Origin of the sequence: Mesorhizobium sp. BR1-1-2 (assembly GCF_020165435.1) — a bacterium.
GTDB lineage: Bacteria > Pseudomonadota > Alphaproteobacteria > Rhizobiales > Rhizobiaceae > Mesorhizobium.
The window spans coordinates 560350-616219 of the sequence record NZ_JAIUID010000003.1 but is presented as its reverse complement, the minus strand read 5'-3'; the positions used below and the strand labels follow the sequence as shown (position 1 = coordinate 616219).

The window sequence follows — 55870 nt, the reverse complement described above, 5'->3', positions numbered from 1 at the left end:
GCATTTCGCCCGCTTCGGCAGCGAGTATCTGTTCCGCACGCCAGTCTTCGTCGCGTTGTGCATCGTCGCGATCCTGGTGCGCGACCGCCGGTTCCACATCGCCTTCGTCGCGGCGGCGCTGATCTATCAGATATCGTTCATCCTGCGGCTCTTCGACACGATCGTATGACGGCCGCGGATGCTCTAGGCTGACCGGGAAAGGCAGGGTTCAACCATGTACAAGGCCGTCGGATCGCGTGGATCCCGGGTCAGCCGTGTTCTGTGGATGCTCGAGGAACTCGGGCAGGCCTATGAATTCGTCGAAATTCCCCTGCGCTCGCCCGAAGCCTATGCGCTCAATCCCTCGGGCAAGGTGCCGATCCTGATCGACGGCGAGCTGACGCTGACGGATTCGGCGGCGATCTGCGTCTATCTTGCCGATAAGCACGCGGATAAGGGCATGGGCGCCAGTCCCGGCCTCGCAGGCCGCGCCGAAATGGATTCCTGGATGCATTTCGCCCAGTCCGAGCTGGAAGCGCCATTGTGGAACAAATTGCGCCACCGTTTCCTGCTGCCCAGGGAGGTCCGGGTCGATGTCGGCCCCGCGGCCGCTTACGATTTCGCCTCCGAGGTCAAGGCGCTGGACCGCCGGCTGGGCGACAAGCCATTCGCGCTCGGCGACCGGTTCTCGGCTGTCGACGTGCTGCTCGGCGACATGGGCGGCTGGGCCAGAGCCGGCCGCTTTCCAATAGAATCCGAACGCGTCAACGCCTATTTCGACCGCGTGCTTTCACGCCCTGCCCGTGCCCGGGCGCAAGCCAATGGCGGAGCCATGAAATGAAGCTCAACCTCAACACCGACTTCACCAAGTTCCCGCGCGCCATCTCGGTGCTGACCTCCGGCAATGCCGGCACCACGGCGCCATCCGGACGTGCCGTTCTTGCCCATGACGAGCGGCATCTGCGCCGCCGGGCGATCGAATTGTCCGACGGCAGCAAGGTGCTGGTCGACCTGCCGGAGCCCGTCGCGCTCAACGACGGCGACCGGCTGGTGCTGGAAGATGGTCGACATATCGAGATCTTCGCGGCGCCGGAGGAGGTCTATGACATCCGCGCCCGCGACGCCGTGCATCTGGCGGAACTGGCCTGGCATATCGGCAACCGCCATCTCGCGGCGGCGATAGAGGCGGAGCGCATCCTCATCCTGCGCGATCATGTCATCAAGGCGATGCTGGAGGGGCTCGGGGCCACGGTGCGCGAGGTCTCCGAACCGTTCAAACCGGTGCGCGGCGCCTATTCCGGCGGCCATGACCACGGCCATGCCCACGCCCATAGCCACGCCGAAGCGCATTCGCACAGCCATTCGCACAACCACCACGATCATCACGATCATCACCATGATCACCATGACTGACCAGCCATCCGGCATCGCCCTGCTGCGATTGATGGCATGGCTGTCGCCGGTCTTTCCGGTCGGCGGCTTTTCCTACAGCCATGGTCTCGAGCGCGCCGTGCACGATGGGCTGGTGACCGATGCGGCGGGCCTGGCCGCATGGCTTGAAACGCTGGTCGAGATGGGCTCCGCCTGGAACGATGCCGTGCTGTTCGCCGAGAGCTGGCGCAAAGCCCGCGAAGGCGGCGATCCGGCCGAAGTCGCCGCACTGGCCGAGGCGTTGGCCGGGTCGCGCGAACGCCATGCCGAGACCATGCTGCAAGGTGCGGCTTTCCTCAAAGCGGCCGCCGCCTGGCCCACTCCCGTGCTGGAGCGCTTGCCCGCCGATTGTGCGTACTGCATCGCCGTCGGCGCTGTTGCCGGCGGCAATGGTATCGCGCTTCAGGACGCGCTGTGCGCCTTCCTGCAGGCCTTCTTCTCCAACCTCGTCCAGGCCGCGATCCGGCTGGGTGTCGTCGGACAAAGCGGCGCGACCAGTTTGCTCGCCGACTTCGAGCCGCTGGCCCTTGCGACCGCCGCCCGCGCATCCCGCTCGACATTGGACGATCTCGGCGGTTGCGCCTTTGTCTCGGATATCACGGCGATGCAGCACGAAACCCAGTATTCGCGATTGTTCCGCTCATGATCGTCCTTGCCTTCGTCCTCTCCTTCGTCCTGCTGGTGATCACCGCGTTGCATGTCTATTGGGGCATTGGCGGGATATGGCCGGGCAAGGATGCAGCGTCCTGCGCGCATGCGGTGGTCGGCTTTCGCGGCGTCGACGAGATGCCGGCGCCGTTCGCCTGCTTTGGCGTCGCCGCCTGCCTGGCGCTTGCGACGCTCTGGCCGATGGCTCTGGAGGGCGTGTTCGCCTCGCCCTTTCCCAGGGAAGGCCTCGCCGCCACCGCGCTGCTGATCGGATTGGTGTTCCTCGGACGCGGCATTGCCGGCTTCACGCCCTGGTGGCGCCGGCTGGCACCGGAACAGCCTTTCGCGCGGCTCGATATCAGGCTCTATTCGCCGCTGTGCCTGCTGATCGGGCTCGGCTTCGCAGTCCTCGCCATTACGGAGTTCCCGACATGACGCAGCCCAACGGTCCCCTTCGTATCGGCATTGGCGGCCCCGTCGGTTCGGGCAAGACGACGCTCACCGAAAAGCTGTGCAAGGCGCTGCGCGAGGAATTCTCCATCGCCGTCGTCACCAACGACATCTACACAAGGGAAGACGCCATGATGCTGGCGCGGCTGCAGGCGCTGCCGGAGGAGCGCATCGTGGGCGTCGAGACGGGCGGCTGCCCGCATACCGCCATCCGCGAGGACGCCTCGATCAATCTGCAGGCGATCGCGGAACTCAACCGCAAGTTCTCCGATCTCGACATCATCTTCATCGAATCCGGCGGCGACAATCTTGCCGCCACCTTTTCGCCGGATCTCGCCGACCTCACGCTCTATGTCATCTCCGTCTGCCAGGGCGAGGAGATCCCGCGGAAAGGCGGCCCGGCGATCACCCGTTCCGATTTCCTGATCATCAACAAGAGCGACCTGGCACCCTATGTGAACGTCAATCTCGACGTGATGGAGAGCGACGCCGCCCGCATGCGCGGCAAGCGACCGTTCGGCTTCACCGACCTGTCGCGCGGCAAGGGGTTGCGAGAGGTCATCGATTTCATCGTCGAGCATGGCGGCTTGAGGGTCGGGGGCGCCGCAAGCACGGCGGCGTGAGCTGGCTGCACCAACCAAAACCGGTTGCGGGCTCGAACAGGGCACGGCATTGTTGCAAAAAAACCGGAGGATTTTCGATGACCATCGCCCGCCTGCAAAAGGAACCGCTGACCAACCTGCCCTTCTATGAAGAGCGTGTCGATCTTGCCTGCGCTTTCCGCTGGACGGCGCGGCTCAACATGCACGAGGCGGTGGCCAACCATTTCTCGCTGGCCATCAACGAGGACGGCACAAAATTCCTGATGAACCCCAACCAGGTGCATTTCTCGCGCATCAAGGCGAGCGACCTGCTTGTGATCGACGCCAACGACCCCGAGACGCTGTCCGGCCCGAATGCGCCCGACCCGACCGCGTGGGGCCTGCACGGCGCCATCCACCGCAATGTCCGCCACGCGCGCTGCGTCATGCATGTGCATTCCATCCATGCCACCGTGCTGGCCTCGCTTGCCGATTCTAGGCTGCCGCCGATCGACCAGAATTCGGCGATGTTCTTCAACCGCCATGTGGTCGACGCCCATTATGGCGGGCTGGCCTTCGAGGAAGAGGGCGAGCGATGCTCGCAGCTTCTGACCGACCCCAAGGTCAAGGTAATGGTGATGGGCAATCACGGCGTGCTGGTCATCGGCGACACGGTGGCCGATGCCTTCAATCGCATGTTCTATTTCGAACGCGCCGCCGAGACCTACATCAAGGCGCTGTGGACCGGGCGTCCGCTGCGCACGCTGTCCGACGCCATCGCCGAGAAGGCCGCAAGCGAGATGGACGACTATCCCGGTCAGGCCGAACGCCATCTCAGCGAGTTGAAGGCGATTTTGGACGAGCAGGAGCCGGTTTATCGGAATTAAAGCCGGACTCTTCCTTCTCGCTGTCTACGCTACGCTATCCATCTTGTGACTGGCGTAACGACCGGCCCGAGGCTTGATTGCCAGGTGGTTCCCCCAATCGGTCGCTGCTTCGCAGTGCCACCTTTCCCCCTCCGGAGGGAAAGGTGGGGAGCGTTGCTAGACGAGCGTTGATGACAAAAAGCTTGGCGCCCTTCCTCTCCCCCGTCGATCGGGGGAGAAGTGGCTCGGCGAAGCCGAGACGGAGTGGGGGTCGACCAGCGCTTAGCTCAGAGCCCCAGTTCTCTGCGCAATTCCTCGGCGCTGTTGATGACCCGCGCTCCGGGCGGTCCTTCCATCGGTTTTTCCGGCCAGAAGATCGTCTTCATGCCAGCCGCCAGCCCTGCCATGGCGCCCGGCCAGCTGTCGTCGATCGCCACCGCGTTCGCGGGATCGACTTCGGCGAGATAGGCGGCGCGCAGGAACGGCTCGGCGTTCGGCTTGCCTTCGCGCACGTCGTTGCGGCTGATGGTCTTCATGCCGGGATAGGTCAGGCCGACCATGCCCAGATTGGCGTCGACGATCATGCGGTCGGAATTCGAGACCACGGCCTGCTGCACGCCAAGCGCGCGCAATTCGTTGAAGATCTCTATCGCACCGGGGCGCGGCTTCAATGTCGCGACAAGAGGCAGATAATGCTCGTATTTGTGGACGATCCACTCGTCGAAGGGCAGGTCAAGGCCGAACTCGTCGCGCATCATCAGGTAGACCGGCCAGGCAGCGACCCCGAGAACACGCTCATGCAGGTCGGCCGGGGGCGTGAGGCCGACATTGCGCATCGCCGCCACCAGGGCTGCCTCGTGCAGCGGTTCGCTGTCGACCAGCGTGCCGTCCATGTCCCAGAAAACCGCTTTCGGTGTCATGCAACGCTCCTTTTGGCGTTCCCTTAAAGGGTTTACCCCGCGAGATAAACCATCCGGACGGCAGAACGTGCCGCCTGTCGGAACGGAAATCCTCCTTCTGCCTGCCGCACAACGCGCAGTCCGACGATGGTCCGGCCGAGCGCGTCCCGACAGGCGCAAGCAATTGCCCTGGCGATTGACAATTGCGCAGCGCGCGGTTCCCTGCGAAGGTAGGCGCGGACCGCTTCCATGACCGGCGGTTTCGGGAGGCAGGACGTGAACAACCGGCAGGAGGGCGGCAGCAACAGGTTGGACGATGCCGCCCGCGCGGGCTGGCTTTATTACGTCGCCGGCAACACGCAGGACCAGATCGCCGCCACGCTCGGCATCTCGCGGCAGACTGCGCAGCGGCTGGTGTCGCTGGCAGTGTCGGAAGGCCTGATCAAGGTGCGCGTCGACCATCCGATCGCCAACTGCCTCGACCTCGCCGCCCGCCTGAAGTCGCGCTTCGCGCTCGATCTGGTGGAGGTGGTGCCGAGCGACCCGACCTCCTCGTCGACGACGATCGGCATCGCCGAAGCGGCGGCCGCGGAAATCGAGAGGCGGCTGAGATCGCCGGCCCCGATCGTGCTGGCGATCGGCACCGGCCGTACGCTGAAGGCGGCGATCGAGCAATTGCCGCCGATGGAGTGTCCGCAGCACAAGGTGGTGTCCCTGACCGGCAATATCTCGCCCGACGGTTCGGCCGCTTTCTACAACGTCATCTTCACCATGGCCGACAGGGTCAAGGCACGGTCCTTCCCGATGCCGTTGCCGGTCATCGCCTCCTCGCCGCAGGAACGCGAGATGCTGCTCAGCCAGCCGATGATCCAGCCGACGCTGGCGCTGGCCGCGGAGGCCGACGTCACCTTCGTCGGCATCGGCGACCTCGGCCCGAAGGCGCCGCTCTATGAGGACGGCTTCATTTCCGACGCCGAGCTGAAGGCATTGCAGAAAGCGGGCGGCGTCGCCGAAATCGTCGGCTGGGTGTTCGATCGCGACGGCCGCATGGTCGAGGGCATCACCAACGACCGGGTGTCGTCGGCGGCCCTGCCGTCACGCGAGAAGTCGCTGGTCATCGCGCTCGCCATGGGTGAACGCAAGCTGCCGGGCATCCTGGCGGCCGTGAACCGCCGGCTGGTCAACGGCCTCATCACCGACGAACGAACCGCCGCCGCCCTGCTGGCGAACGGATGAGCCGAAAGCCTCGAAGCAACATCGATTTGCGATAAAATCCGGGCCTGCTATCCGTGCCGTCCGAAAGGATCGTTGCCGTCGAGAAAGCCCAGGTCCCGCTGCAAGTGCGGCGACAGGTCCCTGATATCGAGATGCGCCTTTTTCCTGGTCGCGAACCAGCCGAATCCGTCCGCAAGCCATGAAATCCAGCGATGATCCGGAGCGGGAGTGCATTTTTGCTGCGCCATGGTCATGATCGTCAACCTTCGCTATCTTCAACCCGAGTGACGGGCTGAGGCTGAATGTCGGTCGTGCCGGCCGCCTTTGCCAATCGAACGTCGATAAGGATCCATAAGGAGGCTTTATGCCGGACCTCAGTTCGCGACAGGTTTCGCAGCTTCCGCCGCTGCAGGCGATCCGGGTGTTCGAGGCGGTGGCGCGGCATCTGTCCTTCACAAAGGCGGCCGAGGAACTGGCGATGACGCAAGCAGCGGTCAGCTATCAGATCAAGGTGCTGGAGGAGCGGGTCGGCGCGCCGCTTTTCCTGCGCCGGCCGCGACAGATCGAACTCACCGAAGCCGGGCAGCGCCTGGCGCCGGCGGTCAGCGAGGCCTTCGCCATACTCGGCCAGGCCTATGCGGCGGCGCGCGGCGGGGCCGACGGTCTGCTGTGCGTCACCACGGTGCTGACCTTTGCCTCCAACTGGCTGGCGCATCATCTGGGTTCGTTCCAGATCGCGCATCCCGCCCTTGCCGTGCGGCTCGACACATCCAGCCGGCTCACGGATTTCGCCCGCGAGGATGTCGACCTTGCCATCCGCTCGGGCGGCGGCAAATGGCCGGGGCTGGAAGCCTACAAGCTGCTCGACGCCGATTTCACGCCGATGCTCAGCCCCAAGCTCGCCGCGAGCATCGGCGGCGTCAAGGAACCGGCCGACCTGTTGCGGCTGCCGATCCTCGATCCCGGCGATATCTGGTGGACGCAATGGTTCGAGGCCGCGGGCGTACAAAGCCATGACCTCGCCAAGCGCCCCGGCAGCAGCATGGGCGCGCAGGCCTATGAGGCCAATGCGGCCATCGCAGGCCATGGCGTGGCGATCCTGACCAGGGCGCTGTTCAAGGCGGAACTCGCCGACGGCCGGCTGATCCAGCCCTTCGACCTGGTCGGCGACGACGGCCACGCCTATTGGCTGGTCTATCCGGAGGCGCGCCGCAACGTGCCGAAGATCCGCGCTTTCCGCGACTGGATCCTGGCCGAGATCGCCTGCTGACCGGCTAACTCCAGGATCAAAACCGCGCTCCCTCCAAATCGCCGTTGTCGCCCGGTCCGCGCCTGCGGGACGGCCATTTGCAACGTGTCATTATCCGCGCTCCTCCGTCGAGTGTGCGCTGCACCATCGAATCTGGCTTGACATAATTCATTCTTAGTGAGTAATTGCTCACAGCCAAGGCAAATGCTCATCTTGGTCCATGGGAGGAATTTGATGAAACTTCGTACGCTCATCCTGGGCTTGTGCTCGGCCAGCGCGCTCGCGTTCGCGGCACATGCCGAATCCATCACCATCGCCACCGTCAACAATGGCGATATGGTCCGCATGCAGAAGCTAACCGACGACTTCACCAAGGCGAACCCCGACATCCAGCTCAACTGGGTGACGCTGGAAGAGAACGTGCTGCGCGAGCGCGTCACCACCGACATCGCCACCAAGGGCGGCCAGTATGACGTGATGACCATCGGCACCTATGAGGTCCCGATCTGGGCCAAGCAGAGCTGGTTGTTGCCGCTCGACAAGCTCGGCGACGACTACGACGTCAAGGACATCATTCCGGCGATCGCCGGCGGCCTCTCGGTCGACGGCAAGCTCTATGCCGCGCCCTTCTACGGCGAAAGCTCCTTCGTCATGTACCGCAAGGACCTGATGGAGAAGGCAGGCCTGAAGATGCCCGACGCGCCGACCTGGGACTTCATCAAGCAGGCCGCCGACAAGATGACCGACCGCGCCAATGGCGTGAACGGCGTGTGCCTGCGCGGCAAGGCCGGCTGGGGCGAGAACATGGCCTTCCTGACCGCCATGTCGAATTCCTTCGGCGCGCGCTGGTTCGACGAGAACTGGAAACCGCAATTCGACCAGCCCGAATGGAAGAACACTTTGCAGTTCTATGTCGACCTGATGAAGGCCGACGGGCCGGAGGGTGCGTCCTCCAACGGCTTCAATGAGAATTTGGCGCTGTTCCAGCAGGGCAAGTGCGGCATGTGGATCGACGCCACCGTCGCCGCCTCCTTCGTCTCCGATCCCAAGGCCTCGCAGGTCGCCGACAAGGTCGGTTACGCGCTGGCGCCCGACAATGGGCTGGGCAAGCGCGGCAACTGGCTGTGGGCGTGGTCGCTGGCCATTCCCGCCGGCACGCAGAAGGCCGATGCCGCCGAGAAGTTCGTGTCATGGGCAACCAGCAAGCACTATGCAGAACTGGTCGCTTCGAAGGAAGGCTGGGCCAACGTTCCGCCGGGAACGCGCTCCTCGCTCTACGCCAATCCAGAGTACCAGAAGGCGGCTCCGTTCGCCAAGATGACGCTGGACTCCATCAATGCCGCCGACCCGACGCATCCGACCGTCAAGCCGGTGCCCTATGTCGGCGTGCAGTTCGTCGCCATCCCCGAATTCCAGGGCCTCGGCACCACCGTCGGCCAGCTGTTCTCGGCAGCCCTTGCCGGCCAGTCGAGCGTCGACGACGCGCTGAAGCAGGCCCAGGACGCCGCAACCGCGGCGATGACCGAGGGCGGCTACATCCAGTAAGGCTCCTCCCGGTGCCTAAGGCCGGTCGCCGACCCTGGCCGGCAACGGCCGCCCGAAACCCAGTTCGGGCGGCCACTTCCGACAGCTCGAGAAAATTTCCGTCCGATCCTTGAAGGGTGACCGTCATGGCTACTCAGCAGACCCGTTCGCTTGCCCGTTTCATGATGGCGCCATCCGTCGTCCTGCTGCTCGTCTGGATGGTCATTCCGCTGGCGCTCACGCTCTGGTTCTCCTTCCAGCAGTACAATCCGCTCAATCCGATCCGCGACGGCTTCGTCGGCTTCTCCAATTACGCGCTGTTCTATTCCAACCCGGCCTTCCTGCAGTCGATCCTCAATACGCTGCTGATCGTCGTCAGCGTGCTTGTGATCACCGTGGTCGGCGGCATCCTGCTGGCGCTTTTGATCGACCAGCCGATGTGGGGCCAGGGCATCGTGCGCATCCTCGTCATCTCGCCGTTCTTCGTCATGCCGCCGGTGGCGGCACTGGTCTGGAAGAACATGATCATGCATCCGCAATACGGCGTCTTCGCCGATATAGCGCGGTTCTTCGGCCTCCAGCCCATAGACTGGTTCGGACAATATCCGCTGACCGCCATCATCATCATCGTCGCCTGGCAATGGCTGCCTTTCGCGACGCTTATTCTTTTGACTTCGCTTCAGTCGCTGGACGGCGAGCAGAAGGAAGCCGCCGAGATGGACGGCGCCGGCTTCATCAGCCGCTTCATCTACCTGACGCTGCCGCACATGTCGCGGGCGATCACCGTCGTCATCCTGATCCAGACGATCTTCCTGCTTTCGGTCTATGCCGAGATCCTCGTCACCACCAATGGCGGTCCGGGATACGCCTCCACCAACCTCCCCTTCCTGGTTTACCAGAAGGCGCTGCTGGAGTTCAAAATCGGCCAGGCCTCCGCCGGCGGCATCATCGCCGTCATTCTCGCCAACATCGTCGCCTTCTTCGCCATGCGCGCCGTCGGCAAGAACCTGGACAGGTAAGGGAGGAAAAGATGGCACGCGCAGTCACAACCCGGCACAAGACGATCGCGACGGCTGCCGCCTGGATCGTCGCCTTGCTGATCTTCTTCCCGATCCTCTACACCATCATCACTTCGTTCAAGTCGGAACAGGAGGCGATCCAGGGCTTCAACCTGTTCCCGTCGGGAACCACGGAAAGCTATTCCGAGGTCCAGGCGCAGAGCGGCTATTTCAAGTTCTTCCTGAACTCGGTGATCCTGTCGGTCGGCTCGACCATCCTGGCCCTGCTGGTCGCCATCCCGGCGGCCTGGTCGATGGCGTTCTCGCCGACCAAGCGGACCAAGGACATTTTGATGTGGATGCTGTCCACCAAGATGATGCCGGCCGTGGCCGTGCTGTTTCCGATCTACCTGATCTTCCGCGACACCGGCCTGCTCGACAGCCGCATCGGCCTGATGGTGATGCTGATGCTGATCAACCTGCCGATCGTGGTGTGGATGCTCTACACCTATTTCCGCGAAATCCCCGGCGAGATCCTGGAAGCGGCGCGCATGGACGGCGCCTCGCTGTGGAACGAGATCATCTATGTGCTCACACCCATGGCGGTGCCGGGCATCGCCTCGACCATGCTGCTCAACATCATCCTGGCCTGGAACGAAGCGTTCTGGACGATCCGGCTGACCACGACGGAAGCAGCACCCTTGACGGCCTTCATCAGCTCCTTCTCCAGCCCGCAGGGCCTGTTCTGGGCGAAGCTCTCGGCCGCCTCGACGCTGGCGATCGCGCCGATCCTGATCATGGGCTGGTTCAGCCAGAAGCAACTGGTGCGCGGCCTGACCTTCGGTGCGGTGAAGTAGGGGCGCCGTGAAGTAGCAGCGTGCGCCAGGCGGCGGACGGAAATCCACCGGGAGGAAAGCATGGGAAATATCACGCTCAAGAACGTCTCCAAGTCCTTCGGCTCGACTTCGATCATTCCCAACATCGATCTCGTCATCGAGGACGGCGAGTTCGTCGTCTTCGTCGGCCCGTCGGGCTGCGGCAAGTCCACATTGCTGCGCCTGATCGCCGGCCTGGAGGACACCAGCGGCGGCACCATCAACATTGACGGCCGCGACGTCACCGGCGAGGCGCCGGCCAAGCGCAAGCTTGCCATGGTGTTCCAGTCCTATGCGCTCTACCCGCACATGACGGTGGCCAAGAACATCGCCTTCCCGCTGAAGATGGCGGGCGAAGACCAGGCGACCATCGACAGGAAGGTGAAGGACGCCGCGCGCGTGCTCAATCTCACCAACTATCTCGAGCGCCGCCCCGGCCAGCTTTCCGGCGGCCAGCGCCAGCGCGTCGCCATCGGCCGCGCCATCGTGCGCCAGCCTTCGGCCTTCCTGTTCGATGAACCCTTATCCAACCTCGACGCGGCACTGCGCGGCACGATGCGGCTGGAGATCAGCGAACTGCATCACCAGCTCAAGACGACGATGATCTACGTCACCCACGACCAGGTCGAGGCGATGACCATGGCCGACAAGATCGTCGTGCTGAATGCCGGAAATGTCGAGCAGGTCGGCTCGCCGATGGAGCTCTACAAGACGCCGAAAAACCTGTTCGTCGCCGGCTTCATCGGCTCGCCGAAAATGAACCTGATCGAAGGCGCGCCGGCGGCGAAGTACGGCGCCAAGACCATCGGCATCCGGCCCGAGCACATGGCGATCTCGACCACGGCGGGCGACTGGAAGGCGACGGTCGGCGTCGCCGAACACCTGGGATCCGACACCTTCCTGCATGTCCAGGCCGACGGTGTCGGCCCGCTGACGGTGCGCGCCGACGGCGAACTCAGCGTCCACCACGGCGACAGCATTTACCTCACGCCCGACAAGGCCAAGCTGCACCGCTTCGGCCCCGACGGCAAGGCACTGGCGCCGTGAGGCTGAAAGGCAAATCGGCGCTGATCACCGGGTCGGCGCGCGGCATCGGCAAGGCCTTCGCCGAAGCCTATGCCCGTGAAGGCGCCGTGGTGGCGATTGCCGACATCGATCTCGAAGCCGCCGAGAAGACGGCCGCCGGGATCGGCGGCACGGCCTATGCCGTGAAGCTCGACGTCACGGACCAGGCCTCCATCGACGCCGCGGTGAAGGCGGTGGAAACCAGGACCGGCGGCCTGGACATACTGATCAACAACGCCGCGATCTTCGACCTGGCGCCGATCGTCGAGATCTCGCGGGCGAGCTACGATAAACTGTTCTCGGTCAATGTCGCCGGCACGCTGTTCATGCTGCAGGCGGCCGCGCGCTCGATGATCGCCCGGGGAAAGGGCGGCAGGATCATCAACATGGCGAGCCAGGCCGGGCGGCGCGGCGAGCCGCTGGTCGCGGTCTACTGCGCCAGCAAGGCGGCGGTCATCTCGCTGACCCAGTCGGCCGGGCTCGACCTGATCAAGCACGGCATCAACGTCAACGGCATCGCGCCGGGCGTCGTCGACAGCGACATGTGGGACCAGGTCGATGCGCTGTTCGCCAAATACGAGAACCGGCCGAAGGGCGAAAAGAAGAGGCTGGTCGGCGAAGGCGTGCCCTATGGCCGCATGGGCAGACCGGAAGACCTCGCCGGCATGGCCGTGTTCCTGGCCAGCGATGAAGCCGAATACATCGTCGCCCAGACCTACAATGTCGATGGCGGCCAGTGGATGAGTTGAGGGCGGGGGCGGTCTCTTCTCCCCGTGCCTCCCGCGGGGAGAAGAGGCCAATATCAAGGTGGCGGCCGCATCGCCTCGGAGGGCATGTGCCGCTCCCTACCCTCTCCCGGTGAAGGGGAGAGAAGGGTAACGAAGGCCGCAACCCGGCCAAAGGGTAAACAGATGACCGTGAAACTCTCTTCCGCCAATCTCGCCAACCTGCCCGCCAGCGTCGCCGGTCCGAAATATGACCGCGCCGCGCTGAAGGCCGGCATCGTGCATTTCGGCGTCGGCAATTTCCACCGCTCGCACCAGGCCGTCTATCTCGACGAGCTGTTCAATTCGGGCGTCGGCCATGACTGGGCGCTGGTCGGCGCCGGCGTGTTCGAGGGCGAGAAAATCGGCCGCGGCAAACTGGAAGAGCAGGACTGGCTGACGACGGTGGTCGAGCAGGATGAGGGGCATATGAGCGCCCGCGTCACCGGCGCCATGATCGATTTCCTGACGCCGGGCGATGCCGCCGCCATCATCGAACGGCTGGCGGATCCGGCGATCAAGATCGTATCGCTGACCATCACCGAAGGCGGCTATTTCATCGATCCGGCCTCCGGCGTGTTCAACCCGACGCATCCCGATATCGTCGCGGATGCGCAGCCGGGCGCGACGCCGAAGACGGTGTTCGGCATCATCCTCGCCGGGCTGGTGCGGCGGCGTGGCGACGGCATCGTGCCGTTCACGGTGATGTCCTGCGACAACATTCCCCACAACGGCCATGTCACGTCGGATGGCGTCATCGGGCTCGCCCGCCTGATCGACGAGGACCTGGCGGCCTGGGTCGGCGGCAATGTCGCTTTCCCGAACGCGATGGTCGACCGCATCACGCCGGCCACGTCGGACCGCGAACGCGCGATCCTGGCCAAGGATTTCGGCGTCGAGGACAATTGGCCTGTCTTTTGCGAGCCGTTCCGGCAATGGGTGCTGGAAGACAATTTCACCGATGGCCGTCCGCCGCTGGAGAAAGTCGGCGTGCAGTTCGTCAGGGATGTCGCCCCTTATGAGTTGATGAAGATCCGCATCCTCAATGGCGGCCACGCAGCAATCGCCTACCCGGCCGGGCTGATGGACATCCATTTCGTGCATGAGGCGATGCAGGAGCCGCTGGTGCGCGGTTTCCTCGACAAGCTCGAGCACGACGAGATCATTCCGACCGTGCCCCCGGTGCCGGACACGGTCCTGGAGGATTATTACCAGCTCATCGAAAAGCGCTTTTCCAACCCCAAGATCGGCGACACGGTGCGCCGGCTTTGTCTCGACGGTTCCAATCGCCAGCCGAAATTCATCATCCCGACCATCGCCGACCGCTTGAAAGCGGGAAAGAGCGTCGCCGGGCTGGCGCTGGAATCAGCCTTGTGGTGCCGCTACTGCTTCGGCACGACGGATAGCGGCGCGGTCATCGAGCCCAACGACCCGAGCTGGGACCGCTTGCAGGCGACGGCAAAGGCAGCGAAGGAGGCGCCCGCCGCCTGGCTTGCGATGGACGACATCTATGGCGATGTCGGCCGCGCCACCGCATTCGTCGAGGCTTTCGCGCATGCATTGAACGTGCTGTGGATGGATGGCACGCGCGCCACGCTGACGCGCTACCTCGCCGGCAAGCTCTGACACGGGACCATGGCGCCGGAACTGGTCATTTTCGACTGCGACGGCGTGCTGGTGGACAGCGAGACGCTGTCGGTCTCGGCGCTGCTCGGCATGATCGCGCTTGCCGGCGGCAGCATTGGCGAAGACACGGCCTACGAGCATTTTCTCGGCAAGAGCATGAAGAGCGTGCGCGAGATCCTCGCCCGCGACTTCGGCCTTCCCATCACCGATCAGCACCTGATCACGATGCGCGTCGAATTGATGCGCAAATTCCGCGAGGAGCTGAAGCCGATCGCCGGCGTCAAGGAAGTGCTGCCGAGGCTCGGCTTGCCGTTCTGCGTCGCCTCCTCGGGCACGCTCGACCGCATCCGCTACGCGCTCGACGTCACCGGATTGCTCGGATTGATGGAGCCGCATCTGTTCAGTGCCGGCATGGTGGCCAGGGGCAAGCCGGCGCCCGACCTGTTCCTTCATGCCGCCGCCACGATGCGGGCGCATCCGCGCAAATGCCTAGTGATCGAGGACAGCCCCGCCGGCGTCGCGGCTGCGCGGGCGGCTGGCATGCGCGTCTTCGCCTTCACCGGCGGCGCGCACGCCGGCAACCCTGCCCTGAAAGCGCGGCTTGCGTCGAGTGAGCCGGACTTTATATTCGCTGACATGCTGCAATTGCCCGATCTGATTGCAGGCCTGGGAGCGAGAGACAGAGCATCTTGACGAAACAGTTCGTTTGCGCGGTCGATGTCGGCACCGGGAGCGCCCGCGCGGGCATTCTCGACACCAGTGGCACCTTGCTCGGCCGCGCCGAGCACCCGATCGCCATGCACCAGCCGAAGGCCGATCACGCCGAGCATGATTCGCGCGATATCTGGTCAGCCGTGTGCGCCGCGGTGCGGGCGGCCCGCGAAAAATCCGGTGTTGCCGCCGAGGACATTGCCGGCATTTCCTTCGATGCCACCTGCTCGCTGGTCGTGCGCGACAGGCAAGGCGGCCAGCTCAGCGTTTCGGTGACCGGAGAGGAGCGCTGGGACACCATCGTCTGGCTCGATCACCGCGCCATTGCCGAGGCCGACGAATGCACGGCGAGCGGCCATCAGGTGCTCGACTATATCGGCGGCGTCATGTCGCCGGAAATGGCGACGCCGAAGCTGATGTGGCTGAAGCGAAACCTGCCGAGGACCTGGAATGAAGCCGGCTATCTATTCGACCTCACCGACTTCCTGACCTGGCAGGCGACGGGGTCGCTGGCCCGCTCGCAGTGCACGCTGACCGCCAAATGGACCTATCTGGCGCACCGGGAACCCGCATGGCAGCGCGATTTCTTCGAACTCGTCGGCCTCGGCGACCTCTTCGAGCACGGCAATCTGCCCGAAAAGGCCAGTCCGGTCGGCGCTTACATCGGCTCTTTGAGCGCGCAAGCAGCGGCGGATCTCGGCCTGACGGAAAAATGCCGGGTCGGCGCCGGGGTGATCGACGCCTATGCCGGCGCGCTTGGCGTGCTCGGCGGCTTTGCCGGCGACGAGCGGAATATCGGCCGTCATCTGGCGCTGATCGCCGGCACATCCTCCTGCGTCATGGCGATGTCACCCGATCCGCAGCCTTTCGCCGGCGTCTGGGGCCCCTATTACGGGGCCGCGCTGCCCAAGCTGTGGTTGTCGGAAGGCGGCCAGTCGGCCACCGGCGCCCTGCTCGACCACATTATCCGCTGGCACGGCGCCGGCGGCGAGCCGAACGCGGCCATGCATGCCAGGATTGCAAGCCGCGTCGCCGAGCTGCGCGCCGCGGAGGGCGATGCGCTTGCCGGCCGGCTGCATGTGCTGCCCGACTTTCACGGCAACCGCTCGCCGCTCGCCGATCCGCATGCGGTCGGCGTGGTCAGCGGGCTTACGCTGGATTCCTCCTTCGACAGCCTGTGCCGACTTTACTGGCGCACCGCTGTCGGCATCGCGCTCGGCGTGCGCCATGTGCTGAAAGCGCTGAACGAGAACGGCTATCTGATCGACACGCTGCATGTCACCGGCGGCCACACCAAGAATCCGCTCTTGATGGAACTCTATGCCGACGCCACCGGCTGCACGGTGGTCGAGCCGCTGGCGGACGAGGCGGTGTTGCTTGGCACCGGCATGGTGGCGGCGACCGCGGCCGGGCTTTTCCCCGACCTCAACGCGGCCTGTCTTGCCATGCAGCAGGGCGGCAGGACGCGCGCCGCCAACCCGGCCGCCGGCGCCCGCTTCGATCGCGACTACCGGATTTTCCTGGAGATGCACCGGCAGCGCCAAGCGCTCGACGCGATACGGTAGAGCGCCTCGAGCAATCCCAGGAAAGTATAGAGCGGTTTCCGCCCGGAATTTGCCTCAAAACAACAGATAGACCAGCTCGCCGTTCGGAACCGGTGAGCTGCTCGAGGGCCAAGGCGCTTGGTCTACTGTTTGCGTAATGATGCCCCTGACGTCGCGTCGAACAGGTGGATGCTTTCCTCCTCGAACGCGTAGCGCACAGGGGCATGCAGCACCGGGCATTCGCGTGCCGGAACCAGCGCGCTGATCTCCTTGCCGCCGGACCCGAATGTCACCAAGGCGTCATTGCCATGGAATTCGATGAGATCCGCAGTGCCTTGCAGTATGCTGGTCTCACCGGCGCCGGCCGTCTTCAGGTCCGGAGGCCGGATGCCCAGCACGGCGCGATCACCGTGCTGGAGATGGAAGCCCGAGCCGTCCATCGAAAGCACCGTTCCGGCGCCAGTCAGCGTCCAGCCATTTCCTTTCCGAGCCACCGTCACGTCGATGAAATTCATGTTCGGCATGCCGATGAAGCCGGCCACGAACATGTTGCGGGGCCGACGGTAGATTTCCGCCGGCGAGCCGACCTGCTCGACGACGCCGTCCTTGAGCAGCACGATCCGGTCGGCGAGCGTCATCGCTTCGAGCTGGTCATGGGTGACATAGACGGTGGTGGTCTTCAGCGACTGGTGCAGCCGGGCGATCTCGACACGCATGTGGTTGCGCAGCTTGGCGTCGAGATTGGACAGCGGCTCGTCGAACAGGAAGACTTTCGGCGTCTTGATCATGGCACGCGCGATCGCCACGCGCTGCTGCTGGCCGCCGGAAAGCTCGGCCGGCTTGCGGGCGAGATAGGGTTCCAGCCCGAGCGTCCTTGACACCGCTTCGACCCGCGTCCGGATCTCGGCCGCCGGCACTTTCTGGCGCCGCAGCCCGAAGGCGATGTTGTCGAAGATCGTCATATGCGGGTAAAGGGCATAGTTCTGGAACACCATGGCGATGCCGCGGTCGCCCGGATCGAGATCGTTGACCACCTTGCCGCCGATCGAGACCTCGCCGCCGCTGATGTCCTCCAGCCCCGCCAGCATGCGCAGCAAGGTCGACTTGCCACAGCCGGACGGGCCGAGGAACACGACGAACTCGTGCTCCTCGATCGAGAGGTTGAGATCGCGGATGACCGTCGTGGCACCATAGGCCTTGTCGACATGGGAACAGGTGATCGCGGACATGGTCAGCCCTTTTCGCCGCTGAGCAGGATCTGCAGCTTGACGTCCTGAGGGTGCGCTGCCGCCGCCCGCTCGAAAGCCTCGATGCTGTCAGAGAAATCATAGGTGCCGGTGATCAGCGGCTTGAGATCGACCTTGCCGGAGGCGATCAGCTGCAGGGCGCGGTCGAAAATATTGGCATAGCGGAACACGGTTTCGATGCGCAGTTCCTTCGATATGGCCGCCGGCACGTTGAGCGCCACCGGCTCCACCGGCAGCCCGACGAGGACCACCGCACCGCCGGGCCGCACGACGTCGAACAGATCAGCGAAGGCCTTGGGGCTGCCGCTGGCCTCGAAGACGATGTCCGCACCCCAGCCGTCGGTGGCCGCGCGCACCGCATCGACCAGCGGCTGCTCGCCGATGTTGACCGGGACGATGCCTGGATAGCGCCCGGCAATTTCGAGCTTGGGCGCGGAGAAGTCGGAAATCAGCACTTTCGAGCAGCCGCCGGCCAGCGCGGCCAGCGCGATCATGATGCCGATCGGGCCACAGCCGACGACAGCCGCCACGTCACCCGGAACGATGCGCGCGCGCGCCGCCGCCTGCATGCCGATGGCGAAAGGTTCGACCATCGCGCCTTCGGCGAACGAGACATTGTCGGGCAGCCTGTAGGTGAACGCCGCCGGATGCACGGCTTGCGGCGCCAGAATGCCGTGCACCGGCGGTGTCGCCCAGAAGGTGACGTCCGGATCGACATTGTAGATGCCGAGCTTGGTTGCCCGCGACGACAGGTTCGGCACGCCCGGTTCCATGCAGACGCGATCGCCGACCTTCAGGGTCCGGACATTGGCGCCGATCTCGACGATCGTTCCGGACGCTTCGTGGCCGAGCACCATCGGCGCGCGCACGACATAGCTGCCGATGGCGCCATGGGTGTAATAGTGCACGTCACTGCCGCAGACGCCGACCGTGTGGATGGCGATCCTGACGTCGTCCGGGCCGACGTCGAGCGGCAACGCGATCTCGCGCAGGGTCAGCTCGCCCTTTTTCTCAAGCACCAGTGCCCGCATCGTGTCGTCCTCGCTTCAAGTCTTTTTTTGCCGGAAAACGGAATTCAGGAAGCCGCTGAGCACGCCGAGAAACAACAGCGGCGGCAGCGACAGAAGCACGACCGAGGCGTTCAGGATCCCCCACGGCACGTTCATGCCTTGCTGGGAGAGTTCCGAGGCGACGATCGGCAAGGTCTTGGCGTTGGAGCTCGACAGCATCAGCGCGATCAGGAATTCGTTCCAGACCAGAACGAAGCTGAAGGCGACCGCACCGATCAGCGAACGCGCCGCGACCGGCAGCGCGATCCTCCAGAACACCGAATAGGCGCCGTAGCCGTCGACGAAGGCCGCTTCCTCGACCTCCTTCGGCACGGCCTGGAAGGCGGGAATGGCGAGCCACATGATCACCGAGATGGTGAGCAGCGAATAGGTGACGATCAGCGCGGCAATCGTGTCGTAAAGCCCGAGCTGCAGCCAGATCACCATCAGCGGAATGGCAACCGCCACCGGCGGCAGGAAACGCAGCGACAAAACGAAGAACTGGATGTCGCCGGCCCAGCGGTTCGGGTAGCGTGCCACGGCGTAAGCCGCCGGCAGGCCGAGCACCACGCCGATCAGCACCGCGCAACCGCAGGCCACGACCGAATTGTAGAGGCCGGTCATGACGCTGTCGCGGCCGACGATATAGCTGATGTTGGCCAGCGTCGGCGTGAACACCAGGCGCGGGACGCGGGTGATGATGTCGACATTGTTCTTCAGTGAATTGAGCGCCGTCCACAGCAACGGAAACACGGCCATGAAGCCTGCAAACGCCAGCACGGTCTTGCCGATCAGGCGGCCGGGTCTCATCCGATATGGTCTCATGCCTGCACCCGCTTCCACAGCATGGTGAAGGTGATGACCGTGGCGATCATCATCAGCACCGCCATCGCCGAGGCGTAGGAGACCTTGCCGGACTCGATGAAGCCTTGCGAGAAGGCGTACATGTCGAGCGTTTCGGTCGCCACGCCCGGGCCGCCGCGGGTCATCACATAGATCAGGTCGAAGGAGCGCAGCGATTCGATCATCTTGACGAACATCAGGCTGATCAGCGGCGCCTTGAGCATGGGCAAGGTCACATAGGCGTGGATCTGCCAGCGTTTGGCATGGTCGAGCCGGGCCGCCTCGATCGGCTGCGGCGGCAGCGTTTCCAGGAGCTTGAGCACGATGACGGCGAAGAACAGGCCCCATTGCCAGACATCGACCGATGCGACCGCGAACAACGCCGTCGACGGCTTGGACAGTGGATCGAAGATCAGCCCACCGGTCAGCAGCCGGTAGGGGTAAGTGGCGATGCCGTAGAGCGGATGGTAGGCGAACTTCCAGACGAAGGCCGCCGACACACGCGGCAGCAGGACCGGGATGATGAACAGCAGGCAATAGAGGTTGCGCAGGCGCGGCGAGGCGACCTCGAACATCAGGACGCCCAGTCCGACGGCAACGGTCATCGTCGCGATGACCGTGACGAATTCCCATTTCACCGACACCCAGACGGCGTTGAGAAAGCGGCGGTCGACGAACAGGTCGGCGAAATTCGAGAACCAGACATAGGAATAGGCTGTCGAGCTGAGTTCACGATTCTGCAGGGCGATGACGACCGCGTAGAGCGTCGGCACCATCGACAGCACCAGAAGGATGCCGAGTGTCGGCACCACGAAGGTGACCGGCAGGGATGAGCGTCGAGGCATCCATCTATCCCCGTTTGCGTCTCGAGCGGTTGAACATGTCTGGACCCTCTTTGCGCGATGGCTGGCTCAATGGCGGTGGACAGAGACCTGCGGCGCACAGGTTCCGGCGCTCCACCGAATGCCGTGGACCGCACGCCGCAGGGGGAGGATGGCTTATTTCTTCACCAGATCGTTGGCATAAGCCTCGAGCTCGTTGAGGCCGCCCTTGATGTCGGTGCGGGTACCGGTGACCAGTTCCTCAAGGATGATGCCCCAGCGGTCGCCGAGATCGGGCCAGCGCGGGTCCTGCCAGAAATTGACCGCCGTGACCTTGCCGGTTTCGGCCAGTGCCTGGCCGAGATCGGCGCCGTAGATGTCGGCGAATTCCTTGCTGGCGAGGATGCTGGTGCGGTTCAGCTCACCGAACTGGTGGGCGTCGAGCCGGCGCTTCTCGTTTTCCTTCGATGTTGCCCAGGCGATGAACAGGCCGGCGCATTTCTTCGACGCGTCGTCGGCATTGGCCTTGGCCGCGATGGCAAGGCCATGGCCGTAACCGCCGCCGGGCAGTGGCGACGGCGGCGGCAGGAAGCCGATGTTGCCGACGACCTGCGAGGTCTTCGGGTCGACCGCCATGCCCGACAGCGGCGTCGATTCGACGAGGATCGCGACCTGGCCCGACAGGAAGGCGCCGGTCGATTCATCCCAGCTGCCGGTCTGCGTGCCGGGCGCCGAATCCTTGAACAGTTTCAGGTAGGTCTCGGTCGCCTTGACCGCGGCATCCGAATTGAAGACCGGCTTGTCGCCGTCGAACCACTGGCCGCCATAGGCCTTGAAGAACGGCATCCAGCGCCAGACATTGGCGCCCGAACCGCGCGCGCCGCGCAGCGCGATGCCATACATGCCCTTGTCCGGATTGGTCAGCTTCGGCACGTCGGCGATCAGTTCGTCGAGCGTCTTCGGCGGCTGGATGCCGGCTGCCTCCAGCACGTCCTTGCGATAGACCATCAGGTCGCCGCCGCCGGTCAGCGGCGCGAACCAGACCTTCCCGTCATAGGTGGCGACCTTCTGGCGGCCGGGGTCGAAGTCGGCATAGTCGTAGTCGGCCGGATAATAGTCGGCCAGAGGCACGATCCATTTCGAGGACGCGAACAGCGCGACATTGGCTTCGTCGACATAGTAGACGTTGTAGTTGCCGACCGTGGACGCATCGGCGCGCGATTTTGCGCGGCGGTCGTTCTCGTTGAGGTAATCGATCTGGAAGCCGGCGCCGGCAAGCTTCTCGAACTCGGCCTTGGAGTCCTCCAGAAGCGTCAGGCCGTCACGTGGCTGCGCCAGCACCTTGACCGGCGCCGAGCAGACCGGCGCCTGCGCCAAAGCGATGGTGGAAACGGTAGCGGAAAGCATGAAAGCTGCACCAAGGCTGGCAGCGAGCCGAATTGGTTTCATTATTTTCTCCTCCAGGAACACGTCGCAGGAAGCGGACGTCCTCGGGTTGCGCGATCCTCACCATCGCCCGAGCGACTTGCCACCCGCCGCCAAAATGCGGCGTTGCAGCGGGTCGCGCTAGAAGCCCCGTTGCAGAAGACCTGTACTTTTATGCATTGTGCGGCGCAAAAACCGGCATCCGGCTGCAGCCAATCTCACATGAGTATCGATCAGACTCGGGAGCGGTGGTTTTAGGGCGTGCTTACGCGCGCATCGCCAGCCGCTGCCGCGACAGCTTGCGATAGGATGACGGCGTCATCTTGTGCTTGCGCATGAAGGCGCGGTTGAAATTGGAGATGTTCATATAGCCGACCTGGAAACAGATGTCGGTGATCGGAATCTCGGTATCGGCCAGCAGCTTGCAGGCCTGCCACAGCCTCAGCTTGGCAAGGTGGTCACTGAAGGAATTGCCGGTGTTCTTCTGGAAGAAGCGCGAGAACGTGCTCTCGGTCATTCCCGCGAGCGCCGCCACATCAGGCAGCTTCAGATCTTCGGCGAAATGCTGAAACAGATAGGTCAGCGTGCGCTGGATGATGTCGAGCGAGGCGGCATCCAGAACAGGGGAGAAATCCGGCGAAGACAACAGCTCGTATTCGTCGGTCCTGGCGAGGAGATCGACGAGATTCAGGAACAGGCAGAACCTGGTTAGCCCGCTGACGTCCCCCATCCGTTCCATCAACTCGGCGCCTTCCAGTGCCGTGCGGCCATGAAAAACCATGCCGCGCAGCGACCGCTCCAGGAACGACTCCAATTCGCGCAGTTCGGGCAACAGGCCAGCCGACCCGCGCAGCCTCTCGGCATCGAACTGGAGGACGATGTCGCGGCCTTCGATCAGCTCGCCCGGCTGCACCGCGGTCACCCAATCATGCGGCAGCCCGCCGCCGACGATGGTGAGATAACCCGGTCCGAATTCGCCGATGTGGTCGCCGACCAGCACGACGCCGGAAGATTTTCGCAAGAGGTGGATTTCGTACTCAGGATGGAAATTCCAGACATTGCGCTCCCAAGGATAGTCGTCCAGCCGCCACAGGAAACTGTCGCTCGCCTCGGTGACGATATGTTCGAAGGCCGGCGCCGTGCGAAGCGTCGCAACCGGATTCCTTCTGCGCCTGAACTGCATCCCGCCTCCTGCAAATTGGGGTTCCGTTGGCACCTCGTTCGTCCTTGCAATGCGTAGCAGCCTTGGGAGCATGTGTGAAATGGGCCGTCGGAGAGCGTCGGTCACAAGCCTTCAGCGTCATCGGCGATCCGACTGGATCAATCTGTTCCCGCCCCTCTTCCCTTGCCTTCATGTCGCGTTTCGTACAAAAGCTGACGTAAGCGCCGCGAAACCGAGGGTCTCGCCGTTTGCAATGCGGCTTCCGGCTTTTTTGCCGATGCGCCGCAACCTTGAAAGAGCGGAACAATGTCTGCGATCGAAGCCGGCGCTCGCGCGCCGGAAAAACTTTGGCGTCAGGAAATCAGGGCGACTTTGGCGCTCGCCTGGCCCATGGTGCTTACCAATCTCGGCCAGACCGCCATGACGGCCACCGACGTCATGATGATGGGCAGGCTGGGGGCGGACACGCTCGCCAGCGGTGCGCTTGGCGCCAATCTCTATTTCATGCCGCTGATCTTCGGCCTCGGCCTGATGCTGGCGACCTCGCCGATGATGGCGACCGAGCTCGGCCGCCGACGTCATTCGGTGCGCGACCTGCGCCGCACCGTGCGCCAGGGCCTGTGGCTGGCGATCCTCATCTGCATCCCGATCTGGATCGTGCTTTGGCACGGCGAGCCCATTCTTTTGGCCATGGGCCAGGAGCCGGCACTGGCGCATCAGGCGGGCATCTACCTGCGCTGGCTGGAATGGGCGGTGCTGCCCTTCTACGGCTATATCGTGCTGCGTTCCTTCATCTCGGCGCTGGAGCGGCCGGGCTGGGCGCTGATCATCGTCTTCGTCGCGGTCGCCTGCAACGTCTTCTTCAACTGGGTGTTCATGTTCGGCAATCTCGGCGTGCCGGCCATGGGCATATCAGGCTCGGGCCTTGCCACCTCGCTATCCTCAACGCTGATGTTCGTCGGCATGGCCGCCGTCGTGATGTGGGAGAAGAAGTTCAGGCGCTATCGCCTGTTCGGCCGGTTCTGGCGGTCCGACTGGCCGCGCTTCAAGGGCCTGCTGCGGCTCGGCCTGCCGATCGCCGGCATCCTTGCCTTCGAAGTGACGATCTTCAATGCCGCGGCGCTGCTGATGGGGCTGATCGACGCGGATTCGCTTGCCGCGCACGCCATCGCCATCCAGATCGCGTCGATCTCCTTCATGGTGCCGCTCGGCCTCAACCAGGCGGTGACGGTGCGCGTCGGGCTTGCGCATGGCGCCGGCAATCGCGAAGGCGTTTCGCGCGCCGGCTGGACCGCCTTCGTCATCGGAGTCTCGTTCATGGCGCTGATGGGCCTGGTGATGATCCTGTGGCCGCATCTCCTGATCAGCGCCTTCATCGATCTGGCCAACCCCGCCAATACCAGGGTGATCACGCTTGCCGTATCGTTCCTGGTCTTCGCGGCCCTGTTCCAGGTCTTCGATGGCGCGCAAGCGGTTGCCGCCGGCATGCTGCGCGGCCTGCACGACACCAAGGTGCCGATGATCTATGCCGCAATCGGCTATTGGGGCGTCGGCCTGCCGCTGGGCGTGCTGCTCGCCTTCCCTTTCGGCTTCCACGGCGTCGGCATCTGGATCGGGCTGTCCAGCGGACTGGCGGTGGTGGCGGCGCTGCTTCTGGCGCGCTGGCTGCGGCGCGACCGCCTGGCTCCGCCTCCGGTGTTCGAACACTGATGCGGAGGGCCGCCTTGCTGTCCGGCGGCCTTTCCGTCCTTGTCGGCGTCAGCTGTTTTTGAGCGCAGGGCTGAACACCATCAGGCTCAGTATCTCGAACAGAACCTGGGCGCCGGCATGCGCGGTATTGGTGGTCGCGTCATATTGCGGCGCCACCTCGACGACGTCGCCGCCGACGATGTTGAGGCCTTTGAGACCGCGCAGCAGTTCCAGCACTTCCCGCGTCGTCAGGCCGCCGACTTCCGGCGTACCGGTGCCCGGCGCGAAGGCCGGATCGACGCTGTCGATGTCGAAGGAGACATAGGTCGGGCCGTCGCCCACGATCTTGCGCGCCTTATCGATGATGGCCGGGATGCCAAGGCCGGTCACTTCCTCCGCATGGACAACGGTCATGCCGGACTCGTAGGTGAACTCCCACAGATATTCGGCCGAACCGCGGATACCGATCTGGATGGTGCGCGTCGGATCGAGCACGCCATCGAGCACCGCGTTGCGGAACGGACCGCCATGGTGGAACTTGGTCATGTCGAACAAGCCGCTGGTATCGCAATGGGCGTCGATGTGGATCAGGCCGACCGGCGCCTTCTTGCCGACGGCCTTCAGGATCGGATGACTGATCGAATGGTCGCCGCCGACCGACAAGGGAATGACGCCGGCATCGACGATCTGGTTGGTGCGGCGCTCGATGTCCTCATGGCTGGTCTCGAGCCGGTAGCGGCTTCGGAACGGTACGTCGCCGATGTCGGCGACCCTAAGCTCGTGCGTGGGAGCGCATTCCAGCACGTGATTGTAGGGACCGATGCGCTCGATGGCGCGCAGCGCCCGCGGCCCGAAGCGGGCGCCCGGCCGGTTGGTGACGCCGAGATCCATCGGCACGCCTATCATCGCCACCTGCAAATCGCCGAAATCCGGGTTGTCGGCCGATATTTCACGATAGGGCGCGGCGAGGAAGGTGGGGATACCGGAATAGGGCGCAAGCCGCGTGCCCGATTTGGAGAATATCTTGTCGGCGACCTTGCGGAACTTCGGGTCGAACATTTCGCCGCCATGGCTCTCGCCATATTTGCGGCGTAACGCGTCGAGCTTGCCGCTGTCATAACCCATGTCGGTTTTCTCCTGTCTGTCTTCTCCGGAGTGTCCGGTAGCGCCTTGGAAAAATCAATTGCGTTCGGACGGGTCCGCTGCCGCAGGCCTTTCTTTTTGTCGGGCCAGCCTGAAACCGGGCAGCGCTTTTGCCAATTCGATGCTATTAGGCCTGTCGCGATGATGGGTGGCAGGCAGCGAAGGCGGTACGAGACATGGCCAGGACCGATATTGCGCGGCGCGTCTACAACCATACCTGGAAGCTCGATCCGATCGTGCGCAGCCTGCTCGACACGGATTTCTACAAGCTTCTGATGCTGCAGATGATCTGGGGCATGTATCCCAAGGTCGACGCCACCTTCTCGCTGATCAACCGCACCACTTCGGTGCGGCTGGCCGAGGAGATCGACGAGGGCGAGTTGCGCGAACAGCTCGACCACGCCCGCACCTTGCGCTTCTCCAAGAAGGAGATGATCTGGCTGGGCGGCAACAATTTCTATGGCCGCAAGCAGATTTTCGAACCTGAATTCCTGGCCTGGCTGGAGAATTTCCGGCTGCCCGACTACGAGCTTTCCAGGCGCGGCGGCCAGTACGAGCTCTCCTTCAGCGGCCCGTGGATGTACACCACGCTGTGGGAAATTCCCGCGCTCGCCATCATCAACGAGCTACGTTCCCGCGCGGCCATGCGGGCCTTCGGACCGTTCGCGCTCGATGTGCTGTATGCCCGAGCCAAATCCAAGATGTGGGCCAAGACCGAACGGCTGAAAGCGCAGCCCGGCATCCGCATTTCCGACTTCGGCACACGCCGGCGCCATTCCTTCCTGTGGCAGCGCTGGTGCGTGGAAGCGCTGAAGGAAGGCATCGGCGAGGCCTTCACCGGCACCTCCAATGTGCTTCTGGCCATGGACAACGACCTCGAGGCGCTGGGCACCAACGCGCATGAACTGCCGATGGTGCTCGGGGCGCTGGCCAATTCGGAAAAGGAATTGAAACAGGCGCCTTACAAGGTGCTGCAGGATTGGCAGCGCTACTATGGCGGCAATTTGCTGATCGTGCTGCCCGACGCCTTCGGCACGGCTTCCTTCCTGCGCGACGCGCCGGACTGGGTGGCCGACTGGACCGGCTTTCGTCCCGACAGCGCGCCGCCCATCGAGGGCGGCGAAAAGATCCTGTCCTGGTGGCGCGAGAAGGGCAAGGACCCCAAGCAGAAGCTGCTGATCTTCTCCGACGGGCTCGAGGTCGAGACCATCGAGGAGACCTATCGCCACTTCAAGGGCAAGGTGCGCATGTCCTTCGGCTGGGGCACGAACCTGACCAATGATTTCGAGGGCTGCGCGCCTACGGCAACCGACAGCCTCGACGCCATATCGCTGGTCTGCAAGGTGACCGAGGCCAACGGCCGGCCAGCGGTCAAGCTCTCCGACAATCCGGCCAAGGCGACGGGTGACCTCAAGGAGATCGAGCGGTATCTGCGCATCTTCGGTGAAAAGGACCGGGTGGAGCAGTTGGTCAAGGTGTGAGTCGAGATCGGACTCATGGATAGTTCGAGTTCCTTCACGCCCCCCTCTGTCCTGCCGGACATGTCCGGCAGGACAGAGGGGGGCGCCGTAAAGTGCCTCCTCTCGCAAATTCTGCTCGTTTGCCTTGCGGCCTCGGCGCTATCCCTTCCAACCCCCGCCTTCGCGCACGCCTCCGACCGTGGCCATGTCCTGCTCCTGCCGACCGGCTACTATCTGGTCGGCGGCGCTTTCGCCGTGGCTGCCAGTTTCCTCGTGCTGGCGCTGCTGCCGGCGGATCAGCTCGGTCGCTTCTGGCGGCGGCGCCTGCCGCTGTTCACACTGGGTGACGGTGCGCGTGCCGCCCTCAGCCTGATATCTTTTGCCGGCTTTGCCTCTCTCATCGCCGCCGGCTTTCTCGGCAGCCGCGATCCGCTCTCCAATCCGCTGCCTTTGGTGATCTGGACACTGCTGTGGGCTGGCTTCACGCTGCTGCAAGGTTTCCTCGGCGATTTCTGGTCTTGGCTCAATCCCTGGTACGGCCCGGTGCGTCTCCTGTCGCGCCTGGCCGGCCGAGGCGGTGAAGCGGCCTGGCGCCTTCCACCATGGCTCGGCTGCTGGCCGGCTGTTGTCCTGTTCTTCGCCTTTGCCTGGTTCGAGCTTATCGATCCGGCGCCCGACGATCCGACACGGCTGGCCTGGGCCGCCGGCCTCTACTGGTTGTTCACCTTGCTGGCCATGCTGTTGTTCGGTTATGGGGCGTGGGCTCGCGGCGGCGAGTTCCTCACCGTCTTCTTCTCGATGGTGGCACGCTTCGCGCCTGTCATGCGCGACGAGCGCGGCCGGCTTGCGCTATGCTGGCCGGGCGCCAAGCTGCTGACCGCCGCGCCTTTGCCGGCAAGCGGCGTAGCCTTCCTGCTGCTCGCCCTGTCCTCGGTTTCCTATGACGGCCTGTCGAAGACCTTCTTCTGGCTGGGCCTGTTCGGCATCAATCCGCTGGAATTCCCAGGCCGCACGGCGGTGATCGGCAGCGGCAGTTTCGGCCTCGTCCTGACATTCGCGTTGCTTGCGGCGGTCTTCCTGCTTGCGGTGGCGGTCGGCCAGGCCCTCGCCGGCGGCGGCCACAGGCTTGGCAAGGCGGCGGGACTGCTGGTCTGGTCGATCGTGCCGATCGCGCTCGCCTACCATGTCGCGCACTACCTGACGGCGCTGCTGGTCGACGGCCAATATGCGCTTGCAGCACTTTCCGATCCGTTCGCGCTCGGCTGGAACGTTTTCGGCACCGCCGACATGCAGATCGAGGCAGGGATCGCCGCCGGCGCGGGCTCGGCATGGTGGCTGTGGAACATCCAGGCCGGCGCCATCATTCTCGGTCACCTGCTTGCCGTGCTCGTCGCCCACGGCTTCGCCGCGCGCCTGCATCCGGTTCCCGCCCGCGCCGCGCTCAGCCAGTTTCCGCTCACCTTGCTGATGATCGCCTACACCGTCTTCGGCCTCTGGCTGCTCGCCACGCCGACCGTCGGCTAGTCGTGGCGGAAATAAACCGGGATCCTCCCGGGGAAACGGCATTGCCGTGTCCGGACTTTGGTGATTTAGTTTGTACACATGCAATTTCGGCCGTCCGCAGGAGGCGGCCTGCTGCGTTCCAGCCATAGGTCAAAACTCAAAAACAGGGGAACTGCCGTGACTGACAAGAATGGGTTTTTCGATCTCTCAAAGGCCGGCCTCACCCGCCGCACGGCGCTGAAGGGGCTGGCAGCAGGCGCCGGCCTGGCCGTCGCACCCGGTTTCGTCCGCTACTCCCAGGCGCAAAGCTCCGCTCCGATCAAGATCGGCTTCCAGTCGCACCGAACCGGCATCGGCGCCGCCTATGGCCGCTGGTACGAGAAGACCACGGCCGCTGCGGTCAAGGCAATCAACGCCGCCGGCGGCATCAATGGCCGGCCGGTCGAGGTCATCATCGAGGATGACGGCACCGATCCCGGCCGTGGCGCCGAGGTGGTCGGCAAGTTCGCCACCCAGCACAAGACCGACATCGTCTTCGGCACTTTGTTCTCGCATGTCGTCATCGGCTCGGCGCCCGCCGCCGGCGAAGCCAAGATGCCCTATTTCGTCGTCAGCGAAGGCCACCATGTCGCCTCGACCAAGCTCAACCGCTATGTCTTCCAGCCCGGCATCACCGACGTGAAGAGCCAGATCCAGTCGATGGCGCCGTGGATCGCGGCCAATGCCGGCAAGAAGGTGACGCAGATCTTCCCCGATTTCGCTTTCGGCTACGACCACCGCGACTACCTCCCGCCGGCGTTGAAGGCGCAGGGCGCAGAGGTCATCGCGCAGATCGCCATCCCGCCGACGGAGAGCTCCTTCACCAAATACTTCCCCCAGATCCCGGCCGAGACCGAGGTGATCTACCATGTCATGGTCGGCCCGGCCGTGCTCACCTTCGTCAAGGAGCTCGGCGAGTTCTACGGCTCCAACCGGCCGCAGCTGTTCGGCTTCATCGATTCGCTCGAAGCCGTCGACATCAACAGCCCCGGGCTCGAATTCCTGGACGGCAGTCATTTCTGGGAAGGCTCGCCGCGTTACGCCCAGGCCAACGATTCCGAGGCGCAGAAGGCCTATCGTGCCGCCGTCGGCATCGACGACAATGGCGCGGCCGTCGGCGACCCCAAGGATGTCTCCACCGCCGCGCATATGTTCGGCTGCTGGGAGACGCTCTACGTCGTCAAAAAGGCGATGGAGGATGCCGGCTACAAGGGCCCGGAGGACCGCGCCAAGTTGGTCGAGGCGACCGAGGCATTGACCGAATTCGCTGAAGGGCCCGAGCATCCGCAGGGGCCAAAGACCTTCAACGGCAAGATCCACCAGTGCTTCGGCATCCAGAACATCTCCAAGGTCGAAAGCGGCAAGCTCAAGGTCGTGCACAAGACCAAGATCGAGGACGGGCTTTACGAGCCGGAGGGGGATTACACGACGCAGGCGCTGTGAGCTTGGTACTTTAAGCACAGTGCCCTTCGGCCTACCCCTCTCTGTCCTGCCGGACATCTCCCCCTCAAGGGGGGAGATCGGCAGTTTGTGCGAAGGCACCCGCCTACCAGCCTTGCCGATTGGCGAAGCCCGTGATTACAGCCAATCTCCCCCCTTGAGGGGGAGATGCCCGGCAGGGCAGAGGGGGGCGCCTCGCGCCTCCGTAACCGGGTAGCCCAATGCAGTTCGGTCCCCACCTCCTCCTCGCCGCCCTAGAAGGCCTCGTTACATCCGCCGTGCTGGCGCTGACGGCGCTTGGGCTGTCGCTGGTGTTCGGCGTAATGCGCGTCGTCAATGTCGCGCATGGCGAGTTCTTCATGCTGGGAGCCGTGCTCGCCTGGGCCATCTCGACAGCGATATCGGGCCATCCGGCGCTCGGGTTCCTGGCGGCGCTCATTATTGCACCGCTGATCGTCGGCGCCCTTGCGCTGGTCGCCGAGCGGTTGGTGCTGCGCCGGCTGAACTACAATCCGGAAGCCACCATCGTCGCCACCATCGGCATGCTCTACATCATCCAGCAGCTGGCGCTGAGCTTCTACGGGCCGGAAGCGCGCCCGGTAGAGCCGCCCTTCAGCTACCGGATCCTTCTGCCGTGGTTCGGCTATTCCGGCTACAAGCTGTCTGTTATCGCGGCGTCCGCCCTTCTGCTCGTCATCACATGGCTGGTGCTGACCCGCACCAGGGTCGGCCTCGTCATGCGCGCCACGCAGTATGACAGCGAGACGGCGCAGGCCTTCGGCATCCCGGTCGACCGCGTCTATGGCGGCGTCTTCGCGCTCGGCGCCATGCTGGCGGCGATCGCCGCGGTTCTGATCGTGCCGATCAGCCAGGCGCATTATCTGATGGGGCAGGATCCGCTGCTGCTTTCCTTCATCGTCGTCATCATCGGCGGTCTCGGCTCGCTGCGCGGAACCGTCATCGCCGCCGTGCTGATCGGCCTGTCGGACGGCATCATCTCGATGTTCTTCTCGCCGACCCTGGCCAAGATCATCGCCACGCTGCTGGTCGCCATGGTGCTCGTGTTTCGGCCGCAGGGCCTGTTCGGGACGGCGACGCGATGAGCGAGGCCTCGCCGGCAAAAGCCTATGGCTTGCATCTCGGCATCATCGCGCTGCTTTTTGTCCTGAGCTTCGTGCTGCCGGATTATCATCACGGCCTCGTCGCCCGCATCATGGTGCTGGCGGTGTTCGCCATGGGCTACAACATGCTGTTCGGCTATGTCGGGCTGCTCAGCCTCGGCCATGCCATGTTCTTTGCCGCCGGCCTCTACGGCGCCGGCCTCGGCGTCATCCAGCTTGGCTGGAGCGTACCGGCGGCCTTGTTGAGCGGCATCGCCTGCGGCGCGGTGCTGGCACTGGTGATCGGGCTGCTGGCGCTGCGCACCACGGGTGTCGCCTTCATGATCGTCACCATGATGTTCGCGCAGATCTTCTACCTCCTCATCCTTTATTTTGCCGCCTGGACCGGCGGCGACCAGGGCATGGTGGTGCCGCAGCCGGCACGTGTCCTGAATTTCGGCGCGACCTCGCTCGATCTCACCAATCCGACGGTGCGCTATATGAGCGCGCTGGGGCTGTTCTCGTTCGTGCTTCTGATCACGCTGGCCGTCGTCCGCTCCCGATACGGCCGCGTGCTGGTCGCCATCCGCGAGAACGAGGAGCGGACAAAGATGCTGGGCTACGACACCTTCTCCAACAAGCTCGTGGCCGTGGTCGTCTCCGGCGCGATCTGCGCGGCGTCGGGCGCCGCCTATGCGCTGCTGTTCGGCTATGTCGGATCGAGCTTCGCCTCGATACAGTACTCGATCCTGCCGCTGCTCTGGGTGCTGCTCGGCGGCGCCTCCACAACGCTCGGGCCGCTGATCGGCACGCTGTTCATGTACTATGTCATCGACGTCACCAGCGGCTTCACCTCCGCCTATCTGCTGATCGTCGGCGTGGCGCTGATCCTGCTGGTGCTGTTTTTCCCGAAAGGCATTCTCGGCACCACCCGCCAGCGCTGGCTCGGGTGGCTGCCATGACGCCTCTTTTGACCACCAAGGGCCTGTCGCGCAATTTCGGCGGCCTGCGCGCCGTCGACAATGTCGATTTCACAGTGGTGCCGGGCGAGATCCGCGCCGTGATCGGGCCCAATGGGGCTGGGAAGACCACCTTCGTCAGCCTGATCAGCGGCCGCATCCAGCCGTCTTCGGGGGCGATCATCTTCGACGGCGCCGACATTACCGGCCTGCCGGCCTATGCCAGGGTGCGCCGGGGCATCGCCTACACCTTCCAGATCACCAGCGTCTTCGCCAATCTCAGCGTCTACGACAATATCGCGCTGCCGGTGCAGCTCACGCTGAGCGACGGCCTTTCGAAGGGCGCGATCAAGGCAGGCGTCATGTCGGCGCTCGAACGCACTGGCCTGGCCGACCGCGCCCATATGCAGGCCGGGCAGTTGTCCTATGGCCACCAGCGGCTGCTGGAGGTGGCGATGGGCCTGGCGCTGAAACCGCGCCTGCTGATCCTTGATGAGCCGACGCAGGGGCTGGCCGACAGCGAGATCGACAATTTCATCGCGCTCGTGCGCGACATCGCCGACAGCGCCACGGTGCTCCTGATCGAGCACAACATCCCCGTCGTCATGCAGCTGGCCGACCGCATCACCGTCTTCAACGCCGGCAAGATCCTGGCCGAAGGCACACCCGAGGCGATCCGCGAAAACGCGGCGGTGCAGGAAGCCTATCTGGGGACGGCCCCATGATCGCGGCAAACTCCGAAGCGCTCACCATCTCGGGGCTGGACTGTTTCTATGGCGAGGTCCAGGTGCTCTACGGCCTCGACCTGGTGCTGAACAAGGGCGAGGTGCTGTGCCTGTTCGGCCGCAACGGCGCCGGCAAGACGACGACACTGAAGGCGATCATGGGCCTTGTCCCGGCCAGCGCCGGTTCGATTAAACTCGCCGGCCAGGAATTGACCGGCCTGGCCGCCCATGAGGTACCGAAGGCCGGCGTCGCCTATGTCCCTCAGGGCAGGCGGCTGTTCGCCGACATGACGGTGGCGGAGAACATCGAGATCGGGCTGATGGCGCGCGGCAAGGGCAAGGCCGTGCGGGAAAACGTGCTCGACCTTTTTCCATTGCTGCGCCAGCGGCTGCGGCAGCGCTCCGGCACCTTGTCCGGCGGCGAGCAGCAGATGCTGGCCATGGCCCGTGCGCTGTGCCTGGAGCCCCAGGTGCTGCTGCTCGATGAGCCGACCGAAGGGCTGATGCCGTCGATGATCGCAAAAATCCGCGAGACGGTGGCGAAGCTGCGCGAACAGGGCGTTTCCACCATCCTGGTGGAGCAGCGGGTCGATGCCGTGCTGTCGGTCGCCGACCGCGTCGCCTTCATCGAGAATGGCCGCAACCGCGAGACGGTGGATGTCGAGGCGTTGCGCGCCGACCCGTCGGCAGTCAGGCGTTATGTCGGCGTAGGCTGAGCACGACCTCCCCTGGTAGCCGTTCCGCGTCGACCCGCCTGGCGCCATCGTGGGCTTATCCAAAGAACAAAAACCCGGCGATTAAAAACGTCGGGATCAGCACCGCGCCCGACCATGCCATGTAGCCGAAGAAGCCCGGCATGTTCACGCCGCGATGCCGGGCTATGGCGTAGACCATGAAGTTCGGCGCGTTGCCGATATAGGTGTTGGCGCCCATGAACACCGCACCCGCCGAGATCGCCGCCAAGGTCGAAGCGAGCTCCGTCATCAGATGCCGGGGAGCGCCGCCGGCGAGCTCGAAGAACACCAGGTAGGTCGGCGCATTGTCGAGGAAGGACGACAGCGCTCCGGTCAGCCAGAAATAGGCGAGATCGTTGGGCATGCCCTGCGCCGACGTGACGAGCGCGACCAGCGGCGCCAGCGCGCCTTCATGGCCGGCCCTCAGGATGGCGACCACGGGTACGATGCAGATGAAGATGCCGGCGAACAGTTTCGCCACTTCCGCGATCGGCCCCCAGTTGAAGCCATTGGCCTCGCGATACTCCTTGCGCGAGACGGCCAGCGAGACGAAGGCAAGCGCCAGGATGACGGCGTCGCGCACAAGGTTCTGCAGCTCGAGGTCCACCCCCTGGATGGAAAGACCGATGCCGGGCTTCCAGGTGGCGGAAAGCAGGATCGCGCCGATCACGCCGGCCAGCAGCGGCAGGTTGGGCAGGCCGCGGATGCGCACCTTCGTGTCCGGTGTCGGGTCCTTGATCTTTGGCGCGCCCCTTTCGCGGCGATGCAGCGTCATGTCGATCGCCAGGAAGACGGCGAGCACGACGCCGCCGACGAACAGGGTCTCGCGCCAGAGGTTGGCGGTGGTCCAGAAGAAATCGACGCCGCGCAGGAAGCCGACGAACAGCGGCGGGTCGCCGAGCGGCGTCAGCGAACCGCCGATGTTGGACACCAGGAAGATGAAGAAGATGACGACATGGGCGTTGAACGGCCGGTTGTCGTTGGCGCGGATGAGCGGCCGGATCAGGATCATCGAGGCGCCGGTGGTGCCGATGACGGAGGCGAGCAGGGCGCCGATGAGCAGCAGCCCGGCATTGACCAGCGGCGTGCCGTGGATGTTGCCCGCCACGAGAATGCCGCCCGAAATGGTGAACAGCGCGAACAGGAGAATGATGAACGACATGTATTCGGTGAGCAGCGCATGCAGCACCGCTTCCGTTGCCAGCGTCGTGCCGAAGGCCGATGCGAGCGGTACCACCACGAGAGCCGCCCAAAGCGCTGTTATCTTGCCGTAATGATGCTCCCAGATATGGTGGAAAAGCAGCGGTCCGGTGGCGATCGACAGCAACAGGCCGGCAAAGGGCAGCGCCCACCACAGCGACATCGTCCGGCCTGGCAGGCCGTGCTCCTCCGCGGCGAAGACCGTTTCTGGAAACAGCATCGCGACAGCCGCCACGGCGCTTGCCGTCAAAGCTGTCGCTACCCGGATGGACCCCCTCCTTTCCCCCACGATGCGATTAGTCCGCCGCGTGGTCTTCGAGCGTCACGCCTGCTTCGCGCATCCTCGACAGCATTGTTTCGACCGAACCGTTGAGATCGATGCCGCGGCAGGCATCGAGCCTGACCGTGGTCCTGAACCCTTGTTTGACCGCGTCGAGCGCCGAGAAGGCGACACAAAAGTCGGTCGCCAGGCCGACCAGGGTCAGCGTGTCGATGCCGCGCTCCCTGAGATAACCGGCAAGACCGGTCGGCGTCGTGTGGTCGTTCTCGAAGAAGGCCGAATAGCTGTCGATACCAGGCCGAAATCCCTTGCGGATGACGAGCTCTGCCTTGGTCCAGGCAAGACCCGAGTGAAAATCCGAGCCGAGGCTGCCCTGGATGCAATGGTCCGGCCACAGCGTCTGCTGCCCGTAGGGCATCTCGATGGTTTCGAAAGGCTGGGCGCCCGGGTGGCTGGAGGCAAAACTCGAATGACCGGCGGGGTGCCAGTCCTGCGTCAGCACGACGTGGTCGGTTCGGCGGATCAGGTCGTTGACCAGCGGCACGATCTCGTCGCCGCCGGCCACCGCCAGCGCGCCGCCAGGGCAAAAATCGTTCTGCAGGTCGATGACGACAAGCGCTTCGTCGGCCATGGGGGTTTCCTTCCTGTCGGTCTCGGGCACGGGCTCCCAGGGGGATCCCGGCGAAAGAAAGCCGCTGGCGCGACCGGACGGAGAAACTTGACCAGATGGCGGGCCGCGTCAACCATTACAGCGTCGCGCGCACACCCTCACGCGCAAAGGGTGCTGCGACGCCTTGATCTTGCGCAGAACAAATGCGCGGCACCGGCCTCCAGACGAGGTGCCCGGCAAACTCCGGCTTTGACAATTTCCGCCGACTTGATATCATTTGCATACGAATGAATTCGAGCCGGCCCGAACGCCGGCAGGTTCCCTCGGAAAGGCCCTTTTTCTGGGAAGGCAAAGCGTGATCCGTTACGCGAAACCCACCACGGTCGACGAGGCGCTCGCCCTGCTTGGCGAAGCTTCGTGGCGCATCCTTGCCGGCGGCACCGACTTCTACCCGGCGCAAGGCAGCAAGCCTTTCCGCGACAATGTGCTCGACATCAACGGGCTGGCGGCCCTGCGCGGCATCGCGGAGACCGAAACGCATTGGCGGATCGGCGCGCGCACCAGCTGGACCGACATCGTTCGCCACCCCTTGCCGCCGGCCTTCGATGCGCTGAAGGCGGCCGCGCGGGAGGTCGGTTCCGTTCAGATCCAGAATGTCGCCTCGATCGCCGGCAACCTCTGCAACGCTTCGCCGGCCGCGGATGGCGTGCCGGCGCTGCTGGTGCTCGACGCCGAGATCGAACTGCGCTCGGCGCAAGCGGTGCGCTACCTGCCGCTCGGCGAATTCATCCTCGGCAATCGCCGCACGGACCTGCGGCCCGGCGAGATGGTCATCGCCATCCGCGTGCCGAAAACGGCCGGCACGGGTATGTCGGCTTTCGTCAAGCTCGGCGCGCGGCGCTATCTCGTCATCTCCATCGCCATGGCGGCGGCACGCCTGGTGGTGCAGGACGGCGTCGTCACGCAAGCGGCGGTCGCCGTCGGTTCCTGCTCGGCTGTCGCAAAGCGGCTCGGCGGGGTCGAGGCGGCCCTGCGCGGACTGGCGGCGGATGATGGACTGGCCGCCGCGGTGCTGACCGCGCCGATGGACGAGTTGTCGCCGATCGGCGACGTGCGCGGCAGCGCCGAATACCGGCAGGACGCGGCGCGCGAAATCGTGGCCCGCGCCGTGCTTGCGGCTGCCGGGCCGGTGAGCGGCGACAGGGTGGCGGCATGAACAAAGCTCAGCCTGACATCAGCCTGGGTCGATCCCGCGGAACCCGATCCGACAGTGACGCGGGTCAGCCCAGCCTGGCGCGCGCCGAGATCGCCTTCGCGGTCAATGGCGCCGCCGTCTCGATCAACGTGCCGCCGCTGCGCCGGCTGTCCTCGGTGCTGCGCGAGGAATTGCTGCTGACCGGGACCAAGGTCGGCTGCGACGCCGGCGACTGCGGCGCCTGCACGGTGCTGGTCGATGGCGATCCGGTTTGCGCCTGCCTGATGCCGGCGGCATCGGCCGCCGGGGCGTCGGTGACGACGGTCGAAGGCCTAGCCAATGGCCGGCTGTCGGCGCTGCAGGCCTCGTTCCTGGCCCATGGCGCTGCGCAGTGCGGCATCTGCACGCCTGGCCTGCTGGTGGCCGCGACGGCCCTGCTGGAGAAGAAAGCCAGCCCGAGCGAGATCGAGGTTCAGGACGCGCTGGGCGGTATTTTGTGCCGCTGCACCGGATACCGCAAGATCGTCGCGGCGGTGATGGAGGCCTCCGGCCAGGCTGCAAGCCTGGATTACCGTCTGCCTCGGTCCGGCCACGCCATTGGCTCCTCCCCGATCCGGCTCGATGGTGTGCCGAAGGTGACGGGGGGTGAGAAATTCGGGGGCGATTCCTTCCCCGCCGATGCGCTTTCCGTGCTGGTGGTCCGCTCGCCGCACTACCATGCCACCTTCGCCTTCGGCGACCTCGATGGCTGGGCAAAAGCGCATCCCGGCATCGCCGGCGTCTTCACGGCCGCCTATATCCCGGGAAAGAACTGTTTTGGCGTGATCGGTCCGTTCGCCGACCAGCCGGTTCTCGCCGAAGGCAGCGCGCGGTTTCGCGGCGAGGCGGTGGCCGTGGTGGCCGGCGAGCGCGAGGCGATGCTCGATCTGGATTTGTCGGATTTCCCGATCCGCTGGACCGAATTGCCGCACCTGTCGCAGCCTTGCGAAGCACGGGCCGAAGGCGCGGCACTGATCCATGCGAACCGTCCGGGAAATCTTCTGACCAAGGGCTTCGTCGAACGCGGCGATCCCGAGGCGGCGCTTGGCGATGCCGCCGTCACGGTGACCGGCGCGATCGAGACGTCCTATGTCGAGCATGCGTATATCGAGCCGGAAGCCGGCCATGCCTATATGGATGGCGACACGCTGGTCATCGTCGCCTGCACGCAGGCACCCTATATGGACCGCGACGAGACGGCGAAGGTGCTGGGCCTGCCCGTCGACAAGGTGCGCATCGTGCCGACCGCGACCGGCGGCGGTTTTGGCTCGAAACTCGACGTGTCGCTGCAACCTCTGATCGGCCTGGTGGCCATGAGGACCGGGCGGCCGGCGGCACTTGCCTACACCCGCAACGAATCGATGATGTCGACCACCAAGCGCCATCCGGCGCAGATGCAAGCGACCATCGGCGCCGATGCCGAGGGTCATGTCACCGGCATGATTTTTTCGGGCGATTTCAACACCGGCGCCTATGCCAGCTGGGGACCGACGGTTGCCAACCGCGTGCCGGTGCATGCCTCCGGTCCCTATGCGACGCCGAACTATCGCGCCGAGGGCCGCGCCATCCATACAAATGGACCGATTTCCGGCGCCTTTCGCGGCTTCGGCGTGCCGCAGGCGACAATCATGCAGGAGACGCTGTATGACGAGCTGGCTGATAAGCTCGGGATTGACCGACTCGATTTTCGCTTGAAGAACTGCCTTCGGAACGGCTCCGAAACGGTTACAGGACAGCTTCTGGAGTCCGGCGTCGGCATTGCCGAGTGCCTCGATGCCCTGCGGCCGCATTGGTCGCGTGCAACGGCTGACGCGGATGCCTTCAACAGTGCCAGCGCGGATAAAAAGCGCGGCGTCGGCATCGCCTCCTGCTGGTATGGCTGCGGCAACACCTCGCTGCCCAATCCGTCGACCATCCGGGTTGGCATTGCGGCGTCAGGCGAGATCATCCTGCACCAGGGCGCCGTCGACATCGGCCAGGGCTCCAACACCGTCATCCCGCAAATCTGCGCCGACGCTCTCGGCCTGCCATTGGAAAAATTCCGGCTCAAGGGCGCCGATACCGCGATCACTCCCGATGCCGGCAAGACCTCGGCCTCGCGCCAGACCTTCGTCACCGGCAGGGCGGCCGAGAAGGCCGGCCGTGCCTTGCGCGATGAGATCCTGCGTTTTGCCAATGTCTCGCAAAAGGCGTCGCTTCAACTCGACGGCCCGGCAATCGTCATCCGCGAGGGCGAGGCGACCCGCCGCATCGATCTTGGCTCGCTCGATGAGGATGGAGACGGCTTCGTCTTCCGCGCCGAGGAGACCTACGATCCGCCGACCTTGCCGCTCGACGCCAAGGGCCAGGGCAAGCCCTATGCGGTCTATGGTTACGGCGCGCAGATCGTCGAGCTCGAAGTCGACCTCAAGCTCGGCGCGGTGAAGCTGGTCAAGATCACCGCCGCGCATGACGTCGGCAAGGCGATCAACCCGCTGCTGGTCGAGGGCCAGATCGAGGGCGGCATCGCGCAAGGCATCGGCATGGCGCTGATGGAAGAGTATATTCCCGGCCGCACAGAGAATTTACACGATTATCTCATCCCGACCATCGGCGACGTGCCGCCGATCGAGACGATATTGATCGAGGTGCCAGACCCGGAAGGGCCATTCGGCGCCAAGGGCCTGGGTGAACATGTGCTGATCCCGACGGCGCCGGCGATCCTCAACGCCATCCGCCATGCGACCGGTATTGCGATCACCAAAGTTCCGGCGACGCCGACTCGCATCCGCGCCGCCATCCGCGAGAGGGAGGCATGCCGATGAGCGAGCTTGCCGAACGCTTCGAAACCCATGATCCCGGCGAGAAGCTGGTGGCGGAGAAGATCCGCTGCGATGCCTGCCCTGTCATGTGCTACATCGCCGATGGCCGCACCGGCGCCTGCGACCGCTACGGCAATGCCGGCGGCCGCATTGTGCGCATGGACCCGCTGACCATTCTCGATCATACCGCCGAGATCGGCGCCGCTGTCGTGCCCTTCGTGGCGGAGGGCGAGACCTGGGATGGCGAACTGGTCAACACCGGACGCCGCTTCGTCACGGCGATCGGCGCCGGAACCACCTATCCCGACTACAAGCCGGCGCCCTTCATCGTCAGCCAGCAGGTCGAGGGCGTCGATCTCGTCACGGTGGTCACCGAAGGCATCTTCTCCTATTGCGGCGTCAAGGTGAAGATCGACACCGACCGTCATATCGGACCCGAAACAGCTGTCGTACGCTCGCAAGGGGAGGCGATCGGCCATGTCACGACGGGCGAATATGGCTCGCAGATGCTGTCGCTGGGCGGCGTGCATCATCTGACCGGTGGCTCCAAGGCTGAAGGCCGCGCCACCTGCGATGCGCTGCTCGACCTGTGCAACCGCAAGCCGGTTGAACTGACCATCGACGGCGGCGCGACCGTCATCATCGAAGCCGGAAAGCCCCCGATCATCGACGGCAAGCAGGAGCACCGCATGCGGGTCGGCTGCGGCTCGGCGACCATCGGCATGTTCGCCACGCAATGGCGCGGGCTGGTCGACGAGGTGGTGGTGGTCGACGACCACATCACCGGCGTCGTCTCGGAGCATCAGGCCGGCAAGGTGCTGGGCTGGCAGGACACGGGGATAAAGATCATCGGCCGCCGCTCGACCCCCGGACGCTATTTCAAGGTGTCCGAGCCTGGCCTCGGCTGGGGCGGCACCAGCATATCCGACCCGCTGTCGATCCTGGGCGAATGGAACGCCAAGAAGGGCGCGCGGCCGGGCCTGTCGCTGCTGATGGTTTCGACCACCGGCGAACAGTTCGCCTATTACGAGCTCGATGACCAGTTGAAGCCGGTCGAAAAACCTTTTCCCGAGCGGTTGCAGAAATCCGTGGGACTGATCGAGGACAATTGCGAACCGGCACTGTGCACCGTGCTGTTCATCGGCGGCGCCGGCGGCTCGCTGCGCGCCGGCGTCACCGAGAATCCCGTCAACCTGACGCGTTCTGTGCAGGGCCTGACCACCTATGTGACGGTCGGCGGTGCGCCGGTCTATGTCTGGCCGGGCGGCGGCATCACGCTGATGGTGGATGTGATGCGTGTGCCGGAAGGCGCCTTCGGCTACGTGCCGACGCCGGCGCTGGTGGCGCCGATCGAATTCACGCTGCGCCGCGACGATTATGTCCGGCTCGGCGGTTACGAGGCCGAGATCCGCAGCGTCGAGGACGTCATCGCCAAGGGTGGCGAGTATCTGAACGCGCGCCGGGGCGACGGTGCGCCGGCCCGCAACCCATGGCCGCCGCTGGCGCAGTTAAGGCGCGCCGCGTCGAACGGAGCCGGATGATGTCAGGCTCGCAAGCGATGCCCGGCCCGCAGGCGCATTGGCTCGGGGATGGCAAGCGGCTGCACCTCAACCACGGGCCGATCGACCTGGTCGTCGAGGTCTTCGGCGAGGCGGATGAGCGTCGCGCCGCCTACGCGCAGGCCGTCGCGCGTTTCCAGACGATCCTGACTGAGTTGGTCGAGGAGCTTCCCGAATTGCGCCTCCCGGCATTTTTCCTGGCGCCGCGCAGCTTCGCCGGCCCGACGGCGCGCCGCATGGAGGCAGCCGTCATGCCGTTGGCGGAATGCTTCATCACACCGATGGCTGCTGTTGCCGGATCGGTAGCCGACGAAGTGCTTGCCGCGCTGCTCGTCGGTCGCAAGCTGGATCGCGCCTATGTCAACAATGGTGGCGATAGCGCCCTCCATCTTGCCAAGGGCACATCGATCGGCCTGATCATTGCCGGCACCGGCAACGGCATGGCCGACCGGATCACGATCCGCGCGGAAGATGGGGTGCGCGGTGTCGCCACCAGCGGCTGGCGCGGCCGTTCGTTTTCCCTGGGCATTGCAGACGCCGTCACCGTGCTGGCACGGACCGGTGCCGAAGCCGATGCGGCGGCGACGCTCATCGCCAACGCAGTGGATCTGCCCGGCAATCCTGCGATCAAGCGCATTCCCGCACTCGACCTGTCGCCCGACAGCGATCTGGGCTCGCGGCTGGTGACGCAAGGCGTCGGTCCGCTTGCCCCTGGCGAGGTGGCGCGCGCACTGGACAATGGCCTTGCCGTCGCCGAAGATTTTCGCCGGCGCGGCCTAATTGCCGGATCGGCGCTGTTTCTCGGTGGCGAGGCCCGCATCAGCGGCTCCGTTGCACTCGCTGCGCCCAACAAGCACGAACTGGAGGAAGTTGCCCATGCCTGAGTTTCCGGTCCGCAAGATCGCGGTTGTGACCGAAGAGATCTTTCATGAAGGCGGGCCGGTGGCCAAGGTGCCGCGCCGTCGCGCTGCCGCTCTCGCCGTTGTCAAGAACCCGTTCGCCGGGCGCTATGTCGAGGAGTTGCAGAGCGCCATGGACGATCTGAAGCCGCTCGGGCTGATGCTGGCCGACCGGCTGATCGCGGCATTGGGTGGCGACGTGAAGCAGATCGACGGTTATGGCAAAGGCGCCATCGTCGGCACATCGGGCGAACTCGAGCATGGCGCGCTTTGGCATGTGCCGGGCGGCTACGCGATGCGCGAACGGCTCGGCGACGCCAAGGCGATCGTGCCGTCGGCGAAAAAGGTCGGCGCGTTCGGTTCGCGGCTGGACGTGCCGCTCGGCCACATCAACGCCGCCTATGTGCGCAGCCATTTCGACGCCATGGAAGTCGGCGTCAGCGACGGCCCGCGTTCCGACGAGATCCTGTTCTGCCTCGCCATGACCTGCGGCCCGCGCATCCATAATCGCATGGGTGGGCTCGCGGCCGACGACATCAAGGCCTGGGACGGGCTGCGGTGAGCGGCGAGGACAATCTGCTGAAGCTGGTCGAGGCCGAAGAGGCCGAGGATCAGGACTACCACCTGCAGGAGCAGGTCGGCTTCATCCTGCGCAAGGCGCACCAGCGCCACGTCTCGATCTTCGCCGCGCGTATCGGCGACCTGACGCCGCCGCAATTCGCGGCACTGGCCAAGCTGCGCGACGTCGGCGAGACTTCGCAGAACCAGCTCGGCACGCTGATTGCAATGGACGCGGCGACGGTCAAGGGCGTCATCGACCGGCTGAAGGCGCGCGGCCTCGTCGAACTTTCCAAGCACGAAGGCGACAAGAGGCGGCTGCTGGTCAATTTGACCGCCGAAGGACGCGAGGCGATCGAACGCCTGATCCCGCTGGCGCGCGAGATTACGGAGGAAACCTTGGCACCGCTCACGGCCAAGGAGATCGCCACCTTCATGAAGCTGCTGGCGAAATTGGCGTAGGGCCGGCGGCGAGGTCCTTTCCTCTCCCTCCGGACGGGAACCACCTGGCCCGCCGCCGACGGATATTGAAAGGGGCCAGAGCGCGCGCCACGCGTCGACCCCCCACACCGTCGAGCTGCGCTCGACGCCTCTCCCCCGATCGACGGGGGAGAGGAAGGGCCGAAGAACCTGGACCTTGGGCCGACGCTTATCTCCGGCGAAAACTCACAGGCCGTTGTCCTTCAGCACCTGGGCGGCGTTTTCCTTGGTGATCTTCTGCGTCGGCAAGGTGATGGTCTTTTCGACCTTCTCGCCGTTGAGGAACTTGATCGCCTGCCGAAGGCCCTCGGCGCCCGGGGTGACATAGGTGAAGGTCGCCGTCAGCTCGCCCTTGTTCACCATCTGCACGCCTTCATTCGGCAGGCCGTCGATGCCGATGAACTTGATGTCCTTCTCGCGGCCGACATCCTTGGCGGCGAGATAGGCGCCATAGGCCATCGGGTCGTTGTGGCCGTAGACGAGATCGATCTTCTCGTTGCTCTTCAGCGCGTTGGCCATCAGATTATAAGCCTGGTCCTGCTTCCAGTCGCCCGACTGCTGGTCGAGCAGGTACTTGATGCCCGGCTCCTTGTCGGTGAACTCATGGAAGCCGTCATGGCGGTCATGCGCCGGCTGGGTGCCCATGCCGCCCCAGATCTCGACGACATTGCCCGATGCCTTGCCCTTGCCGCCGAGCAGCTCGACGGCATATTCGCCGGCCGCGCGGCCGATCAGCTTGTTGTCGCCGCCGACGAACTGGGTGTAGTCCTTGGTGTCGACATTGCGGTCGAGCACGAAGACCGGGATCTTGGCGTCGATCGCCTGCTGCACGACGCCGGTCAGGCCGGCCGATTCCTTCGGCGACACCAAGAGCGCATCGACCTCCTGGCGGATGAGGTTCTCGACATCGGCGACCTGCTTCTCGGTCTTGTCCTCGCCGTCGGTGATAATCAGTTCGACCTCGGGATGCTTGGCGGCCTCGGCCAGTATGTCCTTGTTGAACTGCGCGCGCCAAGGCTCGATGGTGGTCACCTGCGAGAAGCCGATCTTCCACTTCTTGTCCTGGGCCAAGGCGTGGCCGGTGGAGAGCAGCGCGGTGGTGGTCAGCAATGCCGCGCCAAGGGCGGCAAGCTTCAGCGTGTCACGTCGTTTCATTTCTTGTTTCCTCCGAGATTGAGAGACCGGGTCTCTTGCGACGGCCGTTTTGCCGCGGCCGTTTCCTTGTGCGCCGCTCCGGGCAGGCGCAGATAGGCTAGGAGATCACCGGCATTGCGCTCCTGCACGAGCACCGTGCCGATGATGATCATCCCTTTCAGCACCAGCTGAAGGTTCGAATTGATGTTGTGGAGCTGCAATATGTTGGACAGCAGCCCGAAGATCAGCACGCCGCAGAAGGTCCCGGTGAGGCTGCCTCGCCCACCCATCAGGCTGGTGCCGCCGATGACCACGGCGGCGATGGCGTCGAGCTCCAGGCCGGCGCCGGCATCGGGCTTGCCTTGCCGGTACTGAGCGACATAGAGCACCGCGGCAATGCCGGCGAGCAGGCCCGAAACGGCGTAGGTGACGATCTTGACCCGGCCGGCGGCGATGCCGGAAAGCCTGGCCGCCTCCTCGTTGCCGCCGATGGCGTAGACATAGCGGCCGAAGGGCGTGAAGCGCAGCACCGCGCCATAGATCAGGATGGCGCCGAGGAAGAACAGGCCGGGCATCGGGACGACGCCGAACACCATCGAGCGCAGCAGCTCGAAATCCTCGGTGGCGTTCGAGCCGGTATAGACCGGCAGCACGGCATTGTTCTGGCCGGCGGTCAGCCGGGCGATGCCCAACGCCGTCACCATCATCGCCAGGGTGACGATGAAGGGCTGCAGCCGCCCGGCAACGATGATGAAGCCGTTGAGCGCACCGAACAGCAGGCCCACGCATGGCGCGACCAGCAGCACGCCGAGGACGCCGAATTTGGGCTCGACCTGCGGCAGCAGGTACCACAGGGAAAGACAGCACAGGACCACGCCGACGATTGCCGGCGTGACCAGGCCGCGGGCGCGGTCCAGCCTTGCGTCGCGCGAGGCATCGGCGCCGGCGCGCGACTTTTCGAGATTGAGGAAGACGAAGCGGGTGACGATGAAGCCGAGACAGAGCGCCACCAAGGCGACGGTGGGCACGCCAAGCACCACTCCCGGCGTCACGCCCGGAACCGTCAGCAGCATGGCACAGACCACCGAACAGATGGCCATCAGCGAACCGACGGAAAGATCGATGCCGCCGGTGATGATCACCGCGGTCATGCCGGTGGCGATCAGGCCGGTGGTCGACACCTGGCGCAGCACGTCGAGCAGATTACCGTAGGACAGGAAGATGTTGTTGCCCTTGGAGCTGACCGGCGAGCCCAGCACGCCGATCAGGAAGATGGCGATCAGGCCCCAATAGAGCTTGGTGCGGGACAGGAGTTTCAAGGCGGTCATGCGGCAGGTCTCGAAATCGTGCGACGCGGTGCTGCGAGACGCATGATGGCCTCCTCGCTCGCCGCATCGCGGGAAAGGATGCCGGTCTGGCGGCCATCGGCCATCACCAGGATGCGGTCGGAGAGGTGCAGCAGTTCAGGCAATTCGGAGCTGATGACGGCAATGGCCAGCCCGTCGCGCGCAAGCTTGAAGATGAGGTCGTAGATTTCGCGCTTGGCGCCGACGTCGATGCCGCGCGTCGGCTCGTCGAGAAGGAGCACGCGCGGCCGTGTCGCCAGCCATTTGCCGATGACGACCTTCTGCTGGTTGCCGCCCGACAGCGTGCCGGCTGGCTGATCGATGTCCTCGCAGCGTATGCCGAGCGCCCGGACCGCGTGGCGCGCCAGCCCCTGTTCGCCGGCCAGCGAACGGATGCCGAAGCGCGCCAGCGATCCGACCAGCGGCAACGCGACGTTGTCTGTAATGGAGGCCTGGAGATGCAGGCCTTGCGTCTTGCGATCCTCGGTCACCAGCGCAATGCCGAGGCGCCTGGCATCGCGCGGCGAGCGGATCTCGACCGGCGAGCCGCCGAGCCGGATCTCGCCGCCGGTGCGGCCATCGCTCGAGCCGAAGATCGCCTCCAGGATCTCGGTGCGCCCTGAACCCAGCAGCCCGCCAATGCCAAGGATCTCGCCTTCGGCGAGTTCGAAGCTGACGCCGTCGATCACGGTGCACCAGCCATGGGCGTCGGGTTTCGTCAGCGACAGGTTCTCGACGGAAAGCACGACTTCGCCGCCGGAACGGCGCTCCTCTTCCGAGGAGGCCAGCAGATCGCGCCCGACCATCGCCGAAATGATGGCGTTCTCGTCGAGCTCGCCCATCGGCCGCGTCAGCACGTGGCGTCCGTCGCGAAACACGGTGACCCTGCCCGCCAGGTGCATGACCTCGTCGATGCGATGCGAGATGTAGACGATGGCGACGCCGCTGTCGGCAAGCTGGCGGATGATGCGGAACAGCCTCTGGCATTCGGCTGGAGAGAGCGCCGATGTCGGCTCGTCCATGATCAGGATGCGCGCCGACATCGACAGCGCCTTGGCGATCTCGACCAGTTGCTGTTCGCCGACGCGCAAGGTGCCGACACGGGCTTCCGGGTCGAGCTCGATGCCCAGCCGCTGCAGAAGGGCGCTTGCGGCGCGGCTGCTCGCCTTGCGGTCGACGATCAGCCCGGCGATCAGCTTCTCGCGCCCGAGAAAGATGTTGTCGGCGACGCTGAGTTCGGGAACTAGGTTGAGCTCCTGGTGGATGATGGCAATGCCGGCGGCCTCGGCGTCGCGCACGCCGGCGAAATTCGCGGCCACGCCGTCGACGCGAACCGTGCCTTCATAACCCGTGTAGACACCGGAAAGGATTTTCATCAGCGTCGACTTGCCGGCGCCGTTCTCACCCATTAAGGCATGGACTTCGCCGCGCCGCAGCTCGAAACCGACATCGACCAAGGCGGCAATGCCGCCGAAGCTCTTGGAAACGCGTTCGGCGCTCAGGACGACATCCGAACGGTCCGCCGCCGCAACATCCCCACGAGCGATGGAATTTCCCTGCTCCATGACAAAGGCGGCCTCCCTTCCGTCGTCGTCTGACCTCATGAACGCTATTCTAAACGTTTCGATCCTGTCAAGCTTCTATCTGGTCACGCAGGATTGCCTCATTTCAATTCTTGCGAAAAACCGCGATATTCCGTAGGTATGAGGCATCGAGAGGCGGCGAAACGTTTCGAAATGGCAAGGTCAAGGCAGACAAGGCAGCGAAAATCGACGGCGCCGACCATGCTTCACGTGGCCGAAGCGGCGCGCGTGTCGGTCGCCACGGTCTCGGCGCTGATCAACGGCACGGCGACGGTCAGCCCGGAGCTCAGCCAGCGCATCGAGCAGGCGATCCGCGATATCGGCTACAAGCGCAATGCGATCGCCCGCAGCCTGAAAATGGGCACCACGCGCACCATTGGATTGACTGTCCCGCACATCACCAATCCTTTCTTCACCGATGTCGTGTCAGTCATCCAGCAGGCCTTCGACCGCGCCGGCTATGCGGTCATGCTGTGCTGCACGGACGAGGACCTCAACACCCAGGACGACCAGATCAGGCTGCTGCTCGACCGCATGGTCGACGGGCTGATCGTGGCGCGCGTCGGCGATGGGACGATCCTCAAGCGCATCGTCGACGACGCCAACGTGCCGGTCGTCCTGCTTGACCGCATCTGTGACGGTGTCGACACGGATGCCGTGGTGCTCGACAACCAGCGCGCCGTGTTCGACGCCATCACCTACCTGATCCATCTCGGGCACCGGCGCATCGGCTACATCACCGGAACGTCGGATATTTCACCGATGCATGATCGCATGGCGGGATATCGCGAAGCGCTTCAGGCAGCCGGTCTGCCGGTGGCCGAAGAGTTGGTGCGTTCCGGCAATTTTCATGAGATCGACGGCTATAACGCGGCCATGCAGCTGTTGTCGCTGCACGACAGGCCGAGCGCGATCTTCTCCGCCAACAATCCGATGGTGATCGGCACCATGAAGGCGATCCGTGATATCGGCCTGTCCTGCCCGGAAGATGTTTCGATCGCCTGTTTCGACGATTTTCCGTGGTCGGATGTGTTTGTCCCGCAACTGACCACGGTGGCGCAGCCGGTGCAGGCGATCGGCGAACAGGCGGCCAATTTGCTGCTCGACCGCCTTGCCGGAAATCGCGACGCGCCGCCGCGCAAGCTGGTGCTCAAGGGCCGGCTGATGATCCGTAATTCATGCCGACCGCTGGGAACGGTGGCGCAGAGCGTGAGTGCGTAGAGCGGTTCAGTCGTTGAATCGCTATCGGCAAGCGCCGAGCTGGAAATCTCACGCTGCTTGCGACAGCGATTTGTGGGCGTCAGCCAGGATTTCGAAGGACCTCACCCGAGCCGCATGGTCGAATATCTGCGCGGTGACCATCAATTCATCGGCGCCGGTGCGGCGAACGAAGGCGTCGATGCCTTGCCGCACCGTTTCCGGCGAGCCGACCACGGCGCAGGACAGCGCCTGGCCGAGCATGGACTTGGCCATCGGATCGAGATCGCGGTCATAGTTCTCGACCGGTGGTGGCAATTTTCCGGGGCGCCCGGTGCGCAAATTGACGAAGGCCTGCTGCAGCGAGGTGAACAGCAGCCGCGCCTCCTCGTCGGTGGGCGCGGCAAAGACGTTGAGGCCGAGCATGACATAGGGCTTGTCGAGCTGTTCCGACGGCTGGAAACGCGAGCGGTAGATGTCCAGCGCATGGTCTAGCTCGGCCGGCGCGAAATGCGAGGCAAAGGCGTAGGGCAGGCCGAGCATGGCGGCAAGCTGGGCGCCATACAGGCTGGAGCCGAGAATCCAGACCGGCACGGTCTGGCCTTCGCCCGGCACGGCGCGCAGGCGCTGGCCTTCTTCCGCCGGCAGGAAATAGCCCATCAGCTCGACGACGTCCTGCGGGAAATTGTCGGCGCCGGCCTCGAGATTGCGGCGCAAGGCGCGCGCCGTGTTCATGTCCGTACCGGGCGCCCTGCCGAGGCCGAGATCGATGCGGCCGGGGAACAAGGCGGCCAGCGTGCCGAACTGCTCGGCGATGACCAGCGGCGAGTGATTGGGCAGCATGATGCCGCCGGCGCCGACGCGAATGGTCTTGGTGCCGCCCGCGACATGGGCGATGACGACCGAGGTGGCGGCACTGGCGATGCCGGGCATGTTGTGATGCTCGGCCAGCCAATAGCGCTTGTAGCCCAGCCGCTCGGCATGGCGGGCAAGATCAAGCGAATTGGCCAGCGACTGCGAGGCATCGCTGCCTTCGACGATCGGCGACAGGTCGAGGACGGAAAGTTCGGTCATAGACGACATCCTTTGAGGAAATCGGATGTAGGAAGTGCCGGCCTGGGTCGCAAATTCAAATTCTTGAACCTGACTTTTCGCAACGGCGAGCATGCCGGGCCTGGAGTAGCTTACCCTTTCGCGTTTGCCGGCGCCGGGCCCTCCTCGTCCTCGAGAGTGATGGTATGCTGAGCGGCGAGAAAATTGCCGACAGGGCTGAGCCCGTCGAAGTGATCGCAGAAGACCTTGACGACGACCAGCAGCGGCACCGCCATCAGCGCACCGACAAAGCCCCACAGCCATGACCAGAAGGCAATGGCGATGAAGATCGCCACGGCGTTGATCTCGAGCCGCCGGCCGACAACCATCGGCGTCACGAATTGGCCTTCGACGACGTCGCACAAAATCAGGAAGGCAGGCGCCAGCAACGCATAGGAGATCGTGTCGAAGCTGATCAGCGCGATGATCGTGACCACGATGAGCGTGATCATCGCCCCGACATAGGGCAGGAAATTGAGCAGAGCGGCCGTGGCGCCCCAGACGAACGGATTGGGCATGCCGAGCGCCCACAGGCCAAGGCCGATGACCGTGCCGAGACCGATATTGATGATGGTGACGGTGAGCAGATAGTGCGAGATTTCCTGCTCCACGTCGTAAACGACACGCAGCGCCCGCTTCTTCTCGGTGAGGCTGGCGAAGGACTGGATGATCTTTTCGTAGAACATCGTGCCCGAAGCGAGCAGGAACAGTGACAGCACGAAGATGATGGTCAGGCTTGTTCCCGCCGAGAGAATGTTCGAGGCCGCCGACGACAGGAAGCCAGACTGGGCTACCGCTACTTTCTGTATGCCCGGCTCCTGCGACGTCTCGGTGAGGCCTTCGATCTGATGTGTAACCTCCATGATCCTCTCGAGCGGAGGCCGCAAATGCGCCAGCCGCTCGGTCAACCGCTGGCCGATCGACGAGGTGTTGTTGATGAGATCGATCACCGGGCCGCTCAGCAGGTAGCCGGCGCTGGCGAAGAGGCAGAGGGACAGAAGCACCAGAAGCGTCGCCGAAATCACCTCGGGGATGCCGCGCTTGCGCAGAAGCCTGACGATCGGCGTCAGCGTCAATGCCAGCAGAAAAGCCAGTATGACCGGCATGAAGAAGGCACGGGCGAAATAGAGCGCATAGACGGCCATGAAAATGAAGATGCCGACGAGCAGCGAGCGTATCAGATGGGTGTCGGCGCGGGCGACGATGCGCGCCTCTTCTGCTTCGGCAACGCCCGCGACCGAAGCGGTGGGGTCAGCTTTCATCACGGTCCCTCGGCGGCGCACCGCAATAGGCGCAACCGCTGACGAAAACGCCCCTGCCGCTCCAAGGTTCCGTTAGCCGGCGCTTATGGCGAGCCCACGAGGCTCGTTGTCGCGGTTATTGGTTCCGGCGCAATTTTTGGCCGAAGCGCAATACTACGCGGCAGGCGCCGGGGCCGGGCCGACGTCGGCCGTCTCCTTGCGCACGATCGGCGCCACCCTGGTGCCGTAGAGTTCGATCGCCTTCATGACCTTGGCATGCGGCATGATGCCGATCGCCATCTGCAGCAGGAAGCGGTCGTTTCCGAAGATCTTGTGCTGGGCGACGATCTTCTCGGCCACCTGCTCGGGATTGCCGACGAACAAGGCGCCGCTCGGGCCACGCGACTGGTCGAAATGAGCCCGTGAGGTCGGACCCCAGCCGCGCTCGCGGCCGATGCGGTTCATCACCTCGGCCTGCGGGCCATAGAAATCGTCGGCCGCCTTCTCGGTCGTCTCGGCGATGAAGCCATGGACATTGATGCTGGTGGCAAGGCCCTTCGGATCGGCGCCCGCGCGCCTGGCGGCCTCGCGGTAGAGGTCGAAGAGCGGCGCGAACCGCGCCGGCTCGCCGCCGATGATGGCGAGCGCCAGCGGCAGGCCGAGCGCGCCCGCGCGGGCGGCGGACTGCGGCGTGCCGCCGATGGCGATCCAGATCGGCAGTTTTTCCTGCAAGGGGCGTGGGTAGACGCCGCGATCGTTGATCGGCGCGCGCAGATTGCCCGACCAGGTGATCTTCACCTGATCGCGGATGGCGAGCAGCAGGTCGAGCTTTTCGGCGAACAGCTCGTCATAATCCTCGAGCTTGTAGCCGAACAGCGGAAAGGATTCGATAAACGAGCCGCGCCCGGCCATGATCTCGGCACGTCCGCCGGAAAGAAGGTCGAGCGTGGCGAATTGCTGGAAGACGCGGACCGGATCGTCCGAGGACAGGACAGTGACGGCGCTGGTCAGTTTTATGCGCTTGGTGTGCTCGGCCGCCGCGGCCAGCGCCACTACGGGCGCGGACGCGGCATAGTCCGGCCGGTGGTGCTCGCCGAGGCCGAAAACGTCGAGGCCGACCTGATCGGCCAGTTCGATCTCCTCGATCAGGTTGCGTAGCCGCTCGTGCGGGCCGATTGCGCCGGGGCCCGGCTGCGGGCTGACGTCGGCGAAAGTATAGAGACCGAGTTCCATCTGGTGTCATCCTGGCGTTGATTTTCGCGCTAGAGGTAGCGATCAGCCCGCATCGCCACCAGAGGGTCCGACTGCGAACAGTGCGTGTCCGTTTCAGCCGCAAAGGCGTCTCCCGGCTGCAACAGCACGGAATTTCATGGCTGGCATACCGTTTTGGCGCTTGAACTCCCGGTTTTCGCGCGTATGTAAGCGTCGCGAATTGACTTCAGGGAAGTGGACTTGGCTATCTACAGGGAAAAAGACATTTTCGAGCGGCGCAACGCCGCGAACGAGGCAAAGAAGGCGCTTCTGGAGCGCTTCAAGTCAAAGCCGGCGGCGGACGATCCCGCAGTGCTGGCGCGACAAGCCGAACGCAAGGCTATCCTTGCGGCGCGTGAGATACGCGAAGCCGAGAAGGCGAGGCTGAAGCAGGAAAGGCTGGCACGCGAGGCAATCGAGAAAGCCGAGCGCGAGGCCGCAGCCGAAGCCGCACGGATCGCGGCCGAAGAGGCGGCGCAGGCGGAAGCCAGGATTCGTGAAGCCGAAGAGGCCGAGCGTATCGCGCGTCTTTTGGCCGACGAGGCCGAGCGCAAGGCCAAGCGCGATGCGCGCTATGCGGCGCGCAAGGCGCGCACCGGCAGGACGCCGCCGGGCTTTACCGGCCGCTAGCCTCAGACCGCCGGAGCAATCTGCTTCGAGGATCAGGGTCGCTGCGAAGCGGCCCTGCATGCGTTTGTCCGCGCGCCAATTCATGCGATTGCCGACGCCGGTCGTGATGCGACTTTCGCGGATTGCTCTGTTTGCTTCGACGCAATTCCGGACGGAAAACCGCTTCGTACTTTTCCTGGATTGCTTTACGCCGCGAATTTCAGTCCCATAATGCCACAGACGATGAGCGCGATACAGGCGAGCCTGATCACCGTCGCCGGCTCGCCGAGCAGCCAGATACCGAGCAGCGCCGTTCCGACCGTGCCGATACCGGTCCACACCGCATAGGCGGTGCCGACGGGCAGCGCCTTCAGCGCCAGTCCAAGCAGCGTGAGGCTGACGATCATCGAGGCGACCGTGAGCATGGTCGGGACGAGCCGGGTGAATCCGTCGGTGTATTTGAGGCCTATTGCCCAGCCGATCTCGAACAGGCCGGCGAAAAACAGAAAAATCCACGACATGGGGAACGCTCCAGCCAAGCATCGCACCGGTCTCCGTTTCAGGACAATGCGATACGCGATCGACAGAGCACCGCGGCAGCCGTCCGGCTGCCGATGCCCTATCAAACAATGGGCGGGTCGTCCCGACCGGATTTCAGAAGATGTGGGGTCGTCCCCGCACCAGATATTGTATGTCCTAACATCCGATCAACAGACTGCCGGCGGTGTTTCGAACGCCGCCGGCGAACTCCGTCCCGAGGCACGCGAAAGCCTATTTTTCCTTGAGCCTCGTTGCCTTGACCGGCGGCGCCTTGAGCGTGGGAGCAGCGGCTGGCTTCTTGGCATCCTTCTTAGGCTTGCGGGCTTCCTTGCCTGCCTTCATCGCACCTTTTGCCATGATTCGTTCCTCCAATTGCGGGAAGCGAAGTGAAACAAGAGAAATGCCTCTAGGCAAGGGGCTGTTTCGCGGTCACGGCCGCGAAAATCCGGCAACCTGTTTCGAGGGCCTTTATGAATCTCAACCGGCGCGCACGGACTTGAACGGATGGGGGTTGATGCGTCGTGGATGGCCGGGGAATTTCGCGGGCCGGCAGCACGATCTCAAGGAAATCGGGTCCCACTTTTCCTGGAATTGCTCTAGACTTCGCGCGTCGGACAGGACGACAGGGAAGCAATGGCGGGACATGGCGGCTCTCGAACGGTCATCTACGCGGCGCTCGCCGGCAATCTCGCGATCGCGCTGACCAAATTCGCCGCGGCCTTCTTCACCGGCAGTTCGGCGATGCTTTCGGAGGGCGTGCATTCGCTGGTCGATACCGGCAATGGCGGTCTGCTGTTGTATGGCATGCATCGCGCTGCACGCCCGGCCACCCGCGCGCATCCGCTCGGCCATGGCCGCGAGCTCTACTTCTGGAGCTTCATCGTGGCGCTTCTCGTCTTCGCGCTCGGCGCCGGCGTATCCTTCTACGAAGGCGTGACGCACATCATTGCGCCGCAACCGGCCGCCAATGTCAGGGTCAATTACATCGTGCTCGGCCTGTCGTTCCTGTTCGAGGGCAGCTCGTGGCTGGTGGCGCTGAGGGAATTCCGTCGGCAGAAGGGCCGGCAGGGCTGGCTGCAGGCCGTGCAATCGAGCAAGGATCCAAGCGTCTACACGGTGCTATTCGAAGACAGTGCCGCGCTTCTCGGCCTGATAGTCGCCTTTGCCGGCATATTGGCGGCGGAGATTTTCGAGATGCCGGAACTGGACGGCGTCGCCTCGATCGGCATTGCGCTGATCCTGGGTGCGACCGCGGCCTTCCTGGCGCGTGAAAGCAAGGGGCTGCTCATCGGCGAGCCTGCTTCACCGGAGGTGCAGAAAGAAGTGCTGGCGATCGCCCAGCAGGATCCGGCCGTGCAGCGGGCGAACGGCGTGCTCACGGTCCACATGGGTCCGGAAGAGATCGTCGCCGGCCTGAGTATCGAATTCGAGGACCATCTGTCGGCGCCGGAAATCGAAGCCTGCGTCGAGCGCATCGAAGCGCGGCTGAGGAAGGAAATGCCTGAGATCACCCGGCTGTTCGTCAAGCCGCAGACGTCAGGCACCTGGGAACAGCGGCGCAAGCTGATCGAATCGGCATCCGAGTAGAGCTTGAACATGGTCTCGAGACCGCGTTCCACCCCTCCGGGTCATGCCTCTGGATCAGCGTCGCGTCGTTGCCTTGCGCCGCTGCGCCGCTAAGATCGGCCGATCGAATTCTTGGAGGACTGACTATGAAGATCGACGGCGGCTGTCATTGTGGCGCCATCACCTATGAGGCGGAGGTCGAGCCGGAAAAGACCTCGATCTGCCATTGTACCGATTGCCAACAGCTGACCGGGACTGCGTTTCGCGTCACCGTTCCGGCATCTGAAGATCACTACCGGATCACCAGGGGTACGCCGAAGATCTACATCAAGACCGTGGCAAGCGGCGCCAAGCGCGTCCAGGCCTTTTGTGGCGACTGCGGCTCGCACCTTTACGCCACGTCGGTCGGAGATGGCCCCAAGGTCTACGGCATTCGCGTGGGAACCGCGCGGCAACGCCAGGATTTGATTCCGACACTGCAAAAATGGCACCGCTCGGCGCTTCACTGGCTACCTGAATTTCAGGGCATGACCACAGTGGAGGAGCAGTAGCGCCGGCCCGGTGCGGCGCCTCATTCGTCGCCTTCGACGACCCTCAGCCTGAGCTGGCCGGTCTTTGAATCGGCAACGCGCGGGGAATCGACAACGCGCGGGCCGGGTTCGGGCTTGGCAGGGGCTGGTGACGCGATATCAGGGCCGGCTTCGCCACCGGGCTGCGCACCGAACTCCAGAGCTTCGATCTTCTGGCCGCGCTTGGTCACCTTCGACGTCGAGACGAGGATGTCGTCTATATCTTTGGCCGACTGGGCAAAATGGCCCTGCAATTTGCGCACTCGCTCGTCGACGCGCGAAACATCCTCCATCAGCCGGATCACCTCGCCCTGGATCAAGTGTGCCTGCTCGCGCATGCGGGCATCCTTGAGAATC

At 64.4% G+C, this 55870-nt stretch carries 55 protein-coding genes (2 of these 55 running past the window's edge); 35 read left to right on the top strand and 20 right to left on the bottom strand.

The window, feature by feature from the left end:
• The 7 genes from LB551_RS09465 to LB551_RS09435 form a co-directional block, all read left to right on the top strand.
• A protein-coding gene (locus LB551_RS09465; protein ID WP_140551572.1) for a hypothetical protein crosses the window boundary here: on the top strand, positions 1-169 show its 3' portion. The gene continues 425 nt to the left of window position 1, outside the view; only the last 169 of its 594 coding nucleotides appear in the window; its start codon lies beyond the left edge, outside the window; the stop codon is at positions 167-169.
• 45 nt (positions 170-214) lie between these two features.
• The gene (locus LB551_RS09460) at positions 215-820 is read left to right on the top strand and encodes a glutathione S-transferase family protein (protein WP_224658994.1); all 606 of its coding nucleotides are present in this window, start codon (positions 215-217) and stop codon (positions 818-820) included.
• Entirely contained in the window at positions 817-1392 is a 576-nt protein-coding gene (gene ureE / locus LB551_RS09455; protein ID WP_140551574.1) for an urease accessory protein UreE, read from the top strand. Before LB551_RS09460 ends, ureE begins: the two co-directional genes overlap by 4 nt.
• Complete coding sequence (locus LB551_RS09450) at positions 1385-2056, top strand: urease accessory protein UreF (protein WP_224659021.1); 672 nt, start codon at positions 1385-1387, stop codon at positions 2054-2056. Before ureE ends, LB551_RS09450 begins: the two co-directional genes overlap by 8 nt.
• Positions 2053-2493, top strand: a complete 441-nt coding sequence (locus LB551_RS09445; RefSeq protein ID WP_224658993.1) for a DUF3995 domain-containing protein — start codon at positions 2053-2055, stop codon at positions 2491-2493. Before LB551_RS09450 ends, LB551_RS09445 begins: the two co-directional genes overlap by 4 nt.
• Complete coding sequence (gene ureG / locus LB551_RS09440) at positions 2490-3131, top strand: urease accessory protein UreG (protein ID WP_224658992.1); 642 nt, start codon at positions 2490-2492, stop codon at positions 3129-3131. Before LB551_RS09445 ends, ureG begins: the two co-directional genes overlap by 4 nt.
• Before the next feature lie 77 nt (positions 3132-3208).
• Positions 3209-3976 carry a class II aldolase and adducin N-terminal domain-containing protein gene (locus LB551_RS09435; protein ID WP_224658991.1) on the top strand — a complete coding sequence of 256 codons (768 nt, stop codon included), beginning with the start codon at positions 3209-3211 and terminating at the stop codon, positions 3974-3976.
• 266 nt (positions 3977-4242) lie between these two features.
• On the opposite strand, the gene LB551_RS09430 is transcribed toward LB551_RS09435, so the two are convergent.
• Positions 4243-4875: an HAD family hydrolase gene (locus LB551_RS09430; protein WP_224658990.1), complete on the bottom strand. Its 633-nt coding sequence runs from the start codon at positions 4873-4875 to the stop codon at positions 4243-4245.
• A gap of 255 nt (positions 4876-5130) precedes the next feature.
• Between LB551_RS09430 and LB551_RS09425 the strand changes: the two genes are divergently transcribed.
• Positions 5131-6090, top strand: coding sequence for a sugar-binding transcriptional regulator (locus LB551_RS09425; RefSeq protein WP_140551579.1), 960 nt, complete (start codon positions 5131-5133; stop codon positions 6088-6090).
• Between the two features lie 47 nt (positions 6091-6137).
• On the opposite strand, the gene LB551_RS09420 is transcribed toward LB551_RS09425, so the two are convergent.
• Positions 6138-6323 (bottom strand): hypothetical protein, encoded by a 186-nt coding sequence (locus LB551_RS09420; protein WP_140493424.1) that lies wholly within the window; start codon positions 6321-6323, stop codon positions 6138-6140.
• A 110-nt stretch (positions 6324-6433) separates the two neighbouring features.
• On the opposite strand from LB551_RS09420, the gene gcvA reads away from it, so the two are divergent.
• The 9 genes from gcvA (at position 6434) to LB551_RS09375 (ending at position 16446) form a co-directional block, all read left to right on the top strand.
• Positions 6434-7339 (top strand): transcriptional regulator GcvA, encoded by a 906-nt coding sequence (gcvA, locus tag LB551_RS09415; RefSeq protein ID WP_140551580.1) that lies wholly within the window; start codon positions 6434-6436, stop codon positions 7337-7339.
• A gap of 213 nt (positions 7340-7552) precedes the next feature.
• The gene (locus LB551_RS09410) at positions 7553-8863 is read left to right on the top strand and encodes an ABC transporter substrate-binding protein (protein ID WP_140551581.1); all 1311 of its coding nucleotides are present in this window, start codon (positions 7553-7555) and stop codon (positions 8861-8863) included.
• A 125-nt stretch (positions 8864-8988) separates the two neighbouring features.
• Entirely contained in the window at positions 8989-9861 is an 873-nt protein-coding gene (locus LB551_RS09405) for a carbohydrate ABC transporter permease (protein WP_224626316.1), read from the top strand.
• Positions 9862-9872: 11 nt separating this feature from the next.
• The gene (locus LB551_RS09400; protein ID WP_140551583.1) at positions 9873-10697 is read left to right on the top strand and encodes a carbohydrate ABC transporter permease; all 825 of its coding nucleotides are present in this window, start codon (positions 9873-9875) and stop codon (positions 10695-10697) included.
• 60 nt (positions 10698-10757) lie between these two features.
• Entirely contained in the window at positions 10758-11762 is a 1005-nt protein-coding gene (locus LB551_RS09395) for an ABC transporter ATP-binding protein (RefSeq protein ID WP_140551584.1), read from the top strand.
• Positions 11759-12529 (top strand): L-iditol 2-dehydrogenase, encoded by a 771-nt coding sequence (locus LB551_RS09390; RefSeq protein ID WP_224626324.1) that lies wholly within the window; start codon positions 11759-11761, stop codon positions 12527-12529. Before LB551_RS09395 ends, LB551_RS09390 begins: the two co-directional genes overlap by 4 nt.
• A gap of 162 nt (positions 12530-12691) precedes the next feature.
• Positions 12692-14170 (top strand): mannitol dehydrogenase family protein, encoded by a 1479-nt coding sequence (locus LB551_RS09385; RefSeq protein WP_224658989.1) that lies wholly within the window; start codon positions 12692-12694, stop codon positions 14168-14170.
• 9 nt (positions 14171-14179) lie between these two features.
• Positions 14180-14863 carry an HAD-IA family hydrolase gene (locus LB551_RS09380; RefSeq protein WP_224626345.1) on the top strand — a complete coding sequence of 228 codons (684 nt, stop codon included), beginning with the start codon at positions 14180-14182 and terminating at the stop codon, positions 14861-14863.
• Entirely contained in the window at positions 14860-16446 is a 1587-nt protein-coding gene (locus tag LB551_RS09375; RefSeq protein ID WP_224658988.1) for an FGGY-family carbohydrate kinase, read from the top strand. Before LB551_RS09380 ends, LB551_RS09375 begins: the two co-directional genes overlap by 4 nt.
• A gap of 122 nt (positions 16447-16568) precedes the next feature.
• On the opposite strand, the gene LB551_RS09370 is transcribed toward LB551_RS09375, so the two are convergent.
• The 6 genes from LB551_RS09370 to LB551_RS09345 all read right to left on the bottom strand — a co-directional run bounded on the left by LB551_RS09370 (position 16569) and on the right by LB551_RS09345 (position 22993).
• On the bottom strand, positions 16569-17654 hold the full coding sequence (locus LB551_RS09370) for an ABC transporter ATP-binding protein (protein ID WP_224658987.1): 1086 nt from the start codon (positions 17652-17654) through the stop codon (positions 16569-16571).
• 2 nt (positions 17655-17656) lie between these two features.
• Entirely contained in the window at positions 17657-18703 is a 1047-nt protein-coding gene (locus LB551_RS09365; RefSeq protein ID WP_224658986.1) for an NAD(P)-dependent alcohol dehydrogenase, read from the bottom strand.
• A 15-nt stretch (positions 18704-18718) separates the two neighbouring features.
• Positions 18719-19531 (bottom strand): carbohydrate ABC transporter permease, encoded by an 813-nt coding sequence (locus LB551_RS09360; RefSeq protein WP_224658985.1) that lies wholly within the window; start codon positions 19529-19531, stop codon positions 18719-18721.
• 11 nt (positions 19532-19542) lie between these two features.
• Entirely contained in the window at positions 19543-20409 is an 867-nt protein-coding gene (locus LB551_RS09355) for a carbohydrate ABC transporter permease (RefSeq protein ID WP_224626377.1), read from the bottom strand.
• 153 nt (positions 20410-20562) lie between these two features.
• A complete protein-coding gene (locus tag LB551_RS09350) occupies positions 20563-21834 on the bottom strand; it encodes an ABC transporter substrate-binding protein (protein ID WP_140551593.1) in 1272 nt (423 codons plus the stop codon).
• Positions 21835-22075: 241 nt separating this feature from the next.
• A complete protein-coding gene (locus LB551_RS09345) occupies positions 22076-22993 on the bottom strand; it encodes an AraC family transcriptional regulator (protein ID WP_224658984.1) in 918 nt (305 codons plus the stop codon).
• A gap of 285 nt (positions 22994-23278) precedes the next feature.
• Here LB551_RS09345 and LB551_RS09340 point away from each other — a divergent pair, with 285 nt between their 5' ends.
• Positions 23279-24682 (top strand): MATE family efflux transporter, encoded by a 1404-nt coding sequence (locus LB551_RS09340; protein WP_224658983.1) that lies wholly within the window; start codon positions 23279-23281, stop codon positions 24680-24682.
• A 48-nt stretch (positions 24683-24730) separates the two neighbouring features.
• Here LB551_RS09340 and speB read toward each other — a convergent pair whose 3' ends face one another.
• On the bottom strand, positions 24731-25786 hold the full coding sequence (gene speB / locus LB551_RS09335; protein WP_224658982.1) for an agmatinase: 1056 nt from the start codon (positions 25784-25786) through the stop codon (positions 24731-24733).
• A gap of 194 nt (positions 25787-25980) precedes the next feature.
• Here speB and pncB point away from each other — a divergent pair, with 194 nt between their 5' ends.
• The 7 genes from pncB to LB551_RS09300 all read left to right on the top strand — a co-directional run bounded on the left by pncB (position 25981) and on the right by LB551_RS09300 (position 33746).
• On the top strand, positions 25981-27285 hold the full coding sequence (gene pncB, locus LB551_RS09330) for a nicotinate phosphoribosyltransferase (protein ID WP_140551597.1): 1305 nt from the start codon (positions 25981-25983) through the stop codon (positions 27283-27285).
• 60 nt (positions 27286-27345) lie between these two features.
• Positions 27346-28788, top strand: a complete 1443-nt coding sequence (locus LB551_RS09325) for a hypothetical protein (RefSeq protein WP_224659020.1) — start codon at positions 27346-27348, stop codon at positions 28786-28788.
• Positions 28789-28944: 156 nt separating this feature from the next.
• A complete protein-coding gene (locus LB551_RS09320) occupies positions 28945-30249 on the top strand; it encodes an ABC transporter substrate-binding protein (RefSeq protein ID WP_224658981.1) in 1305 nt (434 codons plus the stop codon).
• Between the two features lie 218 nt (positions 30250-30467).
• A complete protein-coding gene (locus LB551_RS09315) occupies positions 30468-31349 on the top strand; it encodes a branched-chain amino acid ABC transporter permease (protein WP_224658980.1) in 882 nt (293 codons plus the stop codon).
• On the top strand, positions 31346-32308 hold the full coding sequence (locus LB551_RS09310; protein ID WP_224658979.1) for a branched-chain amino acid ABC transporter permease: 963 nt from the start codon (positions 31346-31348) through the stop codon (positions 32306-32308). Before LB551_RS09315 ends, LB551_RS09310 begins: the two co-directional genes overlap by 4 nt.
• A complete protein-coding gene (locus tag LB551_RS09305; RefSeq protein WP_224658978.1) occupies positions 32305-33030 on the top strand; it encodes an ABC transporter ATP-binding protein in 726 nt (241 codons plus the stop codon). The genes LB551_RS09310 and LB551_RS09305 overlap by 4 nt, the downstream gene beginning before the upstream one ends.
• Positions 33027-33746, top strand: coding sequence for an ABC transporter ATP-binding protein (locus LB551_RS09300; protein ID WP_224658977.1), 720 nt, complete (start codon positions 33027-33029; stop codon positions 33744-33746). The genes LB551_RS09305 and LB551_RS09300 overlap by 4 nt, the downstream gene beginning before the upstream one ends.
• Positions 33747-33801: 55 nt before the next feature.
• Here the strand turns inward: LB551_RS09300 and LB551_RS09295 are convergent, their stop codons facing one another.
• A complete protein-coding gene (locus tag LB551_RS09295) occupies positions 33802-35184 on the bottom strand; it encodes a sodium:proton antiporter (RefSeq protein ID WP_224658976.1) in 1383 nt (460 codons plus the stop codon).
• A gap of 76 nt (positions 35185-35260) precedes the next feature.
• Positions 35261-35875, bottom strand: a complete 615-nt coding sequence (gene pncA, locus LB551_RS09290) for a bifunctional nicotinamidase/pyrazinamidase (protein ID WP_224658975.1) — start codon at positions 35873-35875, stop codon at positions 35261-35263.
• A gap of 334 nt (positions 35876-36209) precedes the next feature.
• On the opposite strand from pncA, the gene LB551_RS09285 reads away from it, so the two are divergent.
• Genes LB551_RS09285 through LB551_RS09260 form a run of 6 tightly spaced genes read left to right on the top strand, consistent with a single transcriptional unit; the run spans position 36210 to position 43367 of the window.
• Positions 36210-37070 carry an FAD binding domain-containing protein gene (locus LB551_RS09285; protein WP_140551605.1) on the top strand — a complete coding sequence of 287 codons (861 nt, stop codon included), beginning with the start codon at positions 36210-36212 and terminating at the stop codon, positions 37068-37070.
• Complete coding sequence (locus tag LB551_RS09280) at positions 37067-39892, top strand: molybdopterin-dependent oxidoreductase (protein ID WP_224658974.1); 2826 nt, start codon at positions 37067-37069, stop codon at positions 39890-39892. The genes LB551_RS09285 and LB551_RS09280 overlap by 4 nt, the downstream gene beginning before the upstream one ends.
• Positions 39889-41430: a 6-hydroxynicotinate reductase gene (locus tag LB551_RS09275; RefSeq protein WP_224658973.1), complete on the top strand. Its 1542-nt coding sequence runs from the start codon at positions 39889-39891 to the stop codon at positions 41428-41430. Before LB551_RS09280 ends, LB551_RS09275 begins: the two co-directional genes overlap by 4 nt.
• A gap of 17 nt (positions 41431-41447) precedes the next feature.
• Positions 41448-42332 (top strand): UPF0280 family protein, encoded by an 885-nt coding sequence (locus LB551_RS09270; RefSeq protein WP_224659019.1) that lies wholly within the window; start codon positions 41448-41450, stop codon positions 42330-42332.
• On the top strand, positions 42325-42909 hold the full coding sequence (locus LB551_RS09265; RefSeq protein WP_140551607.1) for an amino acid synthesis family protein: 585 nt from the start codon (positions 42325-42327) through the stop codon (positions 42907-42909). Before LB551_RS09270 ends, LB551_RS09265 begins: the two co-directional genes overlap by 8 nt.
• Positions 42906-43367, top strand: a complete 462-nt coding sequence (locus LB551_RS09260; protein ID WP_140551608.1) for a MarR family winged helix-turn-helix transcriptional regulator — start codon at positions 42906-42908, stop codon at positions 43365-43367. The genes LB551_RS09265 and LB551_RS09260 overlap by 4 nt, the downstream gene beginning before the upstream one ends.
• Positions 43368-43571: 204 nt before the next feature.
• Here LB551_RS09260 and LB551_RS09255 read toward each other — a convergent pair whose 3' ends face one another.
• Genes LB551_RS09255 through LB551_RS09245 form a run of 3 tightly spaced genes read right to left on the bottom strand, consistent with a single transcriptional unit; the run spans position 43572 to position 47430 of the window.
• Positions 43572-44540 carry a substrate-binding domain-containing protein gene (locus tag LB551_RS09255; RefSeq protein ID WP_140551609.1) on the bottom strand — a complete coding sequence of 323 codons (969 nt, stop codon included), beginning with the start codon at positions 44538-44540 and terminating at the stop codon, positions 43572-43574.
• Positions 44537-45847, bottom strand: coding sequence for an ABC transporter permease (locus LB551_RS09250; RefSeq protein ID WP_140551610.1), 1311 nt, complete (start codon positions 45845-45847; stop codon positions 44537-44539). Before LB551_RS09250 ends, LB551_RS09255 begins: the two co-directional genes overlap by 4 nt.
• A complete protein-coding gene (locus LB551_RS09245) occupies positions 45844-47430 on the bottom strand; it encodes a sugar ABC transporter ATP-binding protein (RefSeq protein WP_140551774.1) in 1587 nt (528 codons plus the stop codon). The genes LB551_RS09250 and LB551_RS09245 overlap by 4 nt, the downstream gene beginning before the upstream one ends.
• A gap of 219 nt (positions 47431-47649) precedes the next feature.
• Between LB551_RS09245 and LB551_RS09240 the strand changes: the two genes are divergently transcribed.
• Positions 47650-48669, top strand: a complete 1020-nt coding sequence (locus LB551_RS09240; RefSeq protein ID WP_140551611.1) for a LacI family DNA-binding transcriptional regulator — start codon at positions 47650-47652, stop codon at positions 48667-48669.
• Between the two features lie 48 nt (positions 48670-48717).
• Here the strand turns inward: LB551_RS09240 and LB551_RS09235 are convergent, their stop codons facing one another.
• From LB551_RS09235 to LB551_RS09225, 3 genes are all read right to left on the bottom strand, one after another.
• Positions 48718-49719 carry an LLM class flavin-dependent oxidoreductase gene (locus LB551_RS09235; RefSeq protein WP_140551612.1) on the bottom strand — a complete coding sequence of 334 codons (1002 nt, stop codon included), beginning with the start codon at positions 49717-49719 and terminating at the stop codon, positions 48718-48720.
• Positions 49720-49829: 110 nt separating this feature from the next.
• On the bottom strand, positions 49830-50999 hold the full coding sequence (locus LB551_RS09230) for an AI-2E family transporter (RefSeq protein WP_224658972.1): 1170 nt from the start codon (positions 50997-50999) through the stop codon (positions 49830-49832).
• 153 nt (positions 51000-51152) lie between these two features.
• Positions 51153-52211, bottom strand: a complete 1059-nt coding sequence (locus LB551_RS09225) for an LLM class flavin-dependent oxidoreductase (RefSeq protein ID WP_224658971.1) — start codon at positions 52209-52211, stop codon at positions 51153-51155.
• Between the two features lie 219 nt (positions 52212-52430).
• On the opposite strand from LB551_RS09225, the gene LB551_RS09220 reads away from it, so the two are divergent.
• On the top strand, positions 52431-52859 hold the full coding sequence (locus LB551_RS09220; RefSeq protein ID WP_140551615.1) for a DUF6481 family protein: 429 nt from the start codon (positions 52431-52433) through the stop codon (positions 52857-52859).
• A 185-nt stretch (positions 52860-53044) separates the two neighbouring features.
• Here LB551_RS09220 and sugE read toward each other — a convergent pair whose 3' ends face one another.
• Positions 53045-53359, bottom strand: coding sequence for a quaternary ammonium compound efflux SMR transporter SugE (sugE, locus tag LB551_RS09215; RefSeq protein WP_224658970.1), 315 nt, complete (start codon positions 53357-53359; stop codon positions 53045-53047).
• 250 nt (positions 53360-53609) lie between these two features.
• On the bottom strand, positions 53610-53735 hold the full coding sequence (locus tag LB551_RS29920) for a hypothetical protein (protein WP_140491427.1): 126 nt from the start codon (positions 53733-53735) through the stop codon (positions 53610-53612).
• A gap of 276 nt (positions 53736-54011) precedes the next feature.
• Between LB551_RS29920 and LB551_RS09210 the strand changes: the two genes are divergently transcribed.
• Together LB551_RS09210 and LB551_RS09205 are read left to right on the top strand one after the other, a co-directional pair.
• Entirely contained in the window at positions 54012-54965 is a 954-nt protein-coding gene (locus LB551_RS09210; RefSeq protein WP_140551616.1) for a cation diffusion facilitator family transporter, read from the top strand.
• Positions 54966-55090: 125 nt separating this feature from the next.
• Positions 55091-55495 carry a GFA family protein gene (locus LB551_RS09205; RefSeq protein ID WP_224626472.1) on the top strand — a complete coding sequence of 135 codons (405 nt, stop codon included), beginning with the start codon at positions 55091-55093 and terminating at the stop codon, positions 55493-55495.
• 20 nt (positions 55496-55515) lie between these two features.
• On the opposite strand, the gene LB551_RS09200 is transcribed toward LB551_RS09205, so the two are convergent.
• Positions 55516-55870, bottom strand: partial view of a DNA recombination protein RmuC gene (locus tag LB551_RS09200; RefSeq protein WP_224658969.1) — the final stretch only. The gene runs 932 nt beyond the window's last position; the window shows 355 of its 1287 coding nt (coding positions 933-1287); its start codon lies beyond the right edge, outside the window; the stop codon is at positions 55516-55518.

What these genes read in the sequence shown, in the direction of transcription:
- LB551_RS09250 (WP_140551610.1), bottom strand. Translation starts at nt 45,847, where the DNA reads ATGACCGCCTTGAAACTCCTGTCCCGCACCAAGCTCTATTGGGGCCTG.
- LB551_RS09400 (WP_140551583.1), top strand. Translation starts at nt 9,873, where the DNA reads ATGGCACGCGCAGTCACAACCCGGCACAAGACGATCGCGACGGCTGCC.
- LB551_RS09300 (WP_224658977.1), top strand. Translation starts at nt 33,027, where the DNA reads ATGATCGCGGCAAACTCCGAAGCGCTCACCATCTCGGGGCTGGACTGT.
- LB551_RS09340 (WP_224658983.1), top strand. Translation starts at nt 23,279, where the DNA reads ATGTCTGCGATCGAAGCCGGCGCTCGCGCGCCGGAAAAACTTTGGCGT.
- LB551_RS09295 (WP_224658976.1), bottom strand. Translation starts at nt 35,184, where the DNA reads ATGCTGTTTCCAGAAACGGTCTTCGCCGCGGAGGAGCACGGCCTGCCA.
- LB551_RS09360 (WP_224658985.1), bottom strand. Translation starts at nt 19,531, where the DNA reads ATGAGACCCGGCCGCCTGATCGGCAAGACCGTGCTGGCGTTTGCAGGC.
- LB551_RS09255 (WP_140551609.1), bottom strand. Translation starts at nt 44,540, where the DNA reads ATGAAACGACGTGACACGCTGAAGCTTGCCGCCCTTGGCGCGGCATTG.
- gcvA (WP_140551580.1), top strand. Translation starts at nt 6,434, where the DNA reads ATGCCGGACCTCAGTTCGCGACAGGTTTCGCAGCTTCCGCCGCTGCAG.
- LB551_RS09345 (WP_224658984.1), bottom strand. Translation starts at nt 22,993, where the DNA reads ATGCAGTTCAGGCGCAGAAGGAATCCGGTTGCGACGCTTCGCACGGCG.
- LB551_RS09315 (WP_224658980.1), top strand. Translation starts at nt 30,468, where the DNA reads ATGCAGTTCGGTCCCCACCTCCTCCTCGCCGCCCTAGAAGGCCTCGTT.
- LB551_RS09240 (WP_140551611.1), top strand. Translation starts at nt 47,650, where the DNA reads ATGCTTCACGTGGCCGAAGCGGCGCGCGTGTCGGTCGCCACGGTCTCG.
- LB551_RS09395 (WP_140551584.1), top strand. Translation starts at nt 10,758, where the DNA reads ATGGGAAATATCACGCTCAAGAACGTCTCCAAGTCCTTCGGCTCGACT.
- LB551_RS09280 (WP_224658974.1), top strand. Translation starts at nt 37,067, where the DNA reads ATGAACAAAGCTCAGCCTGACATCAGCCTGGGTCGATCCCGCGGAACC.
- LB551_RS09210 (WP_140551616.1), top strand. Translation starts at nt 54,012, where the DNA reads ATGGCGGGACATGGCGGCTCTCGAACGGTCATCTACGCGGCGCTCGCC.
- LB551_RS09380 (WP_224626345.1), top strand. Translation starts at nt 14,180, where the DNA reads ATGGCGCCGGAACTGGTCATTTTCGACTGCGACGGCGTGCTGGTGGAC.
- pncB (WP_140551597.1), top strand. Translation starts at nt 25,981, where the DNA reads ATGGCCAGGACCGATATTGCGCGGCGCGTCTACAACCATACCTGGAAG.
- sugE (WP_224658970.1), bottom strand. Translation starts at nt 53,359, where the DNA reads ATGTCGTGGATTTTTCTGTTTTTCGCCGGCCTGTTCGAGATCGGCTGG.
- speB (WP_224658982.1), bottom strand. Translation starts at nt 25,786, where the DNA reads ATGGGTTATGACAGCGGCAAGCTCGACGCGTTACGCCGCAAATATGGC.
- ureE (WP_140551574.1), top strand. Translation starts at nt 817, where the DNA reads ATGAAGCTCAACCTCAACACCGACTTCACCAAGTTCCCGCGCGCCATC.
- LB551_RS09430 (WP_224658990.1), bottom strand. Translation starts at nt 4,875, where the DNA reads ATGACACCGAAAGCGGTTTTCTGGGACATGGACGGCACGCTGGTCGAC.
- pncA (WP_224658975.1), bottom strand. Translation starts at nt 35,875, where the DNA reads ATGGCCGACGAAGCGCTTGTCGTCATCGACCTGCAGAACGATTTTTGC.
- ureG (WP_224658992.1), top strand. Translation starts at nt 2,490, where the DNA reads ATGACGCAGCCCAACGGTCCCCTTCGTATCGGCATTGGCGGCCCCGTC.
- LB551_RS09355 (WP_224626377.1), bottom strand. Translation starts at nt 20,409, where the DNA reads ATGCCTCGACGCTCATCCCTGCCGGTCACCTTCGTGGTGCCGACACTC.
- LB551_RS09445 (WP_224658993.1), top strand. Translation starts at nt 2,053, where the DNA reads ATGATCGTCCTTGCCTTCGTCCTCTCCTTCGTCCTGCTGGTGATCACC.
- LB551_RS09275 (WP_224658973.1), top strand. Translation starts at nt 39,889, where the DNA reads ATGAGCGAGCTTGCCGAACGCTTCGAAACCCATGATCCCGGCGAGAAG.
- LB551_RS09385 (WP_224658989.1), top strand. Translation starts at nt 12,692, where the DNA reads ATGACCGTGAAACTCTCTTCCGCCAATCTCGCCAACCTGCCCGCCAGC.
- LB551_RS29920 (WP_140491427.1), bottom strand. Translation starts at nt 53,735, where the DNA reads ATGGCAAAAGGTGCGATGAAGGCAGGCAAGGAAGCCCGCAAGCCTAAG.
- LB551_RS09410 (WP_140551581.1), top strand. Translation starts at nt 7,553, where the DNA reads ATGAAACTTCGTACGCTCATCCTGGGCTTGTGCTCGGCCAGCGCGCTC.
- LB551_RS09265 (WP_140551607.1), top strand. Translation starts at nt 42,325, where the DNA reads ATGCCTGAGTTTCCGGTCCGCAAGATCGCGGTTGTGACCGAAGAGATC.
- LB551_RS09435 (WP_224658991.1), top strand. Translation starts at nt 3,209, where the DNA reads ATGACCATCGCCCGCCTGCAAAAGGAACCGCTGACCAACCTGCCCTTC.
- LB551_RS09310 (WP_224658979.1), top strand. Translation starts at nt 31,346, where the DNA reads ATGAGCGAGGCCTCGCCGGCAAAAGCCTATGGCTTGCATCTCGGCATC.
- LB551_RS09350 (WP_140551593.1), bottom strand. Translation starts at nt 21,834, where the DNA reads ATGAAACCAATTCGGCTCGCTGCCAGCCTTGGTGCAGCTTTCATGCTT.
- LB551_RS09365 (WP_224658986.1), bottom strand. Translation starts at nt 18,703, where the DNA reads ATGCGGGCACTGGTGCTTGAGAAAAAGGGCGAGCTGACCCTGCGCGAG.
- LB551_RS09245 (WP_140551774.1), bottom strand. Translation starts at nt 47,430, where the DNA reads ATGGAGCAGGGAAATTCCATCGCTCGTGGGGATGTTGCGGCGGCGGAC.
- LB551_RS09405 (WP_224626316.1), top strand. Translation starts at nt 8,989, where the DNA reads ATGGCTACTCAGCAGACCCGTTCGCTTGCCCGTTTCATGATGGCGCCA.
- LB551_RS09225 (WP_224658971.1), bottom strand. Translation starts at nt 52,211, where the DNA reads ATGGAACTCGGTCTCTATACTTTCGCCGACGTCAGCCCGCAGCCGGGC.
- LB551_RS09325 (WP_224659020.1), top strand. Translation starts at nt 27,346, where the DNA reads ATGTCCGGCAGGACAGAGGGGGGCGCCGTAAAGTGCCTCCTCTCGCAA.
- LB551_RS09450 (WP_224659021.1), top strand. Translation starts at nt 1,385, where the DNA reads ATGACTGACCAGCCATCCGGCATCGCCCTGCTGCGATTGATGGCATGG.
- LB551_RS09270 (WP_224659019.1), top strand. Translation starts at nt 41,448, where the DNA reads ATGCCCGGCCCGCAGGCGCATTGGCTCGGGGATGGCAAGCGGCTGCAC.
- LB551_RS09420 (WP_140493424.1), bottom strand. Translation starts at nt 6,323, where the DNA reads ATGACCATGGCGCAGCAAAAATGCACTCCCGCTCCGGATCATCGCTGG.
- LB551_RS09305 (WP_224658978.1), top strand. Translation starts at nt 32,305, where the DNA reads ATGACGCCTCTTTTGACCACCAAGGGCCTGTCGCGCAATTTCGGCGGC.
- LB551_RS09230 (WP_224658972.1), bottom strand. Translation starts at nt 50,999, where the DNA reads ATGAAAGCTGACCCCACCGCTTCGGTCGCGGGCGTTGCCGAAGCAGAA.
- LB551_RS09205 (WP_224626472.1), top strand. Translation starts at nt 55,091, where the DNA reads ATGAAGATCGACGGCGGCTGTCATTGTGGCGCCATCACCTATGAGGCG.
- LB551_RS09370 (WP_224658987.1), bottom strand. Translation starts at nt 17,654, where the DNA reads ATGTCCGCGATCACCTGTTCCCATGTCGACAAGGCCTATGGTGCCACG.
- LB551_RS09235 (WP_140551612.1), bottom strand. Translation starts at nt 49,719, where the DNA reads ATGACCGAACTTTCCGTCCTCGACCTGTCGCCGATCGTCGAAGGCAGC.
- LB551_RS09460 (WP_224658994.1), top strand. Translation starts at nt 215, where the DNA reads ATGTACAAGGCCGTCGGATCGCGTGGATCCCGGGTCAGCCGTGTTCTG.